This is a genomic window from Janthinobacterium sp. 1L-D-8-B-C4, from assembly GCF_057291295.1.
Genome location: NZ_JBXAVX010000015.1, coordinates 1 through 57671, shown reverse-complemented (window position 1 = coordinate 57671; position 57671 = coordinate 1). Strand labels below are relative to the sequence as shown.

Annotated in this window: 47 protein-coding genes (1 of these 47 running past the window's edge); 19 read left to right on the top strand and 28 right to left on the bottom strand. The window is 60.7% G+C overall.

The window, feature by feature from the left end; all coding sequences use genetic code 11:
• The 3 genes from AC0Z42_RS22860 to AC0Z42_RS22850 form a co-directional block, all read right to left on the bottom strand.
• On the bottom strand, positions 1 to 1656 hold the 5' portion of the coding sequence (locus tag AC0Z42_RS22860; protein ID WP_485470477.1) for a DEAD/DEAH box helicase. 1683 nt of this gene lie to the left of the window's left edge; the window shows 1656 of its 3339 coding nt (coding positions 1-1656); its start codon is at positions 1654 to 1656; the stop codon falls past the left edge of the window.
• Positions 1657 to 1830: 174 nt separating this feature from the next.
• Positions 1831 to 3531 (bottom strand): methyl-accepting chemotaxis protein, encoded by a 1701-nt coding sequence (locus tag AC0Z42_RS22855; protein WP_485470476.1) that lies wholly within the window; start codon positions 3529 to 3531, stop codon positions 1831 to 1833.
• Between the two features lie 188 nt (positions 3532 to 3719).
• Positions 3720 to 4610, bottom strand: coding sequence for a LysR family transcriptional regulator (locus AC0Z42_RS22850; protein ID WP_485470475.1), 891 nt, complete (start codon positions 4608 to 4610; stop codon positions 3720 to 3722).
• 109 nt (positions 4611 to 4719) lie between these two features.
• Here AC0Z42_RS22850 and AC0Z42_RS22845 point away from each other — a divergent pair, with 109 nt between their 5' ends.
• Together AC0Z42_RS22845 and AC0Z42_RS22840 are read left to right on the top strand one after the other, a co-directional pair.
• Positions 4720 to 5898, top strand: coding sequence for a serine hydrolase domain-containing protein (locus tag AC0Z42_RS22845; RefSeq protein ID WP_485470474.1), 1179 nt, complete (start codon positions 4720 to 4722; stop codon positions 5896 to 5898).
• Complete coding sequence (locus AC0Z42_RS22840) at positions 5895 to 7076, top strand: MFS transporter (protein WP_485470473.1); 1182 nt, start codon at positions 5895 to 5897, stop codon at positions 7074 to 7076. The genes AC0Z42_RS22845 and AC0Z42_RS22840 overlap by 4 nt, the downstream gene beginning before the upstream one ends.
• On the opposite strand, the gene AC0Z42_RS22835 is transcribed toward AC0Z42_RS22840, so the two are convergent.
• The 3 genes from AC0Z42_RS22835 to AC0Z42_RS22825 all read right to left on the bottom strand — a co-directional run bounded on the left by AC0Z42_RS22835 (position 7044) and on the right by AC0Z42_RS22825 (position 9085).
• Positions 7044 to 7580: a DinB family protein gene (locus AC0Z42_RS22835; RefSeq protein WP_485470472.1), complete on the bottom strand. Its 537-nt coding sequence runs from the start codon at positions 7578 to 7580 to the stop codon at positions 7044 to 7046. The two genes, AC0Z42_RS22840 and AC0Z42_RS22835, sit on opposite strands and share 33 nt — an antisense overlap.
• Before the next feature lie 13 nt (positions 7581 to 7593).
• On the bottom strand, positions 7594 to 8193 hold the full coding sequence (locus AC0Z42_RS22830; RefSeq protein ID WP_485470471.1) for a MarC family protein: 600 nt from the start codon (positions 8191 to 8193) through the stop codon (positions 7594 to 7596).
• 88 nt (positions 8194 to 8281) lie between these two features.
• Positions 8282 to 9085: an AraC family transcriptional regulator gene (locus AC0Z42_RS22825; protein WP_485470470.1), complete on the bottom strand. Its 804-nt coding sequence runs from the start codon at positions 9083 to 9085 to the stop codon at positions 8282 to 8284.
• Positions 9086 to 9277: 192 nt separating this feature from the next.
• Between AC0Z42_RS22825 and AC0Z42_RS22820 the strand changes: the two genes are divergently transcribed.
• Both AC0Z42_RS22820 and AC0Z42_RS22815 read left to right on the top strand, forming a co-directional pair.
• On the top strand, positions 9278 to 10204 hold the full coding sequence (locus tag AC0Z42_RS22820; protein WP_485470469.1) for a DMT family transporter: 927 nt from the start codon (positions 9278 to 9280) through the stop codon (positions 10202 to 10204).
• 287 nt (positions 10205 to 10491) lie between these two features.
• A complete protein-coding gene (locus AC0Z42_RS22815; protein WP_485470468.1) occupies positions 10492 to 12213 on the top strand; it encodes a methyl-accepting chemotaxis protein in 1722 nt (573 codons plus the stop codon).
• A gap of 1 nt (position 12214) precedes the next feature.
• Here the strand turns inward: AC0Z42_RS22815 and AC0Z42_RS22810 are convergent, their stop codons facing one another.
• Positions 12215 to 13363 carry an AI-2E family transporter gene (locus AC0Z42_RS22810; protein WP_485470467.1) on the bottom strand — a complete coding sequence of 383 codons (1149 nt, stop codon included), beginning with the start codon at positions 13361 to 13363 and terminating at the stop codon, positions 12215 to 12217.
• A gap of 250 nt (positions 13364 to 13613) precedes the next feature.
• On the opposite strand from AC0Z42_RS22810, the gene AC0Z42_RS22805 reads away from it, so the two are divergent.
• The gene (locus AC0Z42_RS22805; protein ID WP_485470466.1) at positions 13614 to 13829 is read left to right on the top strand and encodes a hypothetical protein; all 216 of its coding nucleotides are present in this window, start codon (positions 13614 to 13616) and stop codon (positions 13827 to 13829) included.
• A 4-nt stretch (positions 13830 to 13833) separates the two neighbouring features.
• Here AC0Z42_RS22805 and AC0Z42_RS22800 read toward each other — a convergent pair whose 3' ends face one another.
• The 9 genes from AC0Z42_RS22800 to dnaA all read right to left on the bottom strand — a co-directional run bounded on the left by AC0Z42_RS22800 (position 13834) and on the right by dnaA (position 29632).
• Entirely contained in the window at positions 13834 to 14844 is a 1011-nt protein-coding gene (locus AC0Z42_RS22800) for a hypothetical protein (protein ID WP_485470465.1), read from the bottom strand.
• A 142-nt stretch (positions 14845 to 14986) separates the two neighbouring features.
• Positions 14987 to 15349 (bottom strand): antitoxin VbhA family protein, encoded by a 363-nt coding sequence (locus AC0Z42_RS22795; protein ID WP_485470464.1) that lies wholly within the window; start codon positions 15347 to 15349, stop codon positions 14987 to 14989.
• 46 nt (positions 15350 to 15395) lie between these two features.
• Entirely contained in the window at positions 15396 to 19286 is a 3891-nt protein-coding gene (locus AC0Z42_RS22790; RefSeq protein WP_485470463.1) for a DUF3427 domain-containing protein, read from the bottom strand.
• A gap of 1036 nt (positions 19287 to 20322) precedes the next feature.
• Positions 20323 to 21231 (bottom strand): hypothetical protein, encoded by a 909-nt coding sequence (locus tag AC0Z42_RS22785; RefSeq protein ID WP_485470462.1) that lies wholly within the window; start codon positions 21229 to 21231, stop codon positions 20323 to 20325.
• Between the two features lie 220 nt (positions 21232 to 21451).
• Positions 21452 to 22168, bottom strand: a complete 717-nt coding sequence (locus tag AC0Z42_RS22780) for an SLATT domain-containing protein (protein WP_485470461.1) — start codon at positions 22166 to 22168, stop codon at positions 21452 to 21454.
• Positions 22169 to 22373: 205 nt separating this feature from the next.
• Positions 22374 to 23810 carry a reverse transcriptase domain-containing protein gene (locus AC0Z42_RS22775; RefSeq protein ID WP_485470460.1) on the bottom strand — a complete coding sequence of 479 codons (1437 nt, stop codon included), beginning with the start codon at positions 23808 to 23810 and terminating at the stop codon, positions 22374 to 22376.
• 509 nt (positions 23811 to 24319) lie between these two features.
• A complete protein-coding gene (gene gyrB / locus AC0Z42_RS22770) occupies positions 24320 to 26818 on the bottom strand; it encodes a DNA topoisomerase (ATP-hydrolyzing) subunit B (RefSeq protein WP_485470459.1) in 2499 nt (832 codons plus the stop codon).
• Between the two features lie 156 nt (positions 26819 to 26974).
• Complete coding sequence (gene dnaN / locus AC0Z42_RS22765; protein ID WP_485470458.1) at positions 26975 to 28081, bottom strand: DNA polymerase III subunit beta; 1107 nt, start codon at positions 28079 to 28081, stop codon at positions 26975 to 26977.
• A 156-nt stretch (positions 28082 to 28237) separates the two neighbouring features.
• Entirely contained in the window at positions 28238 to 29632 is a 1395-nt protein-coding gene (gene dnaA, locus AC0Z42_RS22760; RefSeq protein ID WP_485470457.1) for a chromosomal replication initiator protein DnaA, read from the bottom strand.
• A gap of 491 nt (positions 29633 to 30123) precedes the next feature.
• Between dnaA and rpmH the strand changes: the two genes are divergently transcribed.
• The 7 genes from rpmH to AC0Z42_RS22725 all read left to right on the top strand — a co-directional run bounded on the left by rpmH (position 30124) and on the right by AC0Z42_RS22725 (position 34985).
• Positions 30124 to 30258: a 50S ribosomal protein L34 gene (gene rpmH / locus AC0Z42_RS22755; protein WP_010401996.1), complete on the top strand. Its 135-nt coding sequence runs from the start codon at positions 30124 to 30126 to the stop codon at positions 30256 to 30258.
• A gap of 23 nt (positions 30259 to 30281) precedes the next feature.
• Positions 30282 to 30719, top strand: coding sequence for a ribonuclease P protein component (gene rnpA, locus AC0Z42_RS22750; RefSeq protein ID WP_485470456.1), 438 nt, complete (start codon positions 30282 to 30284; stop codon positions 30717 to 30719).
• A complete protein-coding gene (gene yidD / locus AC0Z42_RS22745; protein ID WP_308922972.1) occupies positions 30716 to 30976 on the top strand; it encodes a membrane protein insertion efficiency factor YidD in 261 nt (86 codons plus the stop codon). Before rnpA ends, yidD begins: the two co-directional genes overlap by 4 nt.
• 11 nt (positions 30977 to 30987) lie before the next feature.
• Entirely contained in the window at positions 30988 to 32712 is a 1725-nt protein-coding gene (gene yidC / locus AC0Z42_RS22740; protein WP_485470455.1) for a membrane protein insertase YidC, read from the top strand.
• Positions 32713 to 32896: 184 nt separating this feature from the next.
• Positions 32897 to 34276, top strand: a complete 1380-nt coding sequence (gene mnmE / locus AC0Z42_RS22735; protein ID WP_485470454.1) for a tRNA uridine-5-carboxymethylaminomethyl(34) synthesis GTPase MnmE — start codon at positions 32897 to 32899, stop codon at positions 34274 to 34276.
• Between the two features lie 9 nt (positions 34277 to 34285).
• Positions 34286 to 34594, top strand: coding sequence for a hypothetical protein (locus AC0Z42_RS22730; protein WP_485470453.1), 309 nt, complete (start codon positions 34286 to 34288; stop codon positions 34592 to 34594).
• A gap of 193 nt (positions 34595 to 34787) precedes the next feature.
• Positions 34788 to 34985 carry a hypothetical protein gene (locus AC0Z42_RS22725; protein WP_485470452.1) on the top strand — a complete coding sequence of 66 codons (198 nt, stop codon included), beginning with the start codon at positions 34788 to 34790 and terminating at the stop codon, positions 34983 to 34985.
• Here the strand turns inward: AC0Z42_RS22725 and AC0Z42_RS22720 are convergent, their stop codons facing one another.
• Both AC0Z42_RS22720 and AC0Z42_RS22715 read right to left on the bottom strand, forming a co-directional pair.
• Positions 34986 to 35609: an Hpt domain-containing protein gene (locus AC0Z42_RS22720; protein ID WP_485470451.1), complete on the bottom strand. Its 624-nt coding sequence runs from the start codon at positions 35607 to 35609 to the stop codon at positions 34986 to 34988.
• Positions 35610 to 35619: 10 nt separating this feature from the next.
• Positions 35620 to 36585 (bottom strand): CAP domain-containing protein, encoded by a 966-nt coding sequence (locus AC0Z42_RS22715; protein WP_485470450.1) that lies wholly within the window; start codon positions 36583 to 36585, stop codon positions 35620 to 35622.
• Positions 36586 to 36824: 239 nt separating this feature from the next.
• Here AC0Z42_RS22715 and pssA point away from each other — a divergent pair, with 239 nt between their 5' ends.
• The gene (gene pssA / locus AC0Z42_RS22710; protein WP_485470585.1) at positions 36825 to 37595 is read left to right on the top strand and encodes a CDP-diacylglycerol--serine O-phosphatidyltransferase; all 771 of its coding nucleotides are present in this window, start codon (positions 36825 to 36827) and stop codon (positions 37593 to 37595) included.
• Here the strand turns inward: pssA and AC0Z42_RS22705 are convergent.
• The 10 genes from AC0Z42_RS22705 to AC0Z42_RS22660 form a co-directional block, all read right to left on the bottom strand.
• On the bottom strand, positions 37592 to 38518 hold the full coding sequence (locus AC0Z42_RS22705) for an aldo/keto reductase (RefSeq protein ID WP_485470449.1): 927 nt from the start codon (positions 38516 to 38518) through the stop codon (positions 37592 to 37594). The genes pssA and AC0Z42_RS22705 overlap by 4 nt on opposite strands.
• Positions 38519 to 38626: 108 nt before the next feature.
• Positions 38627 to 39772, bottom strand: coding sequence for a D-alanyl-D-alanine carboxypeptidase family protein (locus tag AC0Z42_RS22700; protein ID WP_485470448.1), 1146 nt, complete (start codon positions 39770 to 39772; stop codon positions 38627 to 38629).
• A 114-nt stretch (positions 39773 to 39886) separates the two neighbouring features.
• The gene (locus AC0Z42_RS22695) at positions 39887 to 40540 is read right to left on the bottom strand and encodes an alpha/beta hydrolase (RefSeq protein WP_485470447.1); all 654 of its coding nucleotides are present in this window, start codon (positions 40538 to 40540) and stop codon (positions 39887 to 39889) included.
• A gap of 35 nt (positions 40541 to 40575) precedes the next feature.
• The gene (locus tag AC0Z42_RS22690; RefSeq protein ID WP_485470446.1) at positions 40576 to 40893 is read right to left on the bottom strand and encodes a (2Fe-2S) ferredoxin domain-containing protein; all 318 of its coding nucleotides are present in this window, start codon (positions 40891 to 40893) and stop codon (positions 40576 to 40578) included.
• 40 nt (positions 40894 to 40933) lie between these two features.
• Positions 40934 to 42115, bottom strand: a complete 1182-nt coding sequence (locus tag AC0Z42_RS22685; protein ID WP_485470445.1) for a VanZ family protein — start codon at positions 42113 to 42115, stop codon at positions 40934 to 40936.
• On the bottom strand, positions 42112 to 42738 hold the full coding sequence (locus AC0Z42_RS22680) for an ABC-type transport auxiliary lipoprotein family protein (RefSeq protein WP_485470444.1): 627 nt from the start codon (positions 42736 to 42738) through the stop codon (positions 42112 to 42114). The genes AC0Z42_RS22685 and AC0Z42_RS22680 overlap by 4 nt, the downstream gene beginning before the upstream one ends.
• An 11-nt stretch (positions 42739 to 42749) precedes the next feature.
• Positions 42750 to 43709, bottom strand: a complete 960-nt coding sequence (locus AC0Z42_RS22675) for an MlaD family protein (protein WP_485470443.1) — start codon at positions 43707 to 43709, stop codon at positions 42750 to 42752.
• Positions 43709 to 44608 (bottom strand): ABC transporter ATP-binding protein, encoded by a 900-nt coding sequence (locus AC0Z42_RS22670; protein ID WP_485470442.1) that lies wholly within the window; start codon positions 44606 to 44608, stop codon positions 43709 to 43711. Before AC0Z42_RS22670 ends, AC0Z42_RS22675 begins: the two co-directional genes overlap by 1 nt.
• Positions 44608 to 45741, bottom strand: a complete 1134-nt coding sequence (locus tag AC0Z42_RS22665) for an MlaE family ABC transporter permease (RefSeq protein WP_485470441.1) — start codon at positions 45739 to 45741, stop codon at positions 44608 to 44610. The genes AC0Z42_RS22670 and AC0Z42_RS22665 overlap by 1 nt, the downstream gene beginning before the upstream one ends.
• Before the next feature lie 79 nt (positions 45742 to 45820).
• Positions 45821 to 47332, bottom strand: a complete 1512-nt coding sequence (locus AC0Z42_RS22660) for a B12-binding domain-containing radical SAM protein (protein ID WP_485470440.1) — start codon at positions 47330 to 47332, stop codon at positions 45821 to 45823.
• Positions 47333 to 47466: 134 nt separating this feature from the next.
• Between AC0Z42_RS22660 and AC0Z42_RS22655 the strand changes: the two genes are divergently transcribed.
• From AC0Z42_RS22655 to AC0Z42_RS22630, 6 genes are read left to right on the top strand one after another with little or no spacing between them, the layout of a single operon-like run.
• Positions 47467 to 49074 (top strand): DUF2138 family protein, encoded by a 1608-nt coding sequence (locus AC0Z42_RS22655; RefSeq protein ID WP_485470439.1) that lies wholly within the window; start codon positions 47467 to 47469, stop codon positions 49072 to 49074.
• Complete coding sequence (locus tag AC0Z42_RS22650) at positions 49071 to 49736, top strand: DUF1175 family protein (protein WP_485470438.1); 666 nt, start codon at positions 49071 to 49073, stop codon at positions 49734 to 49736. The genes AC0Z42_RS22655 and AC0Z42_RS22650 overlap by 4 nt, the downstream gene beginning before the upstream one ends.
• Positions 49733 to 54268: an alpha-2-macroglobulin family protein gene (locus AC0Z42_RS22645; protein WP_485470437.1), complete on the top strand. Its 4536-nt coding sequence runs from the start codon at positions 49733 to 49735 to the stop codon at positions 54266 to 54268. Before AC0Z42_RS22650 ends, AC0Z42_RS22645 begins: the two co-directional genes overlap by 4 nt.
• On the top strand, positions 54268 to 55944 hold the full coding sequence (locus tag AC0Z42_RS22640; protein WP_485470436.1) for a DUF2300 domain-containing protein: 1677 nt from the start codon (positions 54268 to 54270) through the stop codon (positions 55942 to 55944). The genes AC0Z42_RS22645 and AC0Z42_RS22640 overlap by 1 nt, the downstream gene beginning before the upstream one ends.
• The gene (locus AC0Z42_RS22635) at positions 55941 to 56732 is read left to right on the top strand and encodes a YfaP family protein (RefSeq protein ID WP_485470435.1); all 792 of its coding nucleotides are present in this window, start codon (positions 55941 to 55943) and stop codon (positions 56730 to 56732) included. The genes AC0Z42_RS22640 and AC0Z42_RS22635 overlap by 4 nt, the downstream gene beginning before the upstream one ends.
• A 4-nt stretch (positions 56733 to 56736) precedes the next feature.
• Positions 56737 to 57489 (top strand): YfaP family protein, encoded by a 753-nt coding sequence (locus AC0Z42_RS22630; RefSeq protein ID WP_485470434.1) that lies wholly within the window; start codon positions 56737 to 56739, stop codon positions 57487 to 57489.
• Positions 57490 to 57671: the final 182 nt, after the last annotated feature.

The window sequence follows — 57671 nt, the reverse complement described above, 5'->3', positions numbered from 1 at the left end:
ACAGGTGCCTACCGCCTGCCACAGGGCGGCGTATTGCGCCTGCTCGGCCAGGGCTTTTTCCACCACGTGCTGCGTTTCGCGGAACTCGCGCGCGGCTTGGGCAAAGCCCACGCCCTGGTAGCTGGTCAGCCACTGGCGGATATTCTGCGTGTTCGGCGTCTTGCGCGGCGTGGTCTTGTCCCAGTCGTCATCATAGAAATTGCTGATGAAACGGCGGCGGTTGCTGCTGTTGCCCAGCGCGCAGGAAATCATGCCCCACGGCGTGTCTTCCTCGGCCAGCAGGCGGTTGGCGCCATTGCCGTCGGCTGCCACGCGGCGCGCCACGCTGTCGAGGTAGCGGGTGCGCGCCCATTCCTTGCCCAGCTGTTTCGGTTTCGGCAAATCGCCGGAGATATTTTCCACCGCCGCATTGTTCGACGAGGCCACCACCATTTCAAAACCCGTCAGTTCGGGCCGCAGGCGGGCAATCGTGATCGGGTCGCGCACGCCTTCAAAAGCGATGGCCACCTTGCCGATAAAGGCGTCGGCGGCGCGGTCCAGGCAGGCCAGCACGCTGGCGCGTCGTACGATATTGTCGGCAAACAGCTCGCGCAGCAGGGTGGTCTTGCCGGTGCCGGGCGGCCCGTTGACGGAAAAGATGCCGCGATCAAGCAGCCCCGTGCGCGCACCATGGATGGCGAACTGCTGCATCAGGCTCAGCGCATAGTTCGAGTCTTCCAGCCAGTGGCCGCGGTTCATGTTGGCAGGGTTCAGCATCGCCGCCAGCGCCTGGCGTCCGGCCGGGCTGTACAGGTCGATGCGCTCGGCCTGCGCCAGCGGCGTCAGGTAGGCCGCCAGGGTGGGCGAAATCTTGCCGCCGCGCAGGGTGCGGATGATCTGTTCCAGGTCGTCCAGGTAAAAACTGTTCAGGATATCGATGCTCGGTTCGACCGGGTCGCCGAAATCGAGCACGCGGTTTTCCACCGCCTCCACGCCCGGCAACAGCGTTTCCTTGGGCGGGCGTTTCTTGCGCGTGCGTATTTCCAGCACCGCCAGCGGCTGCGCCGACGACGGATGGAAATTGGCCCAGTCCATGAACAAATGGGCCAGCGCGGCGATTTCCGTGCCGGACAGCGGCGCCGACACATTGCCGGCCTCGTCCGTCACGGTGGCGGGCGTGCGCGCGGCGGCAAAGTTGCGCAGGCTGTCCTGCAGCGCCAGCTGGCTGTCGCCATACGCATCCAGGGTCAGGTGCGACCAGTCGGCGCTGCGCGGCCGGCCCAGCGCCCACGGCAGGGTCGATACCGACACCGGATCGAACTGCGGCTCGCCCAGCGAGTTCAGGCTCAAACGGGCAAAGCACGAGCGGCCGGCAAGTTCCGTTTTTTCCGCTTCGGCGATGGTTTCCGCGCCGGTGGCGGGCAACACCTTGTTGATCTCGGCCTTGTCGAACACGCCCAGGAACAGGGAAAAGCCGTCGATCTCGCGGTCCGGGCCGGCGGGCAATTGCGTAAAGAACTGCGGCGACCATTGCGCCAGCTGTTCACGATGAAGGAGACGCACGGTGGACTGGTCTTCAACTTCCGTGATTTGATTCAGGTCAAACGGTATAAAAAATTCGATCTTGTGCCAATACTCCAGGATAGCCAGGAGGCGCTGCTGTTCTGCCTGATTCATGATGACCAATATTTTGTAAAGCGAGCGGCGATTGTAAAGCGTATGCGCGGTGCGTGTTTTACGCTTTCGTGCATTTGCGCCATTGCCTCACAAAAAAAACCGTTGTTCTGGACGAAAAAAAGCCAGGCGGAAACTTCTTGCCTGGCTTTTCCTGGAACAGTGATCGTCAATCGCTTAAAACTCTTCCCACTCGCTGTCTTTGGACTGCGCTGGCGCGCTGGCGCCATTTGCCACGGCCTTGCGCTGCGGACGCTGCAATGGCGCGCGCGCTGGCGCTGCCTTGGCGGGCGTGCGGCTGCGCGCCACGGCCAGCTTGGGCGACGCTACTGCATGGCCGGTCTTGAAGAAACCCACCACATGGGCCAGTTCGCCGGCCTGTTCCTGCATGCTTTGCGAGGCCGCCGCCGCTTCTTCGACCAGCGCCGCATTCTGCTGCGTCACTTCATCCATCTGCGCGATCGCCATGTTGATCTGCTCGATGCCCAGGGTCTGCTCATGCGTGGCGGAAGTGATTTCGCCCATGATGTCGGTCACACGCACGATGCTGTCGACGATGTCGCCCATGGTCTGGCCCGCTTCATTGACCAGGCGTGAGCCGGTGTCCACGTTGGCCACCGAGGCGGCGATCAGTTCCTTGATTTCCTTGGCCGCGCCCGCGCTGCGCTGGGCCAGGTTGCGCACTTCGCTGGCGACCACCGCAAAGCCGCGGCCCTGTTCGCCGGCGCGCGCCGCTTCCACTGCCGCATTGAGCGCCAGGATATTGGTCTGGAAAGCGATGCCGTCGATCACGCCGATAATGTCGACGATCTTTTTGGACGACGCATTGATGGTGCCCATGGTGTCGACCACCTGCGAGACGATATTGCCGCCACGCACAGCCACTTCCGACGCGCTTTTTGCCAGCTGGTTGGCCTGGCGCGCATTGTCGGCATTCTGTTTCACGGTCGAGGTCAGCTCTTCCATCGCCGACGCCGTTTCTTCCAGCGAACTGGCCTGCTCTTCGGTGCGCGACGACAGGTCGAGGTTGCCGGCGGCAATTTCGCTCGACGCCGTGGCGATCGCATCCGTGCCGTGGCGCACTTGTCCCACCACGTCCAGCAAGCCGTCGTTCATGGCTTTCAGCGCGCCCAGCAAGCGGCCCGTTTCATCGCTGGAATTGACGATGATCTGCGACGACAGATCGCCCGACGCCACGGTTTCGGCCACGCTGACGGCCGCATTGATCGGGCGGGTGATCGAACGCGTGATGATCCACGCCACGAAGGCGCCCAGCAGCAGGGCCACGCAGCCCAGGCCCAGCATGGACGCCTGCGCCTTTTCGCTCAGCGCTTCGGCGTCATCGGCCGCCTGGTTTGCCTGCTGCGCCTCATAGGCCACCAGGCTGTCGAGCGCGACCAGTACATTGTTCAGGCTCGGCGCCGCCTGCTGGGTCAAAAAGGCGATGGCTTCTTCGGTCTGGCCCGCCTTGCGCAGTTCCACTACCTTGTTGTTCATCGGCGCGCCGGTTTTCAGCGCCGCGTCCAGCTGGCTCATCAATGCCGCTTCCTTGTCGGTTGAAACCATCTTTTGCAGCACTTCCTTGGCCGCGCCATATTTCTTGCGCGCTTCGCCGATCTTGTTCAGCTGTGCCTGCATCAGCGCGTCGGTCGGCGCCACCACCACGCTGGTGATCGCCAGCGTAATGCTGCGCACGTTGTCGCTCATGGTGTTGGCAGCGGCCATCTTGACGTTCTTGTCGGCGACGATATCGTGGGTGCGCGCGCTCAGCTGGCCCATTGAGTACAGGCCGACCAGCAGCACGGCCACCAGCAAGCCGAGAACGACAGCAAAGCCGATGCCGAGGCGGGTACCGATTTTGAATTGTGTGAGTGACATTGATTGCTTTCGTGTGTGCGGAAAAATTACAGCTCAGGTTGCTACGGGTTAGTACTTAGCGCAGCGAGGCAGTAATTGTTCCTCAAAATTCCACACGGCAATACAAAAAACTGTATCAAGTTACAAAAAAAGCAGCTCCTGAAACAAGTTGTCGTGTGGAAACAACGCAAGCTGCTATCTAAGCGAACTCAGCCTTTTGGAAACAGATGTGCTACCAGAAAATCAATGAAAGCGCGCAGTTTGGGCGACATGTTCCGGCTACCTGGCCATAAGATATGGAAAGGCGCCGCATGCCGAGCATGTTCTGCCAATACCGGTTGCAAGCGGCCCGCCTCGCGCGCGGCGCGCGCGGCAAAGTCGGGCAGGGCTGCAATGCCCAGGCCGCTCTCGGCAAAATGCAGCAGGGTGTCCACGCTGTTGCAGCTGAGACTGGCGGGCAGGCCGGCCGCCAGCAAGGCGCTCCAGTCTGCCAGCGGCCAGGCTTCGATCTTGCCGCTGCTGGGAAACTTGTACAGCAGGCAGTTGTGCTGCGCCAGTTCAAACGGCTGGGCCGGCACGCCATGTTCGGCCAGGTAGGCGGGAGAGGCCACCAGCTGCAGATGAAACTGGCCCAGCAGCCGGCTCATCAGCCGGCTGTCGGCGCTGTCGCCGGCGCGCACCACGGCGTCGTAGCCTTCCTCGACCAGGTCCACGCGGCGGTTGCTGAAATCGAGATCGAGTTCCACCAGCGGATGGGGGCGCGCAAACGCGGCCAGCACCGGGTTGAGCAGCTCGCCCACCAGCGGCATGCTGACGCGCAGCCGCCCGCGCGGCGCGCTCTTGCAGCTCGACAGTTCCAGTTCGGCCGCCTCGATTTCCCCCAGGATGCGCCGGCAGCGTGCCAGGAATATCGTTCCCTCGCTGGTCAGCGCAATGCTGCGCGTGCTGCGGTGAAACAGGCGCACGCCCAGGCGTTCCTCCAGCCGCGCAATGCTCTTGCCGATGGCCGACGCCGAAATGCCCAGGGCGCGCCCGGCTGCCACGAAGCTGCGCGTATCGGCCGCTTGCACAAAAGCCGTCAAACCCGCCAGATTGTCCATGGTGTTCTTTCGATTGCGGACGCCAACGTCCGCTCAGACAGAAACTATAGCCTGTTTTTCTTTGATCCTGGCCGCCTTACGCTAGGCCTTCTCTTTGAAAGGCTGGATCATGACATGTGACTTTTCTGCCGCGCCCCTGGCGGCGCGTATCGATACCCTGCTGGGCACCGTGCTGCATGAGCAGCGCCTGGCGGGCGCCGTGGTGCTGGTGCGCCACCAGGGCCGCGAACTGTACCGCCGCGCGGCCGGCCATCTGGACCGCGAAGCGGCCATGCCCATGCGCGACGACGCACTGTTCCGCCTGGCTTCGGTCAGCAAACCCATCGTCTCGACGGCGGCGCTGGTGCTGGTGGGGCAGGGCCGCTTGCAGCTGGATGACCTGGTGGCGCGATGGCTGCCGTACTTCCGGCCACGCCAGCCCGATGGCCAGGTGGCGGCCATCACCGTGCGCCAGCTGCTGACGCACACGGCTGGCCTCGACTACGGCTTTTTCCAGCCGCCGGGCGGCCCGTATGCGCAAGCGGGCGTGTCCGACGGCATGGATGCGTCACCCGTTTCGCTGCAGGACAATCTGCGCCGTATCGCCAGCGTGCCGCTGGCGTTTGCGCCGGGCGAGCGCTGGGCCTATTCGATCGCCACCGATGTGCTGGGCGCCGTGATCGAGCAGGCGGCCGGCATGCCTTTGGTGCAGGCGGTGCGGCAACTGGTGACGCGGCCTTTGGCCATGCACGACACCGGCTTTGTCACCGTCGATTCCGCACGCCTGGCGGTGGCCTATGCCGACCGCGTGGCAGGGCAGGCGCAGCCGCGCCGCCTGCACGACACGGGCGACGATCATCTGCCGTTTCTCGACGGCATGGCCGGTTTCAGCCTGTCACCGGCGCGCGCTCTGAACCCTGCCGCGTATGCCTCTGGCGGAGCCGGCATGGTCGGCTCGGCGCCGGACTTCATGCGCCTGCTGGAAACCTTGCGCCTGGGTGGCGCACCGTTGTTGCCGCCAGGCTTGGCCAGCGAGATGGGCCGCAGCCATACCGGCAGCCTTGAGCTGCCTTTCTGGCCCGGCCGCGGCTTTGGCCTGGGCTTTACCGTGCTGACCGATCCGCTGGCGGCGGCCACGCCGGAAAGCATCGGCTCCTGGCGCATGGGCGGCACCTATGGCCATTCGTGGTTTGTCGATCCGCTGCGCGAACTGTCGGTGGTGGCGTTGACCAATACGGCGCTCGAAGGCATGGCCGGACCATTTGTGGGGCAATTGTGCCGCGCCGTGTATGGCAAGGAGCCGGCATGAGCCGCCCGCATCCCGTCATCTTCCTCGCGCTGGGCCTGTTCGGCGTGTATTGCATCGAGTTCGGCGTGGTGGGCATCTTGCCCTTGATCATGCAGCGCTTCGGCGTGACAGCCAGCCGCGCCGGCATGCTGGTGGGGCTGTTCGCGCTGGTAATTGCTGCGGCCGGCCCGTTCCTGGTGCTGCTGGCCACGCGCTGGCGCCGCAAGCCGGTATTGATGGTGTCGCTGTGCGTGTTTGCGCTGGCCAGCGTGGCGTCGGCGTTTGCGCCGCGCTTCGAATGGCTGCTGGCGCTGCGCGTGGTGCCGGCCCTGTTCCACCCGGTGTATTTTTCGCTGGCGATGGTGGCGGCCGCTGCCCTGTACCGGCCGCAGGAATCCGCGCGCGCCAGCGCCCATGCGTTCACGGGTACCAGCATGGGCATGGTGCTGGGCATTCCTTTGACCACCTGGATCGCGGCGCGGCATGGCTACGAAGCATCGTTCCTGGCCTGCGCCGCCGTCAATCTGCTCGCTGCGCTGGGGCTGTATCGGTTCCTGCCCGATACGCCACGCAGCGCGCCGCTGGCCTATGGCCGCCAGCTGGCGATCCTGCGCAAGCCCGCGCTGTGGTTGAATATTATTGCCGCCATGCTGGTGTTTGCCGCCATGTTTTCCGTGTATGCCTATGCTGCCGCCTATTTGCAGGAAGTGGCCGGCTTGACGGCGCGCCAGACCGGGCTGTTGCTGCTGGTGTTCGGCGTCGGTGGCGTGGCCGGCAACCTGCTGGCGGGGCGGCTGCTGGGGCGCCATCTGCTGCGCACGGTGCTGCTGCAGCCATTATTGCTGTGCCTGGCTTATGGGCTGCTGTACCGTTACGCGCAGGCGGGCGGCTGGTCCATCGCGGTGCTGGCGCTGTTCTGGGGGGCGGCCCATACGAGCGGGCTGATCGTCACGCAAATGTGGCTCAGTTCCGAAGCGCGCGAAGCACCGGCGTTTGCCATCGGCGTGTATATCGCCGCCATCAACCTGGGCGTGACGGTGGGCGCGCTGGCGGGCGGTGCAGCGATTGCCCGCTACGGCATGCAGGGCGCGCTGGCCAGCGGCGTGCTGCTGGCGGTGCTGGCGCTGGCCGTCATCGGGCTGAAAGCGGTGCTGTACCGCGCGCCGTCATTGCAGGTGGTTGGGGATGCACACCAGTAAATCCGTATCGCCGATGTCCACGCCAGCCTGCGACAGCAAGGTCGTCGCCTGGCCGCGGTGATGCGTCTGGTGGTTAAAAAAGTGCATCAGCAGCGCAAAGAAGGGACGCCGGTTCTCGCCACGGCTGTTGCGGTAGTCGAGCAAATGGTCGAGGTCGTCTTCCGTGATCGAGGCGGCCCAGTCGACAATCACCTGGTCGAGCCATTGGCGGTGCGCCTGCATCGCTGCGAAGTCGTCGAACAGCGGCTGCGTCAGCGAGGCGGGCGGCGTGATGGCGCGGACCGGGTCGAGCAGGGGAAACCCGGCCGGGTGTTTTGCATGGCGCTGCAGCCACAGGGTGTCGGCCACCATGATGTGGTTGAGCGTGCCCAGCAGCGAGCCGAAGAAGGCGCCCCGGTCGTGCCGCAGTTCGTCAAGCGGCAGGCCAGCGGCCGCCGCGTAGACCTTGGCGTTCATCCACTGGTTGTACTCGGCCATCATGCAGATGTGGGCGCAGCGGCTCATGGGTTGTCTCCGGTTAAACAGATTTCAAAAAGGCCCGTATGCCGGCCAGCAGCATTTCGATCGCCATCGCAGTCAGGATCAGACCCATCAGGCGCTCGAACGCCGTCATGACCCTTGGCCCCAGCGCGCGCTGCAAACGCTCGGCGCTCAGGAATACCACCAGCCACACCAATGCTACCGCAGTCAGGCCGGCCACATGGGCGATCACTTCATCGATTTCGTGCGATGAAAACAGCAGCACCGTGGCCAGCGCCGACGGACCGGCCAGCGCGGGGATCGCCAGCGGCACGATAAACGGTTCGCCGTCGATGTCATGGTCGCTATTGCCATTCGATGGCTGCGGAAATACCATGCGCATGGCGATCAGGAACAGGATCACGCCGCCGCCGATGCGCAGCGCGATTTCCGACAGCTGCATGGCTTTCAGGAAATGGCGGCCGAAAAACATGAACAGCAGCAGGATGCCGAAAGCAATCGCGCATTCGCGCACCACCACCTTCCAGCGCCGCTCGACGGGCACGCTTTTCAGGGCATTGACGAACAGGGACACGTTGCCGAACGGGTCGGTCACAAGCAACAGCAGGATAAAAGTCTGGAAGAAATTCTGGGTCATGTCAGTGTTGGTAGGGTTGCCAGCCGGTATAGACAACTTCGGCTATAAGGCGTGCGATGATAACAAGCCGGCTCGCAATCGCCCATGATTATTGATGCATAGCAGCATTTTTTTTGACCGCTGTTGGCGCCGTGCGATAAAAGTCGGTGGGCGTGGTGCCAAAGTGCTTTTTGAACATCGCCGCAAAGGCGCTCTGGCTGGTATAGCCATTATCCATCGCCACATCAATCACCTTGGCGCCATGCGCCAGCTGTTCCAGCGCCCGCAGCAGCCGCGCCTGCTGGCGCCAGTGGCCGAAGCGCATGCCTGTCTGCTTCTGGAACAGGCGGTGCAGGCTGCGCTCGGTAATGTCCAGCTGCTGCGCCCAGTGCGCCACTGTCAGCTGTTCGCCGGGGTCTTGCATCAGGCGCTCGCAAATGCCGCGCAGCCGTGCGTCCAGCGGCAGAGGCAGATACAAGGGCAGCACCGGCAGGCTGTCGAGTTCGTGCAGCAGCAGTTGCAGCAGGTGCCAGTCGCGCCCGCCATCGGCAAAATCGGGCGCGATATCGACCGCCGCCACGATCAGCTGGCGCAATAGAGGGGTGATCTCCAGCACGCAGCTGTGGCGCGGCAGCAGCGGCGAATTGGCGCAGTTGACGAACACGGTGCGCATCCTGACGTTGCCACTCATGCGTATCTGGTGTTCCACGCCGGGCCGCAGCCATACGCCGCGCGTGGGCGGCACCACCCAGCGCCCATCTTGGGTGGCGATGGTCATCACGCCGTCGATGGCGTAAATCAGCTGCGCGTGCGTGTGGCGGTGCACGGAAATCACATGGCCATGTGCGTAGTCGATGGCCAGCGCCATGGCGCGCGCGGTGACCGGCAGCAGTTCCTGATAATCGGCTTGCATGTGGATGGGGCATTTTTGCGATAGGTGCAGGCATATTAGCGCGAGAAGGCGCGGCGCGCCTGCGGCATGATGGTTTTCAGTACCTGAACCCGGCAAAAGCTGGGGTCGGACCCTGAGGGTCCGACCCCGGAATTTGCTTCTGGGTTAAGGAAGACACCAACTTGACGCGCAATCAGTCCAAGGAAACCCCGCATGCCACACGACAAAATCCACCCCCACCATTACCTGTATCCCCTCGCCGCCATGCTCTTGTGGGCCGGCAATGTGGTGGTCTCGAAACTGGCCGCTGCCAGCATCGCCCCCACCGCCATCACTTTTTACCGCCTGGTGCTGGTGCTGCTGCTGATGACGCCGTTTGTTGCGCGCCCGCTGTGGCGCAACCGCGTGGCGATCCGCCGCCACTGGTGGCAGCTGGCGCTGTGCGGCCTGATGTCGATGGCGCTGTTCCAGAGCCTGTCGTATCGCGCGGCGGAGTCCACCACCGCCACCAATATGGCCATCGTCACGGCGCTGGCACCCTTGATGACGGCGATCCTCAGCGTGCTGCTGCTGGGCGAGCAACTGACCTTGGGCATGGCGGCGGGCGGCGTGCTGTCGTTTGGCGGCCTGCTGTACCTGGTAGGGCGCGGCGACATGCTGGTGCTGCTGCATGAAGGCATGCATGCGGGCGACGCGCTGATGCTGCTGGCCTGCCTGGTGTTTGCCCTGTACGGCGTGCTGCTGCGCCGCTGGCGCCTGGCCGTGCCCGCCTGGCAATCGATCTACTGCCAGGCCTGGGCCGCGCTGCTGTGCATGCTGCCGTTTTTCCTGCGCCTGCCCGCCGGCAGCGCGCCCCTGAACGGCGCCACCTTGCCGCTGATCGCCTATGCCGGCATCGGTTCGTCCATCGTGCTGTCGTATTTGTGGATCGAAGGCGTAAAACTGCTGGGGCCGAACCGCTGCAGCATATTCGTCAACCTGCTGCCGATCCTGACGGCCTTGCTGGCCATCGTCTGGCTGCACGACAGCTTGCAGCCGTTTCACCTGATCGGCGGCGGCGTGTCGCTGCTGGGCGTTCTGCTGGCACAGACGGTGCAGCGGCCCTTGTTCGTGCGCGGCAAGCTGAATTCTCCAGCATAAGGCTCTGACAACATTACGCAAAAAAACATCACGCTTTGGTGATAAAGCGTGATTTTTCGTCCGATATGTTGCTACTCATAAATTTTCCCTGTAGTCTTGCAATCAAGAAATAACTTCGCGCGATAACCCTTCTGTTCTCGCGCATCTCTTCTGATATGAGTGGGCCGCCTTTCCCCTGCCGCCGCACAACACTCCGTCACTTGCATACCCATACAACCGTTACGTCATGAAGCCGGCGATCCGCAAGGATAAGCGCCCTCATGCAGCGTATCTATCAAGGAAAATTTATGTTCTCCAAACTTACCATCAAACTGCGCCTGATCGCGACCATGACCGTGCTCGGCGTGCTGATCGCCGTGCTGGGCGTCATGAGCATCACCGGCCTGAAATCGGCCAACAACACCTTGAACGACGTCTACAGCAATCAGCTGGCGTCCACGCAAGCCATCGGCGAATCGCAGATCTTTCTGGGCCGCTCGCGCTTCACGATAGACCGCGCCGTGGTGCATCCGGAAGCGGCCGATGCCAAGGATATTGTCACCCGCGCCGAGCAGTTCATCGAGTCGTCGAACAAGTCCTGGAAAGTCTACCTGGCGCTGTCGCAAAGCCCGGAAGAAAAAATCTTGTCCGACGACATGGACAAGAAGCGCAGCGATTACATCAACAACGGCCTGCTGGCCCTGGGCAAGGCCCTGCGCGAAGGCAAGGCGGAGCAGGCCGACGCGCTGATGATGACGGGCATGACGCCGCTGTACCGCGCGATGGACGCGGCGGCTGAAAAGCTGACCCAGTTCCAGATCACGTCGGCTGCCAATATGTATGCCGGCAGCCAGGCCCAATACGATACCCAGGTGGCGATGGCAATAGCCGGCCTGGTGATCGGCCTGCTGCTGATCGTTATTTCCAGCATCTTGCTGCTGCGCGCCATTTTCCGTCCGCTGGACCAGGCGCTGCGCCATTTTGACGCGATTTCCGACGGCAACCTGGCCAACGACATCGTCATCGAGCGCCAGGATGAAATGGGCGCCTTGCTGGGTGGCTTGCAGCAGATGCAAGACCGCTTGTCGACCACCGTGCGCGGCGTACGCGACGGCAGCGGCGCGATCGCCACCGCCAGCAATGAAATTGCCTCGGGCAACCTGGATTTGTCGAGCCGCACCGAACAGCAGGCGTCGAGCCTGGAAGAAACCGCGTCCTCGCTGGAAGAGCTGACCTCGACCGTAAAACAAAATTCGGATAACGCGCGCCAGGCCAACCAATTGGCCGTGTCCGCCTCGGACGTGGCCGTCAAGGGCGGCGCACTGGTGGCGCAGGTGATCACCACCATGGGCACCATCAGCGACTCGTCGAAACAGATCGCCGACATTATCGGCGTGATCGACGGCATTGCCTTCCAGACCAATATCCTGGCGCTGAATGCGGCAGTGGAAGCGGCGCGTGCGGGCGAGCAGGGCCGTGGCTTTGCGGTGGTCGCTACCGAAGTGCGCAACCTGGCGCATCGCTCGGCCAGTGCCGCGAAAGACATCAAGCAGCTGATCGAAGCGTCGGTGCAGAACGTGGGCACCGGCAGCGACCTGGTGACGCAGACTGGCACCACCATGGACGAAATCGTTGCCAGCATCCGCCGCGTGACCGACATCATGGGCGAGATCAGCGCCGCCGGCCGCGAGCAGGAACTGGGCATCAACCAGATCAACCAGGCCGTGGCCGAAATGGACACCGTCACGCAGCAAAATGCCGCGCTGGTGGAAGAAGCAGCCGCCGCCTCCGAGTCGATGCAGGAACAAGCGGCGGCGCTGGCCGAAATGGTCAGCCGCTTCAAGCTCGATGCGAACCACAGCGCGCCGGCCGTCCAGCCGGTGCTGCGCAAACCGGTAGTGGCCGCTGCCAGGCCGGCGGCTGTCAAGCCGGCGTTGAAACTGGCCAAGCCTGTGGTGGCGGCCGCTGCCGCCAAGCCGCGTCCATCAAAACCTGCGGCCGACAGCAGCGGCGAGTGGGAAGAGTTTTAAGTTATAAATCGAGCGCGGTAGTGTTGCGCTGCTCCAGCAGCAGCGCAGCCTCCGCCGCCGCCCTGGCGCGCGCCGCCTCGGCCGCCAGCTCCGCTTTCTCATGCGCATCATGGCGTGCCTGCAAGGCCGCCCTGGCGCGCACGAACACAATCTTGATCGCTGCCATCACCGGCACCGACAAAAAGATCCCCACCACGCCACCCAGCTGGTCGCCAGCGAGCAAACCGACGATCACCATCAGCGGCGACACTTCCACGCCTTCGCTCATCAGGTAAGGATTGAGCACGTAATCCTGGAACAGGCGGTAGGCGGCAATAAAGCCGATCAGCCAGAACACGTGTTCAAAACCGCTGAAACCGGCCACCACCACTGCGATCACGGCAGCACCCAGCGGGCCGGCAAACGGAATGAATTCCAGCAGCGCGGCAGCACCGGCCAGCAGCAAGCCATACGGCACGCCCATCAGCGAAAACGCCACGCTGTACGAAATGAAGGTGGCGATCGACAGCAGCAGCAAGGCGCGCACATAGCGTGACAGCAGCACATCGAGGTCGTCGATAATGGCGCCCCACAGCTTTTTGTTCGGGCGGTTCAACAGCGACAGCAAGCCGTCGCGCATGTCCGGGCCTTCCTTGATCAGCAAAAAGCTCAGCACCGGCACCAGCACCAGGTAGATCAGGTTGCTGGCCGCATGCATTACCGTCAGCCCCAGTTCCTTGGCCAGCGGCATCGCCTGCCCGTTCTCGCCGCTCAGCTGCGTCTGCATGAAGGACAGCAGGCGCGCACGCAGCGGCTCCATGAATTCGGGCAGCGGAATGCGCTCGGCAAAGTTGTTCCCCTTGAGCAGGGTCGGCAACTGGTCGCTGAGCTTGATCGCCTCGTCCTCGATGCGCGCCCCGAAAATCGAGCCCAGTATGGCCACCAGCAAGATCACCACCAGGAACACGATGCCGATATTGGCCGTGCGCGGCAGGCGTTTCGGCCCATAGCGTTCCAGCAGCCCGATCAGCGGATACACCAAGTAGCTGAAGAACACCGCAAACACCACCACGATCAAGGTCGACGACACCTTGTAGATAATGAACAGCAAGAAAGCGACGATAAACGCCGTCCACACCATCTTGGCGACGCGTAAGTTAAAACCGAACATAGAAGGTCCTTGGAGAGAGAGCTACCCAGGCTTTGCTGGGCCTGGATACGACGAGGTGCGCAAGGCAGGGGCAGGGCGTGGCGGCACGGCAATAAATCATACCGCAAAATGCCAAAATGCCACTTTCATTTACGTCAGGGCAATTTTACCCGGCAACGGCTTTGCGGCTGTGGGCCTGCCATGATTGCTGCGCGCACTGGCGTATTCTTGGGTGGCCCTGGAAACTTCCATATTCGCGTACGATCCCCTGATGAAAACCTTTTTCTACGCAACCGCCGGTTTTGCCATCGCCAGCATCATCGCCTGGGGCGGGCTACTTTGCTGGGGCGCGATCTTTCTTGAGCAAGGCGATAGTTACTGGGACCGCACGCCGTATGCTGCCGAGGTTTTCTGTGCAGTGTGGCTGGGCTTCGCCATCGTGACAGCCGCGTTGGCCGCGCGATGGCGTCGCCGGCCATCAAGCTGAGAGCTTACTTGCCGCGCCAGCTGGCGATATTGATGAACACGCCGTCTTCCTTGCCCTGTTCGCGCAAGGTCACCTTGTAGCGCCCGCCCGCATAGTTGCCGCTGAAGATCACCTTGCCGCCTTGTTCCTTGACCTGCGCGCCCTTGGTCAGCTCGGCATACATCTTGACCAGCGATTCCAGAGTGGCATAGCTGCGCAGCGTGATGTCGGCATCGGGCATGCGCTCGCCACCGGCCGCAGCCGCTTCCGACGCCGTGCGCATCGGCATGCCAGCCAGGCCTGCCGGCGCGATGATCTTGCCACCGCTGGAACTGCTGTTAAATTCGCTTTCCGGCAGCAGCAATGGTTTCAGGATGGCAGGAAAACGCGGCGGCACATCACGCACTTGCCAGCCCGGCTTGCCTGGTTCGCCAACGAAATACTCCACCGTCGCAATTTTCTGCCGCTCTTCCGGCTCGGCCAGGTCCAGCGGGGACGGCAGCTGCCGCGCCCACACCAGCAGGGGCGCCGCCACGCCTTGCTGTACGCCGGCAGGCAAAAACACCGTCAGCACCGCTTGCGTATCGGGCAGGCAAACCGGCGCCGCATCGCCAACGGCCGGCTGGCAATGTCCATTGACCAGACCCAGCGCCTGCATCTTGCGCTGCGCATCGAACAGCACGGCGGCGCGCTGCGCACCGCGCGTCTCGGGATTGATGGAGGCCAGCACCATGCGCCCGTCTGGCAAGGCGGTGTGCGTGATATCAAACTGCGACCGCAGACTGTCGAGCACCTGGCGCGCAATCAGCGTGCCGCCAGCCGTGTAATTGCCACGCGCATAGCCCACCATCTTGATCACATCAGCCCGCAGCATCGGCTCCTCGCTCAAGCGCCCCGGTGCCGACTCCACAGTCTTGGTCGCGGCCACGAAAGCGGCATCATCAAACAGCACATCTTGCGCCATCGCCGACAGTGGTGCGGACAGGGCCGCGCACAGCGACAGCATGAGGACAGTGGTTTTTGCTGGAGAGTTCAATGATGTTCCTTGTCTAGACGCCACGCCGGGCCATGTGCCGGCATGCGCGGGGCGACATCTTAGCATTTCAGGAACAATTTTCTTTTGATAAGCATGGCTAATGAATCACCGGGAATCAATCCCGGCCCGGACCGTCACGCCATCATCGCGGCCGCGAAACGTCCAGGTATTCATCCATGGTAATTTCGCCGTTTGCCCAGCGCAGGCCTCGCTTTGCAGCTTCTTCGCTGATCTTGCCACCTGACAGCTCGACGTTCGCTCGCGCAAAGTCCAACGCCTCATGGCGCTTGCGTTGCTCTTCGCTCATTCCTGCCCGTTCAAGGTTCCGCTGCTTCTTCTTTTCCTCGTAAGCGGGGAGGCTGGCTTCATATTGCTCACGCATGCGCTGGAAGGCGGCGGCATCGTGTTCCTTGGTCAATTGCCGATCCTCTCGCTCTTGCGCCATGGTGACATGGTAGTGAGCATGGTCGATACGGAGGGTGCGTTCTTCTTTGGCTGTGGTCATTATTTTCTCCTTCCATGTTGGCGTTCACGCCTCGATAAATTAGGTTTTATGGCGTGGCCAAGCTAAATACGACACTCATAGGACTACTGCCTGTATGACTTGCGTATCGTACCGGACCGCGATAAACGAAGGGCGCACCTTTGCCGTTATCGAGCTTGGATTCGCGTACAAATAAGTGGATCGTCAATCCTCTTTGCTCGTGCTCGATAATGTCTAACCCCTTTTTATTGGTCGGCGTTGTGGAGTTCTGGCTCTGCCAATGAAAGGTAGTGTCATCGATCCAATGATCGTGATACCGATGATCGGCGGCCTTGCCTTGCTTATTGAGCGTTACCAGCAGCACCATCGCATTCTGGCGAGCCAGCGTCACATGCCCGACATTCCAATTGCCAATGCTATAGGTTTCGCCAAATAGCGGCGCAATATCCTCGCGCTTGAACGACTGTCCGACGGCCAAATCGAGCGGACTGACAATGGCTTTGAAACGCGCCAAGGTGTGCATGTCATCGGTGGCATCCATGTCCTGATAGTCTGGATTCGTTGCGCGCAACACATAGCTGCCGCCAGGTGTTTTGACGATATGGCGCAGCAAATACTGGAAGCCATCACCGGATTCGTCTTGACGCTCGATCGCCATCACCGAGCCGGTAATCGAGCCGGCATTGGTAGGCGTGATATGTTCCAGTAGCAGGTAATCGCCATCCTGAATCGGGTGTTTGCCACCGTTCATGGAGTTGCCCGAAGCTCGGGCGATAAAGTGCCGATGTGGATCGACATGTCCGTAGCTGATCGGCAGGCTGCGGTACTCTTCAGCATCCACAGTGCCAGTCTTAAAGTGACCGCAGGCGATTTTCAAATTCGGAAAATAGGGTAGCGCTGTCAGATTGTTCGCCTTGTCGCTGCGGACAAACGGAATCACATTACTTGGTAACTCCGCTTGGATGCGGCGGATTTCATAGGTGGCTAAGCGGTAATCGATGATCTCTTGCACCATCAGTTCGAATTTTTGCCGATGGCCATCAGCAAGTGTAAAGACAGCTTCAAATCGCCCATCTTTGATTCTGAAATCGCTATTTTTACTTGTGCTATTACCGCCTGTCCAAGCGTTGATCGGATTGCTGGACCAGTAGCGTAGCCATGCCTCGCTATGACCATTTCCTGAGCGAAGTGCTTCCGGAAGATCTGCCAGAAGTGCACGCCGCCGTTGTAGTACTTGCCACGAACGCTCGGAGAGCGCGGCGACTGTTGGTGGCGTATCCCAACCGTCGATTTCCTGAAATGCTTCAAGCAAGACCATCTTGAAGCTCTTGTTCATATTGGTAATTTCCAATTCGCGTAAGAAGCTGCGATGCTTCGTCGCGATAACTTGCTCGTCTGCGTCAAGATCTTCCATGGCGTTGACAAGCGTGTACCAATCACCATACTCTTTGCGCATGGCTGGCATGCTCGCGCCAGCCCGGTAAAACTCGGCCAAGGCGGGGCGTCGACCGAAGCTGTCACGCAACGCGATGTATTCGTTCTTTGTGCCTTCGCTATCTAACGATTTGAGAAAATCGATCAATTCCAAATCGTAATTGACGAAGCATCCTTCCGGCAGTTCAAGCTGATGTGCCTCTGCCTTACGCGCAAAATCCGCTAATTTTTTGTAGCTGGCATCGATCTCAAACAAGGCCTCCGGCTTGTGCAGGAAGCTCTTGTGATTGCCGATAAAGTCCAAAATAACTAAGCGTTCTTTGCCTTCGCTTTTGCGTAAGCCTCGACCCAGCTGCTGCAGAAACAGAATTTTAGATTCGGTAGGGCGCAGCATCATGACCGTATCAATGGCTGGCAAATCCACGCCTTCATTAAACAGGTCGACAGAAAAAATCACTGCAAGGCGTCCGTCGCGCAAGCGCTCCAGCGCATCGGCGCGGCTCATGGGCGAACCAGCATAGACCGCAGCGCAATCGATGCCCGTTTTGGCAAACTGTGCGGCCATAAACTCGGCATGGGCGACCGAGACACAGAATGCCAGTGTGCGCAGCTGTTTGTACCGCTGCCATTCCGTTAGCGCATGCTTAGCGCGAGCCAGTGTCGCCAATTTATTGCTCAGTTGGTCGAGATCGAATCGGCCGCTACGCCATGGCAGTTCAGCATAATCCACCGAGCTGTCGAAGATGCCATAGTAGTGAAACGGCACCAGGAGCTTGGCCGTGATGCCGTCGAATAGCCCACGCGTAAAGACAAGATTGTCATCGCAAAGAGACAGAATATCGGATTGATCTGATCGATCCGGCGTCGCTGTGAGACCCAGCAAAAACTTCGGCGAAAAATAAGAAAGTAGGCGGCGGTAAGTCGGCGCGGCGGCATGATGAAATTCGTCAACGACGATATAGTCAAAATGGTCTGGGGCGTAGCGCTCCAAATGCTTTTCTTGTCCCAACGTCTGAATGGAGGCGCAAAGTATTTCCGCCTCAGTGTCTCGCGTCTGACCCACATAAAAACCCACGCGCGCATTCGGACGAATTCTAAGAAACGTCTCGGCCGCCTGGTTTAGAATTTCTTCGCGATGGGCGACAAATAACACGCGCCGCGCGCCAAGCTGCCTCGCATCGAAAGCAGCCAACCACGTTTTTCCAAGGCCGGTCGCCAGCACCACTAAACCACGCCGAAATCCTTCATCACGTGTCGCGCGTAGCTCGAATAAAGCCTCGATTTGGACGGTAGTGGGAACGGGTGGCGCATCTTGTTCCAAGCTCCCTGGCGCTACCGCCATCGGTAAGGGAACGCGGCGGGCATCGTACTGGGCGATCCATTCATCCGTTAGGGGAATACAGCGAGGATGCACGAACAATTCTTCGAATCTGGAGCGCGCTTCAAGATAGCCATTGTCGCCCGGATAATCGATACGGTAGTTCCACTCCAAGCCATTCGTGAGCGCTTGCCTGCTGATATTGCTAGAGCCAATAAATGCCGTGCCACTTAGTACGCTCTGATCATTAAGTTGCGCGAACAGATAAGCTTTGAGGTGAAAACTGCTACCAGCAGATTCATACACTTTGACCTGCGCGCCTTGCGCTTTAAGCAGCATCAATAAGCGCAGCGCCTCGGTATCGGTCACGTCTAAATAGTCGCTCGTTAGCACACGTACACGTGCCGGTTTGCGGTTCGATTCCTTGTCACCTAGGAGTGCGCTTTGCAGGTCTGGCAGCAGCAAGCGCAATCCAGTCGTCTTTACGAAAGCGACAGCTAAATCGACTTCGGACGCTTGATTAATGGAACTGCTCAGATGCGGCAAAAACGGATCGCTGCCGCCCGTAATCAGATGATTTTGCGGCGCGACTGCACGACGCACCAGAGCGTTGAGCCATTGTTCCGTGCGTTCTGGGCGCTGATCGCTGGACTGCCAACATTCGACCAGATCTACATCTGGCAAGCCAGCAAACCACTCGCGCAATTGCGGCTCTTCAACGTCAGTAAAGTGACGCCCATCCTGAACGCGCTCGCTCGTGCCAAGCTTAAAACTGAGATAAAAAGCACCACCCGGCTTCAGCGCATTCCATAGACAGGCAAGTGCTGCTGGCAACTCTGCTTGTGGGATATGCAGCAAGCTAGCGCAGGCCCAAATACCGTCATAGCAAGCGTGTTCTTTGACATCGGCAAAAGTGCGCAATTGAACCTCAAGGCCCGTATGCTCCTTGGCTAACTGAACCAGCTCGTTCGACGCATCAAAGGCGGTAACGCGATAGCCCTTGTCGAGAAAAGCCTTGGCATCTCTTCCTGAACCACAACCAGCATCCAACACGATTCCACCAACGCTGACCGCAGACAAAAATCGATCATGCAATGCTGACATGTCGACGTTGACGGTATTGCTAAAAAAAGCGTTCGCGTTTTGATTGTAGTAGCTCAGGGTCGATATCATCGTGCCATTCAATATGATAAAAAAAGGCGACACATCGTGTCGCCCAATCTATTCCGTAGGGCCGTTGTACTTAGTGCAACTGCGTAGACGCTAGATCAATAGCTTAGCTGACCTGATGTCAAAATGAGGAAGTTAGGCTGGTCGTCGTTAATGCAACTTGGTATGCCGCTGTGCCGCCGCGAAAGAGACGTAGCGGACCATAACAAAGTTGCGTTGCCGCCGTACGTCTCGGCTTTACCTAGCGCCGCGTAGCCGTCACGTCCAGGAGCGGAAGATTTATGCCAAGCACGATCATCGCTCCAACTCAATGGCTTAAATCTTACCGCTGCACTGCTGACGGTCATGCACGCTGCGCTCAGCGATAGCATTACGGTGAATTCTGACCGTTGTTGATCGATTTTCCGGTCATGGGGCAATGCATTAAGGCGTTGGTGAGTTGGCGTCCAACTCACCAGCGATTTTTCCGTCGATCGGAACCAAGCCTGCTCTAACCATCAGCAGCAACGTTGCCAGCATGGGAGCGACGAGGGCACTCGCGAGCGCTGGAGAACTATGCGTGAATACCCAGCAGGTGATGGCCGATAACGAAATCCCGAGGAGCACAGCGCTGCCCATAATTATTTTTAGACCTAGTGCATGTGTAAGGAGTCTGCAGAAACACAAGACCCTAAGGCGAATGGTGGCGCGAAAATTTTGAGAGAAATACCCTGCGGCAGCCAGGACGAGTAGACCAGTCGCAACTATCGGCACTCCTACAATAAAGGCTAATGATTCAGCCGGCCGCGAGCTAGGACCGATGGCCCACTCCAGCAGACCTAGGATATATCCGATAATACAGCCAATCCAAAATTTAATGCCGCATAGCACGCGGATTAATGGTTCAAGAGGCGGAAGAAGTTTTGCCTTCACAGGAAGGAACTTTACCATTTTTAGTCCTTTGTATCACTAACGGGCATGTGAGGAACTCTCGGATAGTCACTTTCTTGCGTCCAGCAGTTCCATGTCCAATACTCTCCCAACATTCCCTTAACCTTTGCTTAAAAATGACATTCTGGAGCGCATTTACGATTTAAAGCAAGCTACCTAGAACTTCTCGCGCAAGTTTAACTCGGTCCAGTCTCCGGTTTTGATGATCGACTGGCAGCTGGATTAGATGCTCAAACCAGTTGTGGTCGAAGTCAATTTTCTCTTTATGGATGTCTACAAGTTCTCTGTTGTAAGATCTCGAAACTACTAGCTCCATGGATTCTTGAAGGGCGCCAGCCTCGTTGTCCCTGTAGAACCGGTGGCGAATAAAGCTCATCTTTAAGTCCACAAAGCTCTTTTTTACATCAGTGAGCTCTTTGGCTGCGAGCCGTCCGTTTTCGTTGATCACAGCTCCTGGCGCATGATCTGAAATCGCCTTGGCAAGCGCTTCATTTGCCACGAGTTTCTGGCCAAACAAATCGGTGGCATCTGACATATAGGCAAAAATCCAAGGTACGTTGCGCAGTGTTGCGCCGGTGTACATGTAACCCCGTTCCCCTTTATAGCGTTCGAGCATACCTCGTAACGCCGCAGAAGAAAGCATCATATTCGTTTGCTTTTCAAGGATGTAGGCTACTCGATCGAACTGCTCGATCAGCAGTGTCAGAATCTTTCGGGGAGTCCCTTCAAAGCCTTCTTTTCTCGCGCTTTTCTTGTGCTGGCGAGGCTTGAAGTACGGGCAGCATTCTCGGGTCTCGAGATCGCTTGGTCCAATGCCGTGGATTCCAACTATCGTATGCTTCCCGTAAGGCTTGTCCAAGTTTTTGGGAATTTCGTAAAGCCCAACTAGTTGAATTGGGTTATCACAGGCGGGGCAGACTGCGAATTGGGATCGCTTGTTTCCTGGACCATCTTGATACCAAGGCTCACGACACCGAGTTTCCTCTTCGAAGGTGTCTCTGTCGATTTTTTTTGAGCTGGTATGCTCTATTCTTAGTTTGTAGACGTCCATTTTATTTGATATCTTGGGATTTGAATGAGGTGAATTTTTAGCACTGGAATGGTAAGCCGCGAGGAGTTAATGCTGCTTGAGCTTGCTGAAACTCTGACGCTATCTTTCCGGTGCGATGTTTTCCCAGTCCCATCCCTTAGTGATTTTTGGAAGAAGAGGTCAGAAAAAGAAAGACAATCCGCGATATTGCTAATTATCTGGCCAAGCATATCAACATGCGCTACGCCCTCAGTTTGAGAGCTTGGTATGATTGTGGAATTCCTGTTTGTGTCTCTGTTGCGATATCTGTCGATTTTGTCCACCAATATGGAAACTTCATAGGTAGAACAAGGAGTATCAGGATGACGAGCCAGAGTCCAGCAAAATACCAAATGCTCGAGAGGTGCCACAGCACTGAAACTCGGAGAGCCTCCTTCTTGCTAATTTTCGGATTGCCGCTGGTATCACAAAACTCAGTTGCTGTACGTTGCTTGGCACGAAAATATTCATCGTCGATTGGCTGATGGTTATGGCGACAATCAGCCTTAATAGCTTCGTACTCATCGGACAATGTTTGAGTATCATCCCAACTTACAGAATTCCCCGCCGCCATCGCGGCAATTTTGATGCCAATTTTCCGTTGCATTGCATTCAGCTTCTCGGCATTCTGATGAAGTGCATCGGCGATTGAACCTGTCCTTGCCCCCCATTCCACGAGACTGATAGTAAGCAAAAATACACCTAAAGACGCCGAAAGGGCGGTGAAATAGTTGTCTGCTGCCGATGACGGCGGCGCATACACGCGTTGGATGAACGCGATTGCAACAGTCATTGCTGACAAAAGCGCCAAACTAATTGTGGCGAAAAACTCTCGACGGCTTAGACGCCTTGCCGCGTTATAGCGTGCGCTGGAGGTTCGCCAAGCGTCAGTACGAAGTTTTGTTAAAAATGAAATCATCGTGTGATCTTTATGAGTTGGGTGCGGGCCATCCCTCGTGAATCAGGTCATATCCTCTTCTCAAGCAGCCACTAGAGCTCTTGGGAAGGTATCAACGGTCAAGTTGAGCCATACTTGCTGGCATGGTGCACTTCCGCTCTTCAAACAATTTGAGAGGTTTCGCGTTGCCGCGCAGGGAAGACCCGCACTGCCCATTGTAAACAAGTCAACCGTAAACTGCACCCTCATCAGCAAGCATTGCCGCAAGATTGTGCTGAACATAGTTGTCAAAGCGCGAATCAATCTGATCGTTGGTTAGTGCTTCTCCAGCGCCTACGCGGCCACGGGAAACGAGAAAGCTGAGTTTCTGCGCTTGCGTAACGATCTTATCGTAGTCTCGGATGTAACCGCCGTTCGGATTGAATTTCATCTCCCAATATGCGCGATGTAAGTTTTTTAGCCCTTCGGGAGCGACATTGTCAAACTCACTTAGCCGCGAGAACAGTCCTCGAATCGAGTGGTCTAACTGATGAAGTAGGGAAAGGTCCGTGATTTGGCTGAAGTACGCGATCCAGCCATACCGTTTTTTTTCCTTGATAGCTCCGGTTATGCGCTCGTTCAATTCCATCAAGAAAATTTCCTTTAACCGCTCTTCGTTGAGGTAGTTGAATTTATCAAGGCGGCGAGTCTTATTGTGCTTGAAATCACTGAACTTCGCAGCAATGGACTGTATAAACCGCTCAACAGTAGAATCGCGAACGGTGATATTCTTTCCCTTGAAAATATACCCCAAATATCCAAAGGGCTCCGTGAGCAATTCAATCTGGCTTTTCCCGGAACTCAACGGGTGAAGGCCGAGTCCCCTTCGCTTTAGTCGGCCGCCAAGTGATTTGAATGCCGCATGCACATGCTGATGGCGGCCATACATCAGCACGTCGTCCACGTAGCGGAAATAGGATACGTCGTACTTGATCATTGCATCATCTATGGGCTGCATATAGATGGATGCCAATATGTTGGATATAGCTAGTCCTTGCGGTACACCGGTCTTGGCCCGAAGGTCACTATGTCGCCTGCGCGGCGTATTTTTGGGGACGATCGGTGCGAGCAGAGCATGCTCAATCAGACTTAGCGCTGGAGCGCATTGGATTCGCTTACCAAGGAGCTCAAGGAGCCGGGGGCGTTCAATAGAGTCATAAAACGTTTCGATATCTGTCGTGCAAACCCACGTGTCCTCAATGGACTTCAGCGCTAGGTCCTCAGAAATTCGCCGAACGTATGTAGCGGCCACGTTGCGCGGTATGCGTTCCGGATAAACCGCCGCCAGAAATCTATTCAAGTGAGATAGTACTATCCGATCTCGAACTGTCGGGATACCAATTATCCTTGGTAGTTTTGTTCGTCCTTTTGTCTTTAAGACTTCGAGATACGGGGCGAAGCGATATGTACCATCGAGGCACTTTCTCGATGCGAGAGACAGCTCATCGGCCGCCCGCAAAGCAAATTGAAAGCCATTCAGTCGATCAACGCCCTTTCCACTACTTGTAGCAAATTTGTCGACGAACGTACGGAACAACGCGTCAGGTGAGAAGAGCTGATCGAATAGTTCAGTGTCTGTAATTTCTTTGAGTGCCCAGCTAGCTAAAAGTTCTTCGAACAGCATTGCGTACCAAGGTGAGTGATTAGGTGATCAGCATACATCACTTCGGTAGTCCATTAAAACATCCACAGAACTTCGCTAAGATTTTTACCTATTCTCTGATTTCTCGGCGAATATCCGGATGTCAGCACCCCGAAAGATCGTCCAATTTTTTCAATCGCTTACACCCGATTGCGTAGCCTGACAGTTCAAGCAGGCCGTCCGATAGGTTGTTTTTCCTTGCTGGTCGTGCAGGTGAGAGTGGGGGCGGTGAGTTACGAGTTCCACAAACAAAACGCCAACCGGCGATAGTTGGCGTTTCGTGATGTATGTACTTGGTAGCGCGGGGCGGAATCGAGCCACCGACACAAGGATTTTCAATCCTCATGCCAGCAAATATTCGTTACTTGGCGTTATTCAACGCTTTCGTTTTGCCAAACAATAGGCCAGTCGCACAAACTAGCGATTCCTAATCTCAGAATTGTGGCGCCAGTTGCAGTTACTTTGGCGCCCTACGCTATCAACAATACTGGTTAAACATCGATATTCCCCGCACGCAACGCATTATTCTCAATAAACGCCCTGCGCGGCTCCACATCATCGCCCATCAGCGTGGTAAAGATCTGGTCCGCAGCAATCGCGTCCTCGATCTGCACTTTCAGCAAACGGCGCACGGTTGGGTCCATGGTGGTTTCCCACAGCTGGTCCGGGTTCATTTCGCCCAGTCCTTTGTAGCGCTGCTTGGAGACTGTGCGTTCGGCTTCGTCGCGCAGCCATTGCATGGCCTGGTGGAAGTCGGTGACGGCGATTTCCTTGACGCGCTCGCCTTCGCCGCGGCGGACAAAAGCGCCTTCGCCCATCAGGCCTTCGAAGGTGGCGGCGCCGGTGCTCAGCACGGCGTAGTCGGGGCCCTGGACGAAGTCGGCGTCGATGGAGCTCACTTTCACGTTACCGTGGTGCATGCGTTCGATGCGCAGCAGGTGTTTTTCGGACAGGTCGTCCGAGCGCACCACGACCTTGACTGCGTTGTCGTTGATGGCCGCTTGCAGGGCTTGCGCCGAGGTTTCGGCCAGGTCCAGGGTCGACAGGTCGAGCTGCACGCCGGTCATGATGGCGGTCAGGGCGGCGCGGTCGATCACGCGGGTCAGGCGAGTCATGATGGTGTTCGACAGGTTGAACTTGCGCACCAGTTCGGCCAGGGTGTCGCCCGAGATGCCTTCGGCGCCTTCGCGCGGTACCAGCACGGCGGTGTTCAGCGCCACCGTCATCATGTAGGTGGCTTCTTCGGCGTCATCTTTCAGGTAGCGCTCGTCGCGGCCTGATTTCACCTTGTACAGCGGCGGTTGCGCGATGTAGATGTGGCCGCGTTCGACCAGTTGCGGCATCTGGCGGTAGAACAGCGTCAGCAGCAGGGTGCGGATGTGGGCGCCGTCGACGTCCGCATCGGTCATGATGATGATGCGGTGGTAGCGCAGCTTGTCGGCGTTGAATTCGTCTGGGCCGATCGAGGTGCCCAAGGTGGCGATCAGGGTGGTGATCTGCTCCGAGGACAGCATTTTTTCGAAACGCGCTTTTTCCACGTTCAGCACCTTACCGCGCAGCGGCAGAATCGCCTGGAACTTGCGGTCTCGGCCTTGCTTGGCCGAGCCACCTGCCGAGTCACCCTCGACGATGTACAGTTCGCACAGGGCCGGGTCTTTTTCCTGGCAGTCGGCCAGCTTGGCCGACAGGCCCAGGCCGTCCATGATGCCTTTGCGGCGGGTCAGGTCGCGGGCCTTGCGGGCCGCTTCGCGCGCGCGCGCCGCTTCCACGATCTTGCCGCAGATGATCTTGGCGTCGTTCGGTTTTTCCTGCAGGTAGTCGGCCAGGGTCTTGGCAACGATCTCTTCGACCGGGCCGCGCACTTCGCTCGATACCAGCTTGTCTTTGGTCTGCGACGAGAACTTCGGTTCCGGCACTTTCACCGACAGCACGCAGGTCAGGCCTTCGCGCATGTCGTCGCCGGTGATTTCCACTTTCGCCTTCTTGGCGAACTCGTGTTCATCGATGTATTTGTTGATCACGCGCGTCATCGCCGCGCGCAGGCCCGTCAGGTGGGTGCCGCCGTCGCGTTGCGGGATGTTGTTGGTAAAGCACAGCACCTGCTCGTTGTAGGCGTCGTTCCACTGCATCGACACGTCGACCGAGATATTCGTGTTCTGGTCCGACATGCGCTCGCCGGTGGCCTGGAAAATGGTCGGGTGCAACACCGACTTGGCCTTGTTGATGTATTCGACGAAGCCGCGCGTGCCGCCTTCGAAGGCGAATATTTCTTCCTTGCCGGTGCGCTGGTCGGACAGGCGGATGTTCACGCCATTGTTCAGGAACGACAGTTCGCGGATGCGCTTGGCCAGGATTTCGTAGTGGAATTCCACGTGCGTGAAAATCTGTTCGTCGGCCCAGAAATGCACGTCGGTGCCGCGCTTGTCGGTGTCGCCGATGACCTGGATAGGCGAGGTGGCCACGCCATCGACCATTTCGATGATGCGGTTTTGCGGCACGCCACGCACGAATTCCATGTAATGGACTTTGCCGTTGCGGCGGATGGTCAGCTTCAGCAGTTTCGACAGGCCGTTGACGCACGATACGCCCACGCCGTGCAGGCCGCCCGAGACTTTGTACGAGTTCTGGTCGAACTTGCCGCCGGCGTGCAGTTCGGTCATGACGATTTCGGCAGCCGAGCGTTTCGGGTCGTGCTTGTCGTCCATTTTCAGGCCGGTCGGCACGCCGCGGCCGTTGTCGGTGATCGAGATCGAATTGTCGCTGTGGATGGTGACGTGGATCTCGGTGCAATGGCCGGCCAGCGACTCATCGATCGAGTTGTCCAGCACTTCGAACACCAGGTGGTGCAAGCCGGTGCCGTCCGAGGTGTCGCCAATATACATGCCCGGGCGTTTGCGTACGGCTTCCAGGCCTTCCAGGATCTGGATGGAGGAGGCGCCGTATTCTTCCGTTTTGGCCTGGATCGGGGTGTCTTGTGGATTCTCGGACATGGACTGCTTTCTCAATTAACTAGTACTGTTCCGGGGTCAGACCCGTCGGGTCTGACCTCAGCTTTTCATTGGGTTTCTTGATTGCGTGATATCGCATTTCAACCCAACGGCGAAATGCTGGGGTCAGACCCAGAGGGTCTGACCCCTTGTTGCCGCTTAAATCCGCATCGGCATGACAACATACTTGAAGTCGGCGTTGTCAGGGATGGAGACCAGCGCGGACGAGTTCGAGTCGCCCAGCGCGATGTTGACTTGTTCGCACTTCAGGTTGTTCAGCACGTCGAGCAGGTAGGTGACGTTGAAGCCGATGTCGACCGAGTCGCCGCCGTAGTCAATTTCCAGTTCCTCGACCGCTTCTTCCTGGTCGGCATTGGTCGAGCTGATCTTCATGCTGCCCGGGGTGATAATGCAGCGCACGCCCTTGAACTTGTCACTGGTCATGATGGCGGCGCGTTGCAGCGAGCGTAGCAGTTCATCGCGGCCGATCGTGAAGTCGTTCTTGTAGCCTTTTGGAATCACGCGCGTGTAGTCGGGGAACTTGCCTTCCACCAGCTTCGAGATCAGCTCGATGTCGGCGAAGGTCAGTTTCACCTGGTTGGCGGCGATGTCCAGCTGCACCGGCTCGTCGTTTTCTTCCAGCAGGCGCTGCAGTTCGATAATCGTCTTGCGCGGAATAATCACTTCCTGGCGCGCGAAGGTCTGCTCGGTGGCAACCTGGCAGAAGGCCAGGCGGTGGCCGTCGGTAGCCACGGCGATGACGTTATTGCCATCCAACACCAGCAGCAGGCCGTTCAGGTAGTAGCGAATGTCTTGCTGCGCCATCGAGAAATGCACCATGTTGAACAGGTGCTTCAGGGTTTTCTGCGGCAGGGTGACGGACGCGTTATAGCTTTCCGCCTGTTGCACGGTCGGGAATTCTTCCGCCGCCAGGGTCTGCAGGGCGAAGCGCGACTTGCCGGTTTGTACCGTCAGGCGCTTGTTGAGCAGAGTCATGGTGACGTCGCCCGATTCGGGCAGGGCGCGCAAAATGTCGAGCAGCTTGCGCGCGGCCACGGTGGTGCCGGTCACATCTGCGCCGGAACCGATCTGGGCGTGCGTGGTGATCTGCACTTCGGTGTCGGTCGACAGGAAAGAAACATTTTCACCGTCTTTGCGGATGAGGATATTGGCCAGAATCGGCATAGTGTGCCGACGCTCGACAATACCGCTCACGATCTGCAGTGGCCGGAGAAGCGTATCTCGGGTGGTTTTGACCAATTGCATAGTTATCCTCAGGTTGGGTATGTAGTTGAAGAAGGTAATAATTCACAATCATTGCAAGGGGAGCACCGGCAAGGCCCGCTGATTTGCTGCCGCGGGCGCCCTATCAGATCATAAGGCCAAAGCACGTTTTGAGCCAGCTTTGCCAAGATGCCGTGTTTAACCCTTCAATGTTTGCTCCAGTACATGCAACTCATGGTTGCATTCCGGGTTCTTGGTGCGGTCCAGGGCGATCTTGCGCACCGCGTGCAGCACGGTCGTGTGGTCGCGCCCGCCAAACAGTTCGCCGATTTCCGGCAAGCTCTTCTGCGTCAATTCCTTGGCCAGGTACATGGCGATCTGGCGTGGCCGCGCGATATTGGCGGGGCGGCGCTTCGAATACATGTCGGCAACCTTGATATTGAAGAAGTCGGCCACCGTCTTCTGGATGTTTTCCACGGAAATCTGGCGATTCTGTACCGACAGCAAGTCCTTCAGCGCTTCCTTGACGATATCGATCGTGATGTCCTTGCCGTGGAAACGCGAGTACGCCAGGATTTTGCGCAGCGCGCCTTCGAGCTCGCGCACGTTCGAGCGCAGGTGCTTGGCAACAAAGAAAGCCACGTCATCCGAGAACGTCACACCTTCCTGCTTGGCTTTTTTCAGCAAAATCGCTACGCGCATTTCCAGCTCCGGCGGCTCGATCGCCACCGTCAGGCCGGAATCGAAGCGCGAAATCAGGCGGTCGTCCATGCCGGTGATTTCCTTCGGATAGGTATCCGAGGTGATGATGATCTGTTTCTTGGCCGCGATCAGCGCTTCGAACGCATAGAAGAATTCTTCCTGCGTACGGCTTTTGCCGCCAAAGAACTGGATATCATCGATCAAGAGCATGTCGAGCGAGTGATAGTAGTGCTTGAAGTCGTCAAAACCCTTGCGCTGGTAAGCGGTCACTACGTCGCGCACATACTGTTCGGCGTGGATGTAGCGGATCTTTGCGCCCGGATTGTCGGCCATCACCTGATTGCCGATGGCATGGATCAAGTGGGTTTTACCAAGGCCGACGCCGCCGTAGAAGAACAGCGGGTTGTACGACACGCCCGGGTTGTTCGCCACCTGGATCGCGGCGGCGCGCGCCAGCTGGTTGGCCTTGCCGGTGACGAAACTGTCGAACGTCAGGTCGGTATTGATGCGGCTTTGCTCGCGCCGTGGCGCAGCGCCGATGCTCAGTTCCGGCACGCTCGGCTGCGGTTCCGCCGGGCGGGCGCTGGGCGCGCCGCCGTTCGGATCGCTGGCCGGGGTGCTGGCGGCAACCGGCTTCTTCGGCAGGGCCAGGCGCGGGTCGAGCACGAACTGCACCTCGGTCGGCGCTTCGAAGTAGTCAATTGCAAGAGCGGTAATGCGGCTGGCGAACTGGGTCTTGACCCAATCGAGCTTGAATCGATTGGGCGCAGCAATGCGCAGCTTGCCCTCTTCGTAGTCGAGAGGAATAAGCGGTTTTATCCACGCACTGAATTGTTGCGGTGTCAGCTCCAGTTCCAACTGCGCGGAACAGGCCTGCCAGAAATTGTCCATGAATCGTCTATGTGAAAAGGTGTGGGAGGGCGTATCGATCAGCCCTGCGTGCACCGTGTTGCAAGGCCGGCGTCGCGCGAGGGCTCGCCACACGTAACGCGCTATTCTACTCCCGACCGCCAAAGTTATCCACAGGCACGACTGTTATTTTTGCGACTGGGGGCTGGCCGGGCATGTGCACAAGTCTGTAGTTATCCTCTGGCGCGCAGCGGCAATGCGGCATTCAGGACAGATGGGGACGGCTGCGAAAATTTCCACCCGATCACGGCAATCCTTGACAGCGGGGGGGTATATGCTGAATAATTCAGGGTTCCCCGCCCGTATTCCGTGTTTATTCATTTGGAACGACAATATGGACTAAGCGTGGATTAAGCGGGCGATGAGATTGGCCAGCTTGTGCCTTGGCATAAGTGCGCGATTGTCATTGGCACCAAAAACTGACGGGACGTCAGACCCGATTTTGCATTTTTTTTGTTTTTAGCGAGACCAACATGAAACGTACTTACCAACCTTCCGTCGTTCGCCGCAAGCGTACGCACGGCTTCCGCGCTCGTATGGCTACCCGTGGTGGCCGTGATGTGCTCAACGCACGTCGCGCAAAAGGCCGCAAACGCCTGGCCGTCTAGGCTTGTCGTTGACAGCTGATCGCGTGGCTAGCTGTACTCCAGTCGGCAATCAACGCGAAGGTTCACACGACTTCGCGCGCTTTCGGCGTATCGTTAAAACGGATGAATTTTCATCCGTTTTTCGTTTGCGCCCTTCGCAAAAAACAGCGCATTTTGTGCTGTATACCCGACACAATCTCTTGCCGCATGCGCGGCTGGGCGTCGTTGTGGCCAAGCGTTTCGCGCCCCGCGCGGCGACCCGCAACACGATCAAGCGCGTCACGCGCGAGCTGTTTCGCAACAGCGCGCTGCCGCCGGTCGACTGTGTGGTGCGCCTGTCGCGCCCAGTCAACAGCAAGGATGGCCCGGCCACCACGGCCAGGCTGAAAGCCGAGCTGCGTGATGAACTGAGCCGGCTGTTCGCGGCGCAAGTGGCCGCGCAAGCGCGCTCCGTTGCCGCACCACCACCTGCCGCGCCATGAAAACCCTGCTGCTGTTCCTGTTGCGAGCTTATCAATTGGTGATCAGCCCCATGTTGGGACAGAATTGCCGCTTCTATCCAAGTTGTTCGCATTACGCGATGGAAGCGTTGCGCGTGCACGGCGCCGCCAAAGGCAGCCTCCTGGCTGCCAAACGCGTGTGCCGCTGCCACCCCTGGAATGACGGGGGCTTTGACCCGGTGCCACCGGCCGACGGCAAACAATCTTCAACGACCGCTTGCGGTTGCAACCACTCCTGACCAATACCCTAATGGATATCAATAAACGTACCATCCTGTGGATCGTGTTCTCCGTGTCGCTGGTAATTCTCTGGAACGAATGGATGATTTCGACCGGTCGCCCGTCGATGTTCTCCGCTAATACCGCCCAGACCGCCAAGGCGCCGACCACCCCTGCACCGAACGCCTTGCCGGCTGCCGGCGCGGCATCCTTGCCTGGCGTGAATGCCGATCCTGGCGCTTTCAAGAGCGAGCGCATCACCATCACCACCGATGTCATCAAGGTCGATATCGACACATTGGGTGGCCAGGTAAAGCGTCTGGAATTGCTGAAATTTAAGGGCGCGGGCAATCCGGGCTGGTTTGGCGGTTGCTTCGGCCTGTTCAAGTGGTGCCAGCCTGACGAAGGCAAGCAAAACGAAGTGCTGTTCGACGAAGGCGCAAACCACACTTACCTGGCGCAAACCGGCCTGGTCGGCGGTCCTTTCCCGACGCACAACACCGGCTTCACGGTGCAGCCTGGCGTGCGTACCCTGGCCGACGGCAAGCAGATTCAGCTGGTCATGGAAGCGGTTGAAGGCGGCGTCAAGCTGACCAAGACGTTTACCTTCAAGCGTGGCGACTATGTGATCGATGTGCGCCATGACGTGTCGAACGTCGGCACCGCGCCGGTCACGCCTCAGCTGTACATGCAACTGGTTCATGACGGCAACAAGCCGGTCGGCGACTCGTTCTTCAACAGCAGCTACACCGGTCCGACCCTGTACACGCCGCAAGACAAGTACCAGAAGATGACGTTCGAGAAGATCGAAAAAGCGGCTGTCGAAGATGAAAAAACCGGCAAGGATACGGCCATGAAAGGCCTGCATCCGGCCAAGGCCGACGGCGGCTGGTTTGCCATCTCGCAGCACTTCTTTGTGTCGGCTTTCGTGCCGCCAGCGAATATTTCGCGCGACATTTTCACCAAGAAACTGGCGGCCAATACCTACGCCATCGGTAACCTGGTGACCTTGCCGGCGCTGGCGCCGGGCGCCTCGGCGGCAATCGACGCCAGGCTGTACTCGGGCCCGCAGATCGCGCATCTGCTGGAACCGGTGTCGCCTGGCCTGGAACTGGTCAAGGATTATGGCTGGCTGACGATTATCGCCAAGCCGATCTTCTGGGTCATGGAACAGATCCATAGCGTACTGGGCAACTGGGGCTGGACGATTATTGCCTTCACCATCCTGATCAAGTTGGCTTTCTTCCCGCTGTCGGCTGCCGGTTATCGCAGCATGGCCAAGATGAAACTGGTTACGCCGAAAATGCAGGCGATCCGCGAGCGCTACAAAGGCGATCCGCAGAAGATGAACCAGGCCACGATGGAGCTGTACAAGACCGAGAAGATCAATCCGCTGGGCGGCTGCCTGCCGATCCTGATCCAGATGCCGGTATTTATCGCCCTGTACTGGGTGCTGAACGCGTCGGTTGAAATCCGTGGCGCGCCATGGATCGGCTGGATCACCGACCTGGCCCAGCATGACCCGTGGTGCATCCTGCCAGTGCTGTACGCGATTTCGATGTTCATCACGACCAAGCTGAACCCGGCGCCTGCCGATCCGATGCAAGCGAAGATGATGCTGTTCATGCCACTGGCATTTTCGGTGATGTTCTTCTTCTTCCCGTCGGGCCTGGTACTGTACTGGGTCGTCAACAACGTCCTGTCGATCGGCCAGCAATGGGTGATCACCAAGAAATACGCGCCGTCCACCGTGTAAGCAGGGTTGGCAAAGCAAAAGCCCGCCTAGTGCGGGCTTTTTAATTTTTGTAGGTCGGATTAGCGTGGCAAGGCCACGCGTAATCCGACACTATCGCCAGCGTGTGCTGCGTCGGCTTACGCGCTGCGCGCTAAGCCGACCTACGTTGCTGCACCTTCCTTGCCGTACCTATTACAATACCTCCATGAAACTCGACTCCTCTCCTATCGCCGCCATCGCCACCGCACCCGGACGCGGCGGCATCGGCGTGGTCCGCGCCTCTGGCAAGAACCTGGCGCCGCTGATGGCCGCGCTGTTCGGCGCCCAGGCGCTCAAGCCGCGCCACGCCACGTATGTGCCGTTTACCGAAGCCGATGGCGCCATTATCGACCAGGGCATCGCCATCCATTTCAAGGGCCCGCACTCGTACACTGGCGAAGACGTGCTGGAGCTGCAGGGCCATGGCGGCCCGGTGGTGCTTCAGTTGTTATTGGCGCGCGTGCTCGAAGCGGGCCGTGACAGCGGCTTGCGCCTGGCCGAGCCCGGCGAATTCACGCGCCGTGCCTTTTTGAACGACAAGCTCGACCTGGCGCAGGCCGAGGCCGTGGCCGACCTGATCGACGCCTCGACGGAAGCGGCCGCCAAGTCCGCTTCGCAATCGCTGTCGGGCGCTTTTTCAAACACCATCCATGCGCTGGTCGAGCAGGTGACGGGCTTGCGCATGCTGGTCGAAGCGACGCTGGATTTCCCCGAAGAAGAGATCGATTTCCTGGAAAAATCGAACGCCCGCGGCCAGCTGAAGGCGGTGATCGAAGCGCTCAATAAAGTATTTGCCCAGGCGGCGCAGGGCGCGCTGCTGCGCGAAGGCCTGAACGTGGTGCTGGCCGGCCAGCCGAATGTCGGCAAGTCGTCGTTGCTGAACGCGCTGGCAGGCGCCGACGTGGCCATCGTTACGCCGATCGCCGGCACCACGCGCGACAAGGTCAGCGAAACCATCCAGATCGAGGGCATTCCGCTCAATATCATCGACACGGCCGGCATCCGCAGCGCCGGCGACACCATCGACGCTGTCGAGCGCATCGGCATCGAGCGCACCTGGGGCGAAATCGGCAAGGCCGACGTGATCCTGCACCTGCTCGACGCCGACCACGGCCCGACCCTGGCCGACGAAACCATCGTCGCCGCCTTCCCCGAAGGCGTGCCGGTGGTGCGCGTGTGGAACAAGATTGACCTCTCCGGCCACAAGCCCGGCGTCGATGCCTTGCCGGACGCAACCCACGTCTACCTGTCGGCGCACGAACATATCGGCATCGACCTGCTGCGCGCCGAACTGCTGCGCATCGCTGGCTGGCAGCAGACGGGCGAATCGCTGTACCTGGCGCGCGAACGCCATCTGATCGCCCTGAAATCAGCCGGCAAGCACCTCGATATCGCCGCCCAGCACGCAGCCCAGGACGACCAGTCGCTCGACCTGTTCGCCGAAGAACTGCGCCTTGCGCAGGTGCAATTGTCGAGCATCACGGGTGAATTTTCACCGGACGATTTGCTGGGGGTGATCTTCAGCCGTTTCTGTATTGGCAAATAAGGAGATGTGATGAAAGTATTATTCGCGTTGCTGTTCGGCTGCCTGCCCCTGCTGGCCGGTGCGCAGGCCAAGTTGCCAAAAGACGTGGCACGGTTTGTGGACAATGCCGATACATGCGAGCATTTTGCTGGCGAGTCGGGCGATAACGACAAGGCGCGCCAGCGCGAAATCAACCAGGCGATCGATCAGACATGTGGCCCGGCGCAGCGGCAATTGAAGCTTTTGCGCGTGAAATACGCGAAGCAGCCGGCGATCAAGAAAGTGATCGACGCGCATGCCAATGATTCGGTCATGAGTTTTCGGAAGCAGGCGAGCTAGCACTGCTGTCCAGTTCAACCCCCTGCAAGTTCCGGGGTCAGACCCTCAGGGTCCGATTCCGGATTTTGCCGCTGGGTTTGATGAACTTGCCCTCGCAGGTATCGGTTGCCATTGAGAATTGTCATGCGGTCCATATCGTGCTGACGTAATCTTGCTTAACGGACTTTTAGTTCCGTTAGGAAAGGAGACCGGCATGGACAGCAAACAGCGGGAAGCCGTGCAAACGGAGGGGCAGGGCAGGCCTGCGATGGTGGCAACCCTGCATCCGGCAAGCCACTTGCCGCCCAAGGGCGCCTGCTGGTATTGCGATAAGCCGCTCGATGCGGTGCGGCGCTTTTGCTGCAAAAGCTGTGGCGAGGCGTATGCGGAAGAGACGCAATACAGCCGCTGACTATCGGCGGCGCAGCAAGGCTTCCAGCGCGCTGTCAAAATCGAATTCATGGGCAGCCGCCGCCACTTCCTGGTACACATGCACGCCCAGGCTGGCGGCGAGCAGGCTGGCCGAATTTTCCAGGATATCGATGGCTGCGCCGTCGCCTTCGCGCAAATGGCTGGCCAGGCGCGCCAGCAGCAGCTGGATGGCGGGCGCGGATGGGTCGGGCGCCATGTCCTGCGCGGCCATCAGGCGTTCTTCCGGCGTGCCCAGCATGGCGCTGACGGCCCCCAATAGTTGATCTTGCGCCAGTTCCAGCTGTGCTATCTGCTGCGCCAGGCCGGGGGCGTGGGCCCGCAGCGCCATTTCCAGCGCGCTCGACAAGCCATGCACCTGGGCCGCGCCTATCATGCCGGCCGCGCCCTTCAATGTGTGCACGTGCAGGCGTGCACCGGCATAGTCGCCAGCGGCAAACGCCATGCGCACCTGGCGCGGCGTGGTGCCGTGGTCATGCAGGAAGCGGCGCAGGATTTTCAGGTACAGGGGGCGGTCGCCCATGATGCGGCCCAGCCCGCTGTCGACGTCCAGCACGCGCGGGGCTGTCGTTGCGGCCTCTTCGCCGGTGGCGTGCAGCGTGATCACGGCGCCACCATCAGCGTGTGCTGAACGACCAGTTGCGCGTGACTGCGGTGCCGTTTACCCGGCCGCTGAAGCTGACGTCGTAGGTGGTGCTGGCCGCCAGCGGCGTCAGCGGGATAATGGCGGCGGCCGACACGGGCGTTTGCGGATCCGTGGCGCGCTGCAGCAGCAGCACCGTCAGGTCGCTGGCGGCGCCGCGCTGGCGCACGGTAAAACTTGTGACGCCCAGCACGTCGTTGATATTGGCGTGCACGCTGATCGGATAGCCGACGATATCCTGGTTCGGCACCGGATCGGGCTCCTCGTTGTTGCTGGAAAAACTGGTGGCCACGCTGGCCTGGTTGCTGACAGGGTAGACGACCACCTGCCCGGCAGCCAGGCCAGGGCCATAGCCATTGTTGGCGGCAAAGTCGGCGGTGAAATACGCGTAGCCATTGTTGCCCATGGCCGCGCCGGCGCCGGCTTCCTTGAAGATCGGTTCAAAGATGGCGAAGCGGTGATAGATGGCAGTAATCAATTCTTCGGCCAGGTAAAAGCCGGAGTTGCTGGTGGCGCCCGCGATCACTTCGCCATAGGCATAGGAATTCGAGCGGTTCAGGATATAGCCCGCCTTGAGGTAGCGGTCGGCCAGGGTGGCGCCCGTAAAACCCGTCTTGCCGGCGATCTGGTCGTGCGAAACGGTATTGTTGGCGCGCAGGTAGTCGGAATGGCCTTGCGCCGCCGTGTCGATCAGGCTGTTGCGCGCCAGGCTGGCCAGGCCGACCTGGCCGCGCCGGTAATTGATCCAGTTGTAGCCATCGGTGGCGATATTGCCGGTCATGGCGGGCGCGCCGGCTTCCTGCACCAGTTGTGGCCCTGGTGTTGCTGTCGGCGCAGGCGTGCTACCGTTGTCGCTGCCGCCACCGCCGCAGGCACTGAGCAGCGCCGCGAGCAAGAGTGCGGAAATAAGCGATTTGCTGTGCTGGAACGAGGCGATCAAGCTGACTCCTGTGTAAAAGGGAACTGCCGTTATGCTATGCAAGGGGCGCCTGTGAAACGATTCTAAGGTATTTTCGCCGCCCGTAGAAAAGAGAAATGGCTACTGTGCGCAGCATGTCGTTACTGTAGTGCGCGCATGCGGGCAGGGTAGAATGGCTGCAGTGCCCTGGCGCGTATGCCACTGTTTTTCCACTGATTTTTTTGATTGCCCATAATTTGAACACCTTGCCAAAGTCGCGCTTGCAGCGCGCCAAGTACGCCTTGCCCAGTATGGTGACTTTGCTTTCGATAGCTTGCGGCTTTGCCAGCATCGTCATTTCGGTCGATAACGCCGGTACCGGTGACCCGGCCGACTACCGGCTGGCCGCAGCGCTGCTGGTATTGGCGGGCGTGTTCGATGCGCTCGACGGCTACGTGGCGCGGCTGACCAATACCGGCTCGGACTTCGGCATGCAGCTCGATTCGATCGCCGACGTGATGAATTTCGGCTGCGCGCCGGCGGTGCTGCTGTACTGCTATGGTTTCGTGCAGATGGGCGTGCATGATCCGCTGCTGCTGCGCTTTGGCGGCATGGCCAGCTTCTTCTTTGTTGCCTGCGGCGCGATGCGCCTGGCGCGCTTCAATGTGAACGTCGGCAAGACAGACCCCATGTATTTTGTCGGCATGCCGATCACCGCCGGCGCCGCTTGCGTGGCGGCCGTGGTGGTGGCCTGGCCGGCGCCGATCGACAGCCAGCTGCATAGTTATCTGCTGATGCTGCTGCTGGTCGGCGTGGGCAGCCTGATGGTGTCGACCCTGCGTTTCCCCAGTTCCAAGCAAAAGAAAAGCCTGGCCCTGCTACTGGTGGTGGCGGTCGCGGTCGGCATGCTGGTGTGGCTGAAAACCAGTTTCTTTGCCTTCTTCTTTGCCGTATATATCGCCGCCACCTTGGCGCTGAACCTGGCCTGGCACCTGGGCTGGCGCGGTATTGCGCTGCCGCAGGTGTTTACCGATATCGACGAGCTCGATTAAGCGACCTCGTGCCCGCGCGCGGCGCGCAGGATGGCAAACCAGTCGCTGCGGCTGAGTTCAAACTGCGTGCCTTCCACCGCCACGCCGACCGCTTCGATGCGGCCGGTGCCCGTCAGTGGCAAGGGCTTGCACGGCACTTGCATGATCCAGGCAAACACCACACTGGCAAACGGGCGCTGCAGCTGGTCGGCAATGTCCTTGATCACATTGCGCAAGTTTTCCACGTTCGCGTCGCCGCCCTGGAACAGGCGCCCGCCCGCCAGCGGCGACCAGGCCATCGGCGCCACGCCCAGGTCTTGCAGCCCATCAAAGGTTTCATCGAACATCGGTGCCGTATGCAGCGGCGAAAACTCAACCTGGTTGGTGGCCAGCGCAAAGCGCCGGTTCAGCGCTTCGAACTGGTGGCGGCTGAAGTTCGACACGCCAAAGTGCAGCACCTTGCCTGAATTCTTCAACGCGGTGAACGCGCCGGCGACTTCGTCGAAATCCATCAGCGGGTCGGGGCGGTGGATCAGCAGCAGGTCCAGGCGGTCGGTGCGCAGCTGGCGCAACGATTGCTCAACCGAACTGGTGATATGGGCCGCGCTGGTGTCGTAGTGCTGGATCGCATGGCCGGGACGGTGTGGCGACAGCAGCTTGATGCCGCACTTGCTGACCAGTTCCATCTTGTCGCGCAGGCCTGGCTGCAAGGCCAGCGCTTCGCCGAACAGGCCTTCGGCGCTGTAGTCGCCATAAATATCGGCATGGTCGAAGCTGGTGACGCCCAGCGCCATGCATTGCTCGATAAAGGCCAGGCGCTGCTGCGCCGTCATGTTCCATTCGCCGATGCGCCACATGCCGGCGACGATGCGCGACAGTTCGGGGCCGTGCGGCGAGAGGCGGCTGCGCGGTGCTTGCAGGCTGGCGGGGATAACATGGTTCATGAAAATACTTTCCGGTAGTGGCGACAGGCTGATGGTGCTCGATTATAGCTGTGCAGCAGGCAAAAAAAAGCCCGCATTGCTGCGGGCCGTTGGCGATTGCCTTGCTGCTTATTTCATCCACAAGCGCATCGAATCCCAGGCGCGGCCAAAGATCGACGCTTCGGTGATCGGTTCGAGCGCCACCACCGGCAGTTCCAGCAGGGTCTTGCCGTCAACCATCATTTTCAGCTTGCCGACCGATGCGTTCTGCGGCAGCGGTGCCACCAGCGGGTCCTTGCGTTCCAGCACAGGTTTCATCTTGGCGGCCGTGCCTTTCGGTACGGTGACCAGCACGTCGTTGGCAAAGCCGATCTTGACGGTGCTTTTCGAGCCTTTCCACACTTCCGGCGTGGCCACGGCCTGGCCTTTCGAGTACAGCTTGACGGTGTCGAAGTTCTGGAAGCCCCAGTTCAGCAGCTTCTGGCTTTCCTGCGTGCGGGCCTGGTCCGACGAGGTGCCCAGCACCACGGAGATCAGGCGGCGCTCGCCCGAGCCGCCCGGACGGCGTGCCGAAGCGATCATGCAGTAGCCGGCCGCTTCCGTGTGGCCGGTTTTCATGCCGTCGACGGTCGGGTCCAGCCACAGCAGGCGGTTGCGGTTAGGCTGGGTGATCTTGTTGTAGGTAAAGCTTTTCACGGAATCGATTTTGTAGAATTCCGGGTAGTCGGCGATCACGCGCTTGGCCAGCACCGACAAATCCTGTGCGGTGGAATAGTTGTCAGGGCTGGGCAGGCCGTGCGGATTGGCGAAACGGGTGTTTTTCATGCCCATGCGCTGCGCTTCGCGGTTCATCAGCACGACAAAAGTGCCTTCGTCGCCGGCCACGGCTTCGGCCAGCGCGACGGCGGCGTCGTTACCCGATTGAATCATCAAGCCATGCAGCAGGTCGTCGATCGATACCGGGGTGGCCGGGTCGATGAACATTTTCGAGCTGCTGGCGTCCACTTTCCAGGCGCGTACCGAGACATTCACTTTCTGGTCCAGCGCCAGTTTCTTTTCGCGCACGGCGGCAAACGTCAGGTAGGCCGTCATGATCTTGGTGAGCGAAGCTGGTTCGATGCGCGCGTCCGGATCTTGCGAAGCAATGATCTGGCCACTGGTGGCGTCGAGCAGCAGCCAGGACTTGGCGGCGATGGTCGGCGCCGGTACGGTCTGCGCAAAGGCGGCGGATAGGAAAAATACACTGGAGGCCAGTGCCGCTAAAAGTTTTTTCATGGAGGCTGGTCTGCGAAAAAAAGTGAAGGCTGAGGGCCATGCCGCTGGTGCAGGCGTGGCCGCGTGGAAAAAACGGATCAATTATAGCCGTGGAAGCAGCAGTAAGCCCACACTTCAAGGCTCATCTGCTGCAATTGCCGGTTTGTCGCCATGCCATAAGGCAATCACCAACTGCTTGATGTGATTGAGCTTGCGGTGGAAAAAGTGGTCGGCGCCGGGGATCACGATCACGGGTATGTCCTGTGGCCGCGCCCAGTCGAACACGGCCGACAACGGTATCGTGTCGTCGAGTTCGCCATGGATCAGGATGGTGTCGGCCGGAATGTCGGCCATCTGCCACTTGCCGGCCGCGCTGCCGATCAGCGCCAGGCGCTCGGCCGGCGTGCCGGCGGCTGTCAGGCGTTCATTCAATTTTGATTGCACGAAGGTGCCGAAGGAAAAGCCCGACAAGGCCACCGGCAAGCCCGGATACAGGCCTTGCATGTGTTGGTACAGCAGTTGCATGTCGTCGGTTTCGCCGGCGCCATGGTCATGCACGCCTTCCGAGGCGCCTACGCCGCGAAAGTTGATGCGCGCCACCACGTAGCCGAGTGCGACAAAGGCGCGCGCCAGGGTCTGCGTGACCTTGTTGTCCATCGTGCCGCCATAAAGGGGATGCGGATGGGCCACCAGGGCGATGCCGCGCGGCGTGTCGGCCGGGAAGTCGAGCAGGCCTTCCATGCTGCCCGCATGGCCGGCCAGGGTAAATTTTTCGGAATTTCGGTTCATGAGGCTCATGTTGGCGCTAGTGTCTTAAATTGGGTTTAAATCTTGAGGCGATCGACCACTTTTCCACCGACCAGGTGGCTATCGATGATGTCATCGATATCGCTGTTGTCGACATAGGTGTACCAGGTGCCTTCCGGATAGATGACCAGCACCGGTCCTTCTTCGCAGCGGTCCAGGCAGCCGGCCTGGTTGATGCGGATCTTGCCCGCGCCACTCATGTTCAGGTCCTTGATGCGGCGCTTGCAGTGCTTTTGCGCTTTTTCCGCGCCATGGTCGCCGCAACTGTTGCGGCCGTCTTCACGTTTGTTCATGCAGAAAAAAACGTGGCGTTCAAAATAGGGGGCGTCGCTCATATCAGTACTCCTGCGGTTGGATCATGCGCCATGATAGCGCTTATGGAGGGTCTTCGCGCCGATGCCGCTGCAGTTCTTCCTGCCGGTTCAGCTTGTGCGACGGCAGCCACAAAAACCACAGCGCCATGAATGGCCACAGCAGGGCGAGGAACTGGGCCGCGCCATTGAAGTTGAGGAATTTGCCTTGCACCCAGCCTTGCAGGGTGGACATGAAGTAGGGGTTGATCGGCGTGGTATTGACGATCACCAGGCTCAGCAGCAAGGTGGCGACCGCGATGCGGCGCTGCGCCACATGGGGCGCGAAGGCCAGTCCGCCGAGCATGATCAGGCCGATCAGAAAGCCGCCCTGGGCGCCCGGCGTGATCCACACAAAGGCATTTTGCGGCGAGAACAGCAGCGCGCTGGCCAAGGCGCGCACCACCAGCGCGGCGGCGATCAGTATTACCACCAGCGCCACGCGCGGCGCGGCGCGGCGCATCAGGCACAGCAGGGCCAGCACGGCGCCGGTCATGCCGCAGGCGGTGATGATGGTTTCCGACAGCCAGTATTGCTCTACCGTCAGCACCGCGTCGGGCCGCAGGTAGGAAGCCAGGTCGATCTCCATGCCCATCAAAAGGGACAACCAGTCCGACAATATCGGCAGCAGCTGGCCCAGGCCGAACAAATAGCCTTGCGGATAGATTTGCGCCAGCGGCCACAGCGCCACCAGCACCAGGCCCTGGCTGGCGTGCTGGACAAACCAGCGCTGGCGCACGTGCATCAGGCGGCTATGGTCGAGCAGCTTGCGCGCCGACAGGGCACCGAAGATGGCGCCCAGGCAGCAGCCGGCCGAGTTGGTATAAAAATCGAGATTCGACGAGACGCGACTGGGCAGATAGGTTTGCACCGCCTCCATGCTGCCGGAGATGAACATGCCGCACAGGGTGGCGATCACGACGGCGAAAAAGCAGGTAATGCGGGGGAACAGCGAATAGACGAGCAGGGCGCCCAGCGGCATGTAGCCGACGATATTGACGCCGACGTCAAAGCCCGTCCAGTAGCGCGGCATCTTGGTGTTTTCAAGAAACAGCAACGGCGACAGGCCGTTGCTGTGCCAGCCTGTAAATGGAAACCAGCTGGCGTAGACGATCAGGAACACATAGGCCAGCAACGCCGCGCGCGACACGGGTGACGCGCGCGCAGAAGTTGGCGCCGGGCTGGCGTGATTGGCGTCTGGCGTCATTCTTTCGGAATGTTCAGCGTGCCCAGCCAGGCCAGCAGGTCGGCGGCGATGGCGTCCGAGGCCAGGGCCAGCGCCTGCGCGCCGCCTTGCGCATCGGCGCTGGTGGCCGGGCTGTTGCGGCTGAAGGTTTTTTGGTCGATCAGCACGTGACCACGGAACAGTGAGGCGCGCAGCGAGACCTGGCCGCTGCTGCGGGTTTGCGTATCGAAGTTTTGCGAAAAATCATCGACATCGATGCGCAACAGCGGAATGCCGGCCGCCGCGTCGGTGGTCGACAGCACTTTCACGCCGCCCTGGGCGACGCGGGTTTTCAGGCGCTGGCTCAGCAGTTGCAGCGGCGGCGTATTCCAGCGGTTGTAGGCATAAGGGCGCGATTGCTGGGCGTCGGCGTACAGCAGGCGGTAATACATGCGCTGGGTGTCGAGCCAGGACGGACCGTTGGCGTCGGCAATCACCAGCACCGGCAGCGGGGCTGCCGCCGCAGTTTGTGCTGCTGGCGCTGCCGGCGGGCCGAAGTCATAAAAGGTGGGTAGCGGGCCGCGGCTGGCGCAGCCGCCCAGCAGCAGTGCCGCGGCCAGGGTCAATACGCCGGCGGCGGTACGCGAAGGATGAATGAAATGCATGGATGTTCTCCTTATTTTGCTGGCGCCGAGAAGCCGGGCTCGCCCGGGCCGGGCGGAATATCGGGGGCGCCAAACAGGATGCTTTGCGGTTGTTCGTTCAGGGTACTCATGGTGGTTTTCAGGGCGCGCATCGACGAGCGCGCTTCGCCGCTCAGTTCGATCACTTGCGGCAGCACTTCCAGCGACACGCCACTGGCCACCGATTCGACCGAGCGGCCCACGCGCGCCACGGTGCCGTTGACGTTGTCAAGCATGCCGCCTGGCGCCTGCAGGTCGGTGCCGAGTTTTTTCCAGGTCTGCGACAGTTCCGTCACGTTCTCGCCCGCATCCTTGATGGCGGCGATGCTCTTGCGCGTTTCGTCCGTCAGTTGCGGCAGTTGCTGCAAGGTCGGCTGCAGCTGCTTCGGAATCTCGCCAAACGCCTTGGCGGTCTTGCCCACTTCCGTAAAGGCGGCCAGCATGGCTTCCTGGTTGCCGGGGCTGAGCAGGTTGTTGACTTTATTCGTAATCTGTTCGGCCTGGTCGAGGATGCGCTTGCCGCGCTTTTCCAACTGGTCCAGCAGGCCCGCGCGCAGCGGTATCTGGGAAGGCTTTTCCTTGGTGGTGCCCAGCAGTTTCGAGCCCACGCTTTCATCGTCGAGCTGGATATAGGCGATGCCGGTCACGCCCTGGTAGCCCAGGGTGGCAAAGGTGGTGTTGGTGACGGGGGTGTCGGGCGCAACGCTGATATGCACCAGGATCTGGCCGGCTTTTTGCGTGTCGAAGTCGATCGCGTCAACCTTGCCCACTTCCAGGCCCCGGTAGCGCACGGCCGCCTGCGGGTTCAGACCGGGCACCGACAGGCTGGTGGCCAGCAGGTAGGGCACGCGTTCGACCCGGTCGCGGTTGAACCAGACGCCGAATAAAATCGCGGCAACCAGCAGGGTGAGCGTGAAAAAGCCCGTCAGCAGGGCGTGTGATCTGTTTTCCATTAATTCTCCGCTTTCTTGTCAGTGCCGGGGGATAACTCCGGCGGCGCCTCGGCAGCCTTTTTTTCATCGAGGACGGCCAGCGCGCGCTTGCCGCGGTCGCCCAGGAAGAATTGTTTGATGAACGGGTGATCGACTTCGATGACTTCACGCGTGGTGCCCAGCGCGATCACGTGTTTTTCGGCCAGCACGGCGATGCGCGTGGACAGCGCGAACAGTGTGTCGAGGTCGTGCGTGACCATCACCACGGTCAGGCCCAGTTCGCGGTGCAGCGACTGGATCAGGGTAACGAAACTTTCCGACAAGTCCGGGTCCAGGCCGGCCGTCGGCTCGTCGAGAAATAATAACTTCGGTTCCAGCGCCAGGGCGCGCGCCAGGGCCACGCGCTTGATCATGCCGCCCGACAGGTCCGACGGCATTTTCAGCGCATGTTCCGGCCCCAGGCCCACCATATTCATCTTCAGCAGCACCGCGTCGTGGATCAGGTCTTCGGGCAGCACGCGCAGTTCGCGCATCGGCTGGGCCACATTGTCGAACACGGTCAGCGCCGAATACAGTGCGCCCTGCTGGAACAGCATGCCCCAGTGGTTGCGCAATTGCTGCAGATGGTCGCGGTCGGCCTTGTTGATGTCTTCGCCAAACACTTTGACGCAGCCGCGCGACGGATGTTCCAGGCCCAGCATCTGGCGCAGCAGCACCGTTTTGCCGGTGCCGGAACCGCCGACGATCGAGAGGATTTCACCGCGCCTGATTTCCAGGTTCAGGTCCTGGTGTACCACCGTGCGGCCGAACTTGGTCCACAGATTGGTGATTTCGACCACCGGCGTATCGCCGTGGAAGTCGAGCTTGCTCTCGCCGTCGTTGCTGTCTTTCAGGCCACAGCTGGCGTTTTCTTCGCTCATCAGTAGCCCACTCCATTGAAGACGATGGCAAACACGGCGTCGGCCAGGATCACCACCGTAATGGCGGTCACCACGGCGGTGGTGGTGCCGCGCCCCAGGCTTTCCGTATTGGCCTTGATGCGCAGGCCGAAATGGCAGGACACCAGCGCGATCAGCATGCCGAAGATCACGCCCTTGCCCAGACCGATCATGTAGTTGGCCAGCGGCACGGCGTCCGGCAACTTCTGGATAAAGTAGCGCGCCGACAGATTCAGTTCCATCTTGGCCGCCGCCATGCCGCCGAGCAGCGCGGCCGTATCGGTCCAGATCACCAGCAGTGGCATGGAAATGGCCAGCGCCAGCACTTTCGGCATGATCAGGCGGAAACCGTGCGAAATGCCCATTACCAGCATGGCGTCCAGTTCCTCGGTCACGCGCATCACCCCCAGCTGGGCCGTGATGGACGAACCCGAGCGGCCGGCCACCAAAATGGCCGCCAGCAGCGGCCCCAGTTCGCGGATCACGCTCATGCCCAGCAGGTTGACGAGGTAGATATCGCCGCCGAAATTGCGCAGCTGCTGCGCCGACAGGTAGGACAGCACCACGCCGATCAGAAAGCCCACCAGCGCCGTAATGCCCAGCGCCTGGAAGCCGGCATGGAAGATATTGGCGGAAATTTCGCGCCATGGCCCGCGCAGCGGATGGCGGGCAAAGCGGCCCACGTCCTGCGTGACCTGGCCGATCAGGGCAATGAAACCCTTCAGGTGTTCGAAAAACACCAGGATCGCCATGCCCAGTTTCATCACCATGGTCAGGCGGTGGGCGCGCGACTGCGCCGTTTTCAACGGCCCGGTTTCTTCGATACGCTTGAAAAATTCTTCCTGGGCTGGCGCCAGGGTCAGTTTCGCCGGCCGCTGCTTGCCCCAGGCATTCCAGAACAGCTGGGCGCCGATATGGTCCATGCTGTCGATGTTTGATAAGTCCCAGCTGACATTGGCGTCATCCTTGAGCGGCTTGAGCTGGGCGTTGATGGCCTTGATCGCGTTGTCCTGCGCCAGCGCGTGCACCTGCCAGGTGCCGCTGGCGGTGACCACGCTCCCTTGCTGGGAGTCGGCCTGGGCTAGCTTCAGTTGGGGCGATTGTAGAGTGGGCATCACGCCAGTTTAAGGGAGAATGGCCCGGACCGCCACAGATGTTCCATTCTCGCGGCCCCGCTATGTGGCCTGGTTCGCTCTACGACGCCAAATGGCGGGCCTGGCGCTGCGGCAAGGCGGCAGTCAAGGGCGGCGCTTTCGGCTGTTGGGCAGGGGCGGCGTGATGGGCTGCCTTGGCACCGCCCGCATAGTCGCTGGCGACCAGGGCATTGGCTTCTTGCGCGCTCAGGCCGCGCGTTTGCAGCCATTGCGCCACCAGCTTGGCCAGTTTTTCCATGGCGATGCGGTGGGTGGCGTCGGTATTGGCATACAGCCAGTTGGAAAAATCCATGAAGTTCTCGAATGGCGCATCGCCCAGCATCCATTGCACGGTATTGGCAAAGCGGCCCGAATTGGCCACCAGGTCCCAGTAGCGGGCAAAGCGCACCAGGCGCTGCATGCTCATGAAGTCCAGGTGCTTGTTGGCCAGGATGGTATAGGGCGGATGCGGGTCGAACACCATGCCATATTCTTCCGTATGGCGGATGATCGGCGTGCCGCGCAGGCGCTTCAGAATGCCGAACTGGATCTCGTGCGGCTTCAGGGCCACCAATTTATTGAAGCCGGCCGCAAAGCTGGCTTCATCCTCGCCCGGCAGGCCGGCGATCAGGTCGACGTGCAAGTGGGCGTTCGATTCCTCGCACAGCCAGCGGATATTGTCGGCCGCCTTTTGATTGTCCTGCCGGCGGCTGACGAGGGCCTGCACCTCGGGGTTGAAGCTCTGGATGCCGATCTCGAACTGCAGCGCGCCCGGTGGAAACTTGCTGATGCCCTCTTTCAGTGCATCGGGCAGGTGGTCCGGCACCAGCTCGAAGTGGGCGTAGATCGGGTCGTCGGGATTTTCCTCGATTTTATCGAGGAAGAACTGCATGATCTTCAGGCTGGTCTTGATATTGAGGTTGAAGGTGCGGTCGACGAATTTGAACAGCCGCGCGCCGCGCGCATGCAGGGATTCCATCTCGGCCAGGAAATTGTCCAGCGCGAACGGCCATGCGGTTTTATCGAGCGCTGAAAGACAAAACTCGCACTTGAACGGGCAGCCGCGCGACGCTTCCACGTACAGGGTGCGGTGGCGGATGTCGTCGTCGGTATATAAAGAGTACGGCGTTTGCAGTTCGGCCAGCGGCGCCTGCACGCCGGCATGGATTTTCATGATCGGTTTCGGGCCGTTGAGGATCTCGCCGCACAGCTTGGGGAAGGTAACGTCGCCCCAGCCGGTGATCAAGTAGTCGGCCAGCCTGACGATTTCCTGCTCGCCCGCCTCGTGTGACACTTCCGGCCCGCCGAGCACGATGATCACTTCGGGCGCCACCTTTTTAAGCATGGCGACCAGTTTTGTTGTTTCCTCGACGTTCCAGATATACACGCCAAAACCGATGATGCGCGGCTGCTTGACCAGGATGCGTTCGACCAGTTCCGTGGTTTTCGCGCCGATCACGAATTCCTGCAGCCGCGTCTGCGCCTGCAGCGGCCCCATGTTGGCCAACAGGTAGCGCAAGCCCAGCGAGGCGTGGGTATAGCGGGCGTTCAGGGTGGAGAGCAGAATGGTCATGGCGGCGATTGAAACGGCGAAACCGCTATTTTACGCTGTCGTGTCAGCAGTGCGCTGCGGTCGGAAAGGCCGTGTTACCATTTATCAACAATTACCAACTTGGCAATGCTACGGCAGGGTAGAGGGGATACACGGTGCTGGCGAAAAAAGGTTTCAACAAGAAAGTCCTGTTCGGCTCACTGGCCGCAGTGGCTGTGGTGGCGGCCGCGCTGGTCGGTTATCGCGCGTTTGGCTGGGGCGCGATGGGGCCGGTCAACAGCCTCAAGCTTGACCTGTCGCGGCCCGATGCGCTGGTGCGCACCAAAAGCCTGTCGACCCTGCCGCGCGACCTGCTGACGGTGCCGCTGGCGCGCGATGTGCTGCGCGAGGAATTCCTGTTCTACTACGAGCAAAGCGAAGACCGCCTGGGCCTCAAGGGCAGCTTGCGCCGCATCGCCTACGAACATCAATTGGGCTGGGGCGACCAGCTGCTGCGCATGGTGCTGGACCAGCCGGCCGAAGTGGCCTTGTGGCGCGACGCCGACGGTTCGCTCAAGCACTTTGCGATTGCCGTCTCGCGCAACCAGCTCACGCGCCTGCTGGAAGAAGCGGGCAAGGTCGCATTGAAGGATACGCAGATGAGCGTGGCCGGCAGCCTGCGCGTCGATGGCGACACCGTGCCCGTGTACGCGCTCAATTACGCCTGGCAGCGCACCTTGCTGTTTGCCGCGCACGGCCAGCGCCTGGTGATCCTGTCGCATCCCGGCATGCTGTATGGCGGTGCCGAGGGCAAGAAGGGTGACGGCACGGCCGAGAAAACCGTGGTCAGCCTGCTGGGCAAGGATGCGGACAAGCAGAACCTGTTTCATCCGCAATTCCATCTCGATAATGCCGCGCCCGAGGGCCACAGCATCGCCGTCAAGGCAGACTTCCTGTCGTTCGGCTACCAGCCTTTCTTTGGTGGCTTGGAGGCGCTGCGTTTCGATTTTCAAAAAGGAGCATGGCAGTCGAAGGTGCTGCTCAATGCAGACAAGTTAAAAAATGGTGGCTACGACAGCAGCGCCTTGTGGCCGGTGCTGCCGCATAGTCCCAGCGCCTGTTTCAGCGTGCCGGTCGACTGGACCGCATTGTCGCCGGTGCTCAAGCGCCTGGGCAGCAAGACCTCCGAACCGGTGGCGCCGCTGGCCGACAAGCTGCAAGGCCCTGCCGCCGCCTGCTGGTACGGCAATTCACGGCTGCATACCCCCGTGTTTGTGGCCACCCGCAAGCCGCAGGCCGGCGACGAGGCGCTGTATGCCAGCCTGTTCGAGGCGGCCATCGGCGGCAAGGACCCGGTGCGCAAGACTGCGGGCAAGGATGGCGCCATCCGCTGGGAACGCACCATCGCCACGGTCCTGGGGCCGACTACGGCGGCGCTGGCCGTGGCCGGCAATACCGTGGTGTTTTCCGCCGACGGCAAGCTGGTCGACCAGGTACTGGCGGTGCGCCGCAAGCAGGCGCCGGCGGCCAGCGACCTGCTGCCCGATGGCGCCCACACGGTCGGCCTGATTGCGCCGGCCTCGCTGGCCAAATTGATACAGTTCGAAGCATTTGACACCCTGCCGGCCAATAACGAGCCGGTCCTGCGCGCGGCCGCCAACGAACACCTGGTGCCGCGCCTCGATGCGCTGAAAAAATACCCGCCGCTGCGCATGGTGCTCAAGCAGCCACCAGCCAGTGGCACATCGTGGCAGACGCTGGAGTGGCAGGAGGCCGCGCGATGAGCGGAAGACGTGCCTGCCTGCGGCTGATGGCGGCCTGCGCCGCCACGGCGGCGTCGCCCTGGGCCTGGGCCCTGCGCGCGGTCGCCGAGCCGCAAGTGCAGCTGTCGCAAGCGCAAAGCCGCGCCTTCCAGGCCTGGATGCTGCGCATCGTCAACGCCCAGATCGAACGCGGCCCGTCGCCGCGCTGGACGCACCGCGACTGCGCCGGCCTGGTGCGCTTTGCCGTCAACGAAGCGCTCACCGTGCATGACGCAAAATGGCTGCATGCGAACGGCATCGCCAGCGACCGGCGCCTGCCGCCCGAACTGGAACTGGATGCGAACCAGGCCGCCCTGCGCAACCGCTGGGTGCAAACCGGCGGCACGGTCGGCCACTTCGTCACGGCGCTGGCGCTGGTGCAGCACAACAGCCGCTTTATCGCCCGCGAAATCAGCCAGGCGCTGCCCGGCGACCTGCTGTTTTTCGACCAGGGCGACGAACAACACCTGATGGTCTGGATGGGGGCGAACATCGCCTACCACACCGGCACCGTCACCCCCGACGACAATGGTCTGCGGACCGTCGATATCAAACAACTCACGACCTGGAAGGACACGCGGTGGCAACCTGTGCCCAACAATCCGAATTTCGCCGGAGTTTTCCGGCTGGCGTTTTTATCATGAAAATGATCCTGTCCACTTTGCTGGCGCTGCTGCTCGCCGGCGGCGCCGCGGCGCAGGAGCGCCAACCGAGCAACTACAGCACTTTCAAGGGCGAGCCCTTCTTTTTGCTGTCGGACGCCAGCTACGGCAGTCTTGACGAGGCGCGCGTGCGCCTGGAAGTGCCGGGCCGCGACATGGGGCGCATGAACCTGGAAGCGTATTCGGGCGCCGACATCGTCGTCTACCGCGTGCCCGAACCGATGGAATTCCTGAAAAAGCAGCGCAATCTGCACCGCATCCAGGTCGAGGGCAATTACCAAGGGGAAGGCCTGGCCAATACCCTGAGCTTTCTGTGGGATAGCTGGTGGAAGCAGTCGCGCCTGGCCTGGCGCAAGCTGTTTTCCGGCGACGCGCGCCTGGCGGTCACGAAAGAACAGCCGCAACTGGCGACCAATGACGCGATCCGCCGGCGCACCGTGTTTGCCAACCATCCGCAGTACAAGCCGCTCAAGGGCATGGAACTGATCGACAGCTTCCGCTATCCGCTGTGGCAGGCGAAAGCCATCGAGCCGCCGAAAGGCGTGAAACTTGATGGCTCCAGCAGCGAATTCATCGTTGCTGGCGCTGGCAATGTGATGATCCCGCTGGGCAAACGCAAGCCCGGCCTGTACCTGATCGAAGCGATCATCGGCGAGCACCGCGCCACCACGCTGGTATTCGTGTCGGACACGGTGGCCGTGACCAAGGTGTCGTCCGGCCAGATGCTGGTCTGGACCGCGCGGCGCGACAACAGCGCCGCCGTGGCTGGCGCCAATGTGGCGTGGACCGACGGCACCGGCGTGCTGCAGTCGGCCAGCACCGGCGCCGATGGCGTCGCGTCGCTTGAACGCGGCAGCCCCGAACACACGTATGTGCTGGGCCAGGACCGCGCCGGCGGCGTGTTCGTGTCCGAGAATTTTTACTATGACAGCGAGATCTACAACACCAAGATCTATGCGGTGACCGACCGGCCCCTGTACCGTCCCGGCGACGAGGTCAACGTGAAGTTCCTGGGGCGCGAATTTACCTCGGCGCGCAACTCGCAGGCAGCAAGCGCGGCGCCGATCAGCCTGAGCGTGCTCAATCCGAACGGCACCCCGCTGCTGACGCAAACGCTGCAGTTATCGAGCGACACGGGCGCCGAAACGCGTTTCCGCCTGCCCGCCGAAGCCACCGCCGGCGGCTATGAGCTGCGTTTCAACTACAAGGACGGCGTGTATGGCGCCGCCTTCCGCGTGGCCGAATATGTCAAGCCGCACTTTGAAATCAATGTCCAGCCGTCCAAGCCCGAGTTCAAGACCGGCGAGGCGGTCAAGGGCAGCATCGCGCTGCGCTACCCTGATGGCAAGCCGGTGAAAAACGCGAAGATGACTTTGTCGCTGCGCAGCCAGCAGAACACCATGGTCGAAGGCGAGCTGCGTTACAGCGGCCTGTTCCCGGTGGCCTTGAAAACCGAGGAAGTCACCAGCGACGGCAGCGGCAATGTGGACTTCAGCCTGCCGGCCGCCACCGATCCGTCGCGCTACATCTTGACGGTGCTGGCAACCGATGGCGCGGCTTACCGCGTCAAGGCGACGCGCGAACTGATGATCGAACGCTCGACCAGCAGCTACCAGCTAAAGGCGGCGCGCCAGTTTTCCGATCCCGGCCAAGCCGTGCATTTTGATTTGCTGGCCGATGGCCAGGGCGCGGCCAAACCGGTGCGCTGGGAAATGGTGCAGCTGGAAAAACAGAGCAAGACCGACGGCGCCTTCGATCCGAACGCCAAGGGCTGGGACGTAACCTTCCCTGCCTCGGGCTCGTATCAGCTATCGCTGCGCGACGAGCGCGGCAATCTGCTGGCCGCCGCCAGCCACTGGGTTTCGGGCGACGGCGTGCAGGCCACGCCGGGCAGCATCGAGATCGTGCTGGACCGCGCCCGCTATCGTCCCGGTGACACGGCCGAGGCCCTGATCACGTTCTCCGACAAGGTCGACCAGGCGCTGTTCACGCTGGAGCGCGACAAGGTGGAACACTATGGCCTGATGGCAGGCGGCGCAGACTGGTACCAGGCGAAGCGCGTGGCGCCGCGCCAGTGGCGAGTGCGCATCCCGGTGAAAGAAGAGCATGGCCCGAACATGACGTTCGCGGTGGCTTACACGCGCAATGGCGACTTCGTGTTCGAGAACGCCGGCCTGCAGGTGATCGAGCCGCGCATCGCGCTGCAGTTCAAGAGCGACAAGGAGGTCTACCAGCCGGGCGAAAAAGTCACGCTCGATGTGAAGGCGACGCTCGATGGCAAGCCCTTGAGCACCATGGTGGCGCTGGGCGTGGTCGATGAAATGATCTATGTGCTGCAGCCGGAAATCGCGCCCGACATCGGCGACTTCTTCTATCATCCGCGCCGCAACAATGTGCGCACCACGGCCAGCCTGTCCTTCATCAGCTACGACATGGCGCAGGGGCGCACGGCCGGCGCGCCGGCGCGCCACAATTACAACGAGCGTGGCGTGAAGGTGCTGGAGCGCCCGCGCCGCGACAATATCGATACCGCCTACTGGGCGCCGTCGCTGAAAACCGACACCAATGGCAATGCGCGCGTCAGCTTCACCATGCCCGACGCGCTGACCCGCTGGCGCATTACCGGCCGTGCCATGGATGAACAGGGACGCGTGGGCCAGCGCACCGGTTATGTACGGTCCGATAAAAACTTCTATGCCAAGTGGACCGCGCCCGACTGGATGCGCGCCGGCGATGCGCCGCGTGCGTCGGTGGCGGTGTTCAACCAGACCGGCAAGGAGCAGGCGCTGGACGTTACCCTGAGCGGTGGCGCACAGCCCAAGACGGAAAAACTGTCGGCCAAACCGGGCGTCAACTATGTCGAGTTCCCGCTCGCTGCAGGCAGCGGACCGCTGCGCCTGGAACTGAAACAGAATGGCAAGCTGGTCGACGCGCTCGACACCGCCATGACAACCCTGCCCGCCGCCTGGAGCAGCCCGCGCTCGCTGGTGCTGCCGCTTGATGGCGCTACCGGTGAGATTGCGCTCAAGCTGCCGGCGGACGCGCGCAATATTCGCGTCTCGTTCGCGCAGGGAGCCGCCAGCCAGTTCGCGCGCATCGCCGACGACCTGATCGACTACCCATATGGCTGCGTCGAGCAAACGGCCAGCCGCCTGATTCCGCTGGCGCTGGCCACGCAAAGCCTGGGGCCGGACGCCGGCGCACCGTATGAACGCTTGCAGGCGACCCTGACCGCGCAGCGCTTGCGCCTGGTCTCGATGGCCGGCCCGAAAGCGGTCTTTGGCTGGTGGGGCAACTCCACTGCCGGCAACGCCCTGATGACGGCCTATGCCTATTACGCCGACTGGTATGCCTCGCGCGCGCTGCGCATCGAGCTGCCGCCCGAGCACTGGAACAAGCTGCTGGCCGTCTACAGCGAAAGCGGCTTGAAAGATCCCGTGGGCGACCGCGCGCTGGTGCTGTGGATGGCGCACGAGATGGGCCTGCCGACGCAGACGCTGGCCTCGGGCCTGGTCGACGACAGCGCGATTGCCACCCTGGGCGGCAAGCCGCGCCAGCCTGGCGACAGCGGCAGCCTGCTGCTGGGCGGCGCCGATGATCGCGAAGCGCAGGCGATGAGCTTTGGCCTGGTGGCGCTGGTGGCCAGCCAGAATGGCATCGCCTTGCCGCACTCGCTGCAACTGCAAGTGGCCAGCGCGTTGCAGGTCTTGCGTGAATCCAAAGCGCCGGTGGCGCAGGCCTTGCTGATGCTGGCCGGCGAGGTGCCGGCTACCCAGGCCGAGGCGGTGCTGGCCAGTGTGCGCGCCGAGATGCCGACCCTGGATCGCGCGATGACCTTGATGTGGGTGCAGAAAAAACTCGGTGGCGTGACGTTCGGCAAGGGGCCTGCCATCACGCTGGACGGCGCATGGCAAAAGCGCGACAGCCGCAGTGGCCAGCCGGTATGGCGCTGGCTTGACGCCAAGGCTGTTCCGGACCGCTTGCGCATCGCTGCCGCCGGTGCGCCGGCCGGCACCGTGGCGGTGGTGCAGTACGACAGCCACGCCGCCGAAACGCAGACATTGCCGGTCACCGTCGAGCGGCGCATCCTGCGCATGAAGGCGGGCAAGGACGGCTACACGACGGAGCTGGTCAAGCAAGGCGAAGCACTGAGTACGGACGCGCTGTACCTCGATGAAATCACCCTGAAAGCAGCGGCGGGCAGCAAGCATCGCTTTGGCCTGCTGGAAGTGGCGCTGCCGCCCGGCGCGGTGGTCGAATCGACTACCTGGGGCATGGTCATGGCCGGCGACAAGCCCGCCGCGCTGGAACGCGCGCGCCATACCGAGCGCCGCGATGGCTATGCCGTGCCGGTCGAGCCGTTGATCGGCGACGTGACGGTGCGCCATCTGATCCGCTTTGCGCAGAAGGGCAGTTACGTGCTGCCGCCGGCGCGTTTCTACCGCATGTACCAGCCGGAGCAGAAGGCTTTCGAGGGCGGCGGCAAGAGCACGCGTGCGCTGAAGGTCGAGTAATGCTGCCGCCTGCATACACCGCTGCCCTGCTGGCGATGCTGGCGGCCGCGCCTGCGTGGGCGGCATCGCTGGATGTGGCCTGGTGGCGCGATGGCAAGGTGGAAGTGCGCCAGTTGCGCCAGGGCGGCACTGCGCCGCCACCGTTTGACGGCGCGCGGCAAGTGCCGCTGGCCAGCCTGTGGAAGCTGTTCGTGTATGTGTACGCCAGCGACAACAAGATGGCGATGCCCGATTACCGCTGCGGTGGCCGCGATCCGGAAGAAGTGTATTGCTGCGACGCCGGCCAGAGCATCGGCCACGACGCAGCGCTGGCGCAATCATGCGGCCTGTTTTTCTCGCCCAAGCGGCTGATGATCACGGCAGCGCCGTGGCGCAAATACTGGACTGGTCGCCTGGGTAGCGCGCCGGCTGGCGACTTTGCCTGGCTGGCCGACCCCGCGCAACTGGCGCCTGCGCGCACTGTGCGCCTGGACAGCTTGCTGCGCGCGCTGGACAGTATCCCGGCCGCCAGCCGCCAGGACGCCGAAGCGGCGCTGCTGCGGGTGGTGCTCGACGGACGCGGTGCCGGCACGGCGCGCTGGTTCGGCAGCCAGTTGCGGGTCAAGACGTATTCCTGGCACCAGGCGGATGGACGCATCGGCGGCGCGGCCGGCTGGTTGGCCGACGGCACGCCGATCTGGTTTGGCGGTGCGGGCGGCAGCAGCAATGTATTCGAACAATGGGCGCCCAGGCTGGCCGCCAGCTTGCCGCCAGTCGGTGCGGCCGACGATGGCGGCTGCGTGGTGGTCGATTACTTCCAGCGCTATCCGATCCGCGCCGTGCGCGGCGAGCGCGGTATTGCCGCACCCGGCCCTCTGAATGGCCGCTACCATGTTCGCTTTGAAAATGGACAGAACCTGGCCTTGCGCAGCAGCGGTGAACTGATGCTGGTACAGGACAAAGACGGGCGCCCGCAGTTGCGCGGCCGCTTCGGCGTCAATGAATATGTGGCGCGCGTGCTTGACCGCGAAGCCAATGCCAACGAGCCGGAAGCGGCCAAGGCCTTGGCGATCGCCGCGCGCACCTATTTGCAGCAGAACGCGGTGACCGTGGCGGGCTGCCAGCAGATCGCCGACAGCAGCGCCACCCAGCGCGTCAGCCCCAGCCCGGCCACGCCGGCGGCGCTGGCAATTGCGCGCTGGACCGACCAGTTGATCGTCGATGGCGTCACCGTGCGCTATCACAGCACCACGCCGTCCGAGGGCACAATGGCGTGGAGCGAGGCGGTGCGCCAGGCAAAGCAGGGCAAGCACTATGACGAATTGCTGGCGGCCGCCTACCCGGGCGGCGCGCTGAGCACCTTTGGCAATACCGGCGCACGCTGCCAGCGCCTTTCGCAAAACGAAGACTGGCTGGCGCGCTCCATGCCGCGCTGGCGGCGCGTGCTGCTGCGCGAGGCCGGCTACGAGGCGCCGGCGCAGGCACCGCTGGTGTGCGCCTTGCAGAGTGGCGCGCCGTATTCCGAGCAGTCGCGCAACCGCATCTACATGCGGCCACTGGCCACGCGCGAAGACCGCATCACGCTGGCGCATGAATACCTGCATCTGGGCCTGCGCAACCATCCGCGCGGCCAGGATGAAGACTACGTCGAGCAACTGGCGCGCCGGCTGGTCGACCTGAACCTGGAGGCGATATGAAGCGCTGCGTGCTGATGGCTGCCGCGATGGTAATGGCCGGGCACGGTGTGCAGGCCGCCGACAAGAGCATGACCACACCCATCGGCGGCTGGAACCGCGCGGGATTCACGGACAAGTCCGATGAGCTGGCGGTCAACTATCCTTATTCTCTGGTCGATCGCGGCGCGCAAAGTGGCCGGCGCATGATACGCGGCGAGCTGGAAAAAGCAGGCAAAAACCGTGCTGTCCACAAGCTGGTGGTCAATGGCAATCCAACCCCGCTTTATACGGATGACGATGGCCGCTATGCGCGCGCCTATTCCTTCGGTTCCGGCTCGAACAGCATCGAGATCCGCTCGCCGGACGGCAAGCCGGTCAAGCGCGTGCAGTTTTACGAGGCGGACCGCAGCCGGCCGCAGCCCATGATCCGCATTATCGCCGCGTGGGACGACAGCCAGGCCGAGGTCGACCTGCATGTGGTTACGCCCGATGGCCAGCATGCGTTCTGGTCGCATCCGACCTTGACCAATGGCGGCGGGCTCGATGCCGACACGGTCGACGGGCCGGGGCCGGAAAACTTCATGATGACGTCACCGATGCGCGGGCTGTACCAGGTATGGATCAATTATTGGGGCAATTTTGGCGGCGATGGCTATCACTTCGACGAAAAAACGCGCCAGCGGCCCGTCATTACCAGCCGCATCACGCTGGTATTCAACGAAAACACGGCGCGCGAGCGGCGCGAGGAGTTTGTCGTGCCCTTGCGCGGTATCGGCGAGCTTACGCTGGTCAAGACTTTCAAGTACTGAGACGATGAAAACACTGTTGATTTCTTTGCTGTTGCTGCCGCTGTGGGCGCAGGCCCAGGTCACCATCGACGCGCCCAAAAGCGGCTGGCGCAATTCGGCCGGCGCGCAAGAGGAATATACGCAAGCGGTGAATTACCCCGCCGCATCGGTCAACCTGCAGCCTGGCCAGGCCGAGACGGCGCAGATACGCGGGCGCATCGCCGGCGCCGTCAAGGGCAAACCCGCCACCCTGGTGGTCAACGGTGTGGCGATGCCGATGGAAGTGGGCGAGAACGGCAGCTACACCCGCCCGTATGGCTTCGGCAGCGGTTCGAACAGCGTGGAAGTGCGCTCACCGGACGGCAGGAGCCGCGCGCGCACCCAGTTTGTCGACAGCTACCAGGGCAAGACCCAGGCGCGTTTGCGCGTCGTGCTGTCGTGGGACAGCGCCGGCACCGACCTCGATCTGCACGTGGTCACCCCTGACGGTGGCCACGCCTGGTACGGCAACCGCGTGCTGAAAGACGGTGGTGCACTGGACGTGGACGTGACCACCGGCTATGGTCCGGAGATCTTTTCCAGTTCCGCGCCCGTGAAGGGCAATTACCACGTGTATGTGAACTACTACGGCAGCGGCGAGAATACCTCCGTGCTGACGGTGGCCCGCCTGTCGATCATTACCAATGAGGGCACGCCGCGTGAAAAGATGCAAAGCTTCCAGGTGCCGATGCGGGCCGCCGGTGAGCTGACGTTGGTGAAATCGTTCGTGCTGCCTTGAATGCTAAATGGCTCTTGCGGACCCGCTGCGGCTTTGCTATAGTTCGCCTCCTCGCAAAACGACGCACACAAAACAAGGTGTTGCAGAGTGAAGCGGGGATAAAAAGAAGGTTGACGAATTAGCCGAAACGCTTCATACTCTTCCTTCTTCGCAGCTGACAAACACAACGCTTTGTCGATAGC

Excerpts from the sequence above, each read along its gene's own strand:
- AC0Z42_RS22855 (WP_485470476.1), bottom strand. The coding sequence starts at position 3,531 with ATGTCACTCACACAATTCAAAATCGGTACCCGCCTCGGCATCGGCTTT.
- AC0Z42_RS22850 (WP_485470475.1), bottom strand. The coding sequence starts at position 4,610 with ATGGACAATCTGGCGGGTTTGACGGCTTTTGTGCAAGCGGCCGATACG.
- AC0Z42_RS22845 (WP_485470474.1), top strand. The coding sequence starts at position 4,720 with ATGACATGTGACTTTTCTGCCGCGCCCCTGGCGGCGCGTATCGATACC.
- AC0Z42_RS22840 (WP_485470473.1), top strand. The coding sequence starts at position 5,895 with ATGAGCCGCCCGCATCCCGTCATCTTCCTCGCGCTGGGCCTGTTCGGC.
- AC0Z42_RS22835 (WP_485470472.1), bottom strand. The coding sequence starts at position 7,580 with ATGAGCCGCTGCGCCCACATCTGCATGATGGCCGAGTACAACCAGTGG.
- AC0Z42_RS22830 (WP_485470471.1), bottom strand. The coding sequence starts at position 8,193 with ATGACCCAGAATTTCTTCCAGACTTTTATCCTGCTGTTGCTTGTGACC.
- AC0Z42_RS22825 (WP_485470470.1), bottom strand. The coding sequence starts at position 9,085 with ATGCAAGCCGATTATCAGGAACTGCTGCCGGTCACCGCGCGCGCCATG.
- AC0Z42_RS22820 (WP_485470469.1), top strand. The coding sequence starts at position 9,278 with ATGCCACACGACAAAATCCACCCCCACCATTACCTGTATCCCCTCGCC.
- AC0Z42_RS22815 (WP_485470468.1), top strand. The coding sequence starts at position 10,492 with ATGTTCTCCAAACTTACCATCAAACTGCGCCTGATCGCGACCATGACC.
- AC0Z42_RS22810 (WP_485470467.1), bottom strand. The coding sequence starts at position 13,363 with ATGTTCGGTTTTAACTTACGCGTCGCCAAGATGGTGTGGACGGCGTTT.
- AC0Z42_RS22805 (WP_485470466.1), top strand. The coding sequence starts at position 13,614 with ATGAAAACCTTTTTCTACGCAACCGCCGGTTTTGCCATCGCCAGCATC.
- AC0Z42_RS22795 (WP_485470464.1), bottom strand. The coding sequence starts at position 15,349 with ATGACCACAGCCAAAGAAGAACGCACCCTCCGTATCGACCATGCTCAC.
- AC0Z42_RS22785 (WP_485470462.1), bottom strand. The coding sequence starts at position 21,231 with ATGGACGTCTACAAACTAAGAATAGAGCATACCAGCTCAAAAAAAATC.
- AC0Z42_RS22780 (WP_485470461.1), bottom strand. The coding sequence starts at position 22,168 with ATGATTTCATTTTTAACAAAACTTCGTACTGACGCTTGGCGAACCTCC.
- AC0Z42_RS22775 (WP_485470460.1), bottom strand. The coding sequence starts at position 23,810 with ATGCTGTTCGAAGAACTTTTAGCTAGCTGGGCACTCAAAGAAATTACA.
- gyrB (WP_485470459.1), bottom strand. The coding sequence starts at position 26,818 with ATGTCCGAGAATCCACAAGACACCCCGATCCAGGCCAAAACGGAAGAA.
- dnaN (WP_485470458.1), bottom strand. The coding sequence starts at position 28,081 with ATGCAATTGGTCAAAACCACCCGAGATACGCTTCTCCGGCCACTGCAG.
- dnaA (WP_485470457.1), bottom strand. The coding sequence starts at position 29,632 with ATGGACAATTTCTGGCAGGCCTGTTCCGCGCAGTTGGAACTGGAGCTG.
- rpmH (WP_010401996.1), top strand. The coding sequence starts at position 30,124 with ATGAAACGTACTTACCAACCTTCCGTCGTTCGCCGCAAGCGTACGCAC.
- yidD (WP_308922972.1), top strand. The coding sequence starts at position 30,716 with ATGAAAACCCTGCTGCTGTTCCTGTTGCGAGCTTATCAATTGGTGATC.
- yidC (WP_485470455.1), top strand. The coding sequence starts at position 30,988 with ATGGATATCAATAAACGTACCATCCTGTGGATCGTGTTCTCCGTGTCG.
- mnmE (WP_485470454.1), top strand. The coding sequence starts at position 32,897 with ATGAAACTCGACTCCTCTCCTATCGCCGCCATCGCCACCGCACCCGGA.
- AC0Z42_RS22730 (WP_485470453.1), top strand. The coding sequence starts at position 34,286 with ATGAAAGTATTATTCGCGTTGCTGTTCGGCTGCCTGCCCCTGCTGGCC.
- AC0Z42_RS22725 (WP_485470452.1), top strand. The coding sequence starts at position 34,788 with ATGGACAGCAAACAGCGGGAAGCCGTGCAAACGGAGGGGCAGGGCAGG.
- AC0Z42_RS22705 (WP_485470449.1), bottom strand. The coding sequence starts at position 38,518 with ATGAACCATGTTATCCCCGCCAGCCTGCAAGCACCGCGCAGCCGCCTC.
- AC0Z42_RS22700 (WP_485470448.1), bottom strand. The coding sequence starts at position 39,772 with ATGAAAAAACTTTTAGCGGCACTGGCCTCCAGTGTATTTTTCCTATCC.
- AC0Z42_RS22695 (WP_485470447.1), bottom strand. The coding sequence starts at position 40,540 with ATGAACCGAAATTCCGAAAAATTTACCCTGGCCGGCCATGCGGGCAGC.
- AC0Z42_RS22690 (WP_485470446.1), bottom strand. The coding sequence starts at position 40,893 with ATGAGCGACGCCCCCTATTTTGAACGCCACGTTTTTTTCTGCATGAAC.
- AC0Z42_RS22685 (WP_485470445.1), bottom strand. The coding sequence starts at position 42,115 with ATGACGCCAGACGCCAATCACGCCAGCCCGGCGCCAACTTCTGCGCGC.
- AC0Z42_RS22680 (WP_485470444.1), bottom strand. The coding sequence starts at position 42,738 with ATGCATTTCATTCATCCTTCGCGTACCGCCGCCGGCGTATTGACCCTG.
- AC0Z42_RS22675 (WP_485470443.1), bottom strand. The coding sequence starts at position 43,709 with ATGGAAAACAGATCACACGCCCTGCTGACGGGCTTTTTCACGCTCACC.
- AC0Z42_RS22670 (WP_485470442.1), bottom strand. The coding sequence starts at position 44,608 with ATGAGCGAAGAAAACGCCAGCTGTGGCCTGAAAGACAGCAACGACGGC.
- AC0Z42_RS22665 (WP_485470441.1), bottom strand. The coding sequence starts at position 45,741 with ATGCCCACTCTACAATCGCCCCAACTGAAGCTAGCCCAGGCCGACTCC.
- AC0Z42_RS22660 (WP_485470440.1), bottom strand. The coding sequence starts at position 47,332 with ATGACCATTCTGCTCTCCACCCTGAACGCCCGCTATACCCACGCCTCG.
- AC0Z42_RS22650 (WP_485470438.1), top strand. The coding sequence starts at position 49,071 with ATGAGCGGAAGACGTGCCTGCCTGCGGCTGATGGCGGCCTGCGCCGCC.
- AC0Z42_RS22645 (WP_485470437.1), top strand. The coding sequence starts at position 49,733 with ATGAAAATGATCCTGTCCACTTTGCTGGCGCTGCTGCTCGCCGGCGGC.
- AC0Z42_RS22640 (WP_485470436.1), top strand. The coding sequence starts at position 54,268 with ATGCTGCCGCCTGCATACACCGCTGCCCTGCTGGCGATGCTGGCGGCC.
- AC0Z42_RS22635 (WP_485470435.1), top strand. The coding sequence starts at position 55,941 with ATGAAGCGCTGCGTGCTGATGGCTGCCGCGATGGTAATGGCCGGGCAC.
- AC0Z42_RS22630 (WP_485470434.1), top strand. The coding sequence starts at position 56,737 with ATGAAAACACTGTTGATTTCTTTGCTGTTGCTGCCGCTGTGGGCGCAG.